Below are 57,671 nucleotides of genomic sequence, written 5' to 3' on the forward strand. Positions count from 1 at the left end.
AGTAGCAAGAGGAGCTAAAAATGCACTTGTAGTTATCGATATGCCATTTATGTCATATCAAACAAGTGTATATGATGCAGTCGTAAATGCAGGCCGTCTTATGAAGGAAGGTCGTGCAAATGCAGTTAAACTTGAAGGTGGCGAAGAAGTGGCTGATGTGATAAAGGCTATTACAAAGGCAGGAATTCCTGTTATGGCTCATATCGGACTTACACCTCAGCATGTAAATGAGTTTGGTGGATATAAGGTTCAGGGTAAGGATTCAGCAACAGCAAAGAAACTTATTCGTGATGCAAAAGCTGTAGAAGCAGCCGGAGCATTTGCTGTTACACTTGAATGCGTACCATCGAAGCTTGCAGAGAAAGTTACTAAGGAACTTTCAATTCCTACAATCGGTATCGGTGCCGGTGCCGGATGTGACGGACAGATTTTAGTATATGCGGACATGCTTGCCATGTTCAGTGATTACAGACCAAAATTCGTTAAGAACTTTGCAAATGTAAGAGAAATCATGGTTCAGGCATTTAAGGAATATGATTCGGAAGTTAAGGCCGGTACTTATCCTGCAGAAGAGCATGGATATGCTATTTCAGATGAAGTACTCAGCCAGCTTGATGATTAATTAATTAGATACAAGAAGTCAAATAAAAATGACTCAATGAACAGATGAATGATCAAATAATTGGATAAATGATTAAGTAAATAATCAGATAAATTTTCAGATAAAATATGTTTAGTGAAAGGAAAAATGATATGTACGTAGTTAAAACTATTGCAGAGGTAAGAGCACACGTTGCAGCATGGAGAAAGCAGGGCAAGACAGTTGGTCTTGTTACAACAATGGGATATCTTCACGAGGGACATCAGTCACTTATAAAGAAGTCTGTTGAAGAGAACAACAGAACAGTTGTTACTATATTTGTAAATCCAATGCAGTTCGGTCCTACAGAAGACCTTGAAAGCTATCCAAGAGATCTTGAGAAGGATTTAAAGCTTTGTGAGGAAACAGGAGCTCGTCTCGTATTTGCACCTGATCCTGAAGAAATGTATGAAGAAGGATTTGTATCATACGTTGATATGAATGGTCTTACAAATCATCTTTGCGGTCTTTCAAGACCAATTCATTTCAGAGGAGTTTGTACAGTTGTAAATAAATTCTTCAATATCGTTCAGCCTGATCGTGCATATTTTGGACAGAAGGATGCTCAGCAGCTCGCTGTTATTAAGAGAATGGTTAAGGACCTTAATATGAATGTTGAGGTTATCGGTTGCCCTATAGTACGTGAGGAAGACGGACTTGCCATGAGCTCAAGAAATACATACATGGACGAGAAAGAGCATAAGGCGGCACTTATCTTAAGCCGTTCACTCCTTCTTGGTAAGAAGATCATCAATGACGGCGAGAAAGATCCTAAGAAAGTAACAGAGAAAATGATCGAGCTTATCAATTCAGAGCCAATGGCAGAGATTGATTATGTAGAGATAGTAAATAATGAGACTATGGAAGCTGTTGACAAGATTCAGGGAGAAATCCTTTGTGCTATCGCTGTAAAGATCAATAATAAAGTTAGACTTATAGACAACTTTATCATGAATGTGAGGTAAATATATGCTTCTTAATGTTTTGAAAGGTAAAATTCATAGAGCGACGGTGGTTCAGGCAGAACTTAACTATGTCGGAAGTATAACCATCGATGAGGAGCTTATGGAATCAGCCGGAATCGTTGAATATGAGAAAGTTCAGGTTGTTGATGTAGATAATGGCAACAGACTTGAGACTTATGTTATAGCCGGCGAAAGAGGCAGTGGAATGATCTGTCTTAACGGTGCGGCAGCAAGATGTGTATCTGCAGGTGATAAGGTTATCATTATGTGTTATGCGATCATGGATCCGGAAGAATTTAAAGAGAATCCGCCTAAGGTTGTATTTGTAGATGATGACAATAAGATAGTTCGTGTTACAAGATATGAAAAGCATGGGCTTCTCACAGATGAAATGATAGAAGATCAGTAAGCAGTATTTGATTGGGGAGATAAGATATGATTAAAGGTAAGAAGATTATTCTCGGTATTTCCGGAGGGATTGCAGCATATAAAATGACAAATGTCGCAAGTATGCTCTATAAACTTGGGGCTGATGTTCATGTTATCATGACTAAAAATGCATGCAATTTCATTACACCTAAGACATTTGAAGTTCTTACAAAGAATAAAGTATATATAGATACTTTCGATGAAGAACCGGATGATGCAGTAAATGTTCCGCATATTTCACTGGGACAATCAGCTGATTGTTTTTTGATCGCACCGGCTACTGCAAATATTATAGCAAAACTGGCTCATGGAATTGCAGATGATATGCTCACAACAACTGTGCTTCCTGCCAGATGCCCAATGCTTATCTGCCCATCAATGAACGGATATATGTTAGATAATTCTGTGACTCAGGAGAATATTGAGATTCTTCGTAAAAGAGGTTACAAGGTGATTGATTCCGAATTCGGAAATCTTGCCTGCGGATATGAAGGTAAGGGTAAGCTTCCGAAGGAAGAAGTTCTGGTGGAACATATTTTAAATGCAGTTGAATTTGATCATGATATGGAAGGAAAGAAGGTTATGGTTTCTGCAGGACCTACTGAGGAACCGCTTGATCCTGTTCGTATCATCACAAATCATTCTTCAGGAAAAATGGGTTATGCCCTGGCAAGAGTTGCTGCAAAACGTGGAGCAAAGGTTACTCTTGTTTCAGGACCCGTAAATCTAGAAACACCATTAAATGTTGAGAGAGTGAATATTACAACTGCGAATGATATGTATGAAGAGATAACAAAAAGGGCTGGAGACCAGGATATTATAATAATGGCGGCAGCAGTTGCTGATTATACGCCGGAAACAGTTGCAGAGAATAAAATCAAGAAAAAAGAAGGTGGCATGAGCATTCCTCTTAAGAGAACTCATGATATCCTTAAGACTCTTGGTGAGAATAAGAAAGATGGTCAGTTCATTTGCGGATTTTCTATGGAAACAGAGAATCTTCTTGAGAATTCATCAGCTAAACTTGAAAAGAAAAATGCTGATATGATCTGCGCAAACAGTCTAACTGTTCCGGGAGCAGGTTATAAGGTTGATACCAATATCATCACTCTTATCAAGAAGGTGGAAGGCAGTGATAAACCTGTGATGAGAGAACTTCCTCTTATGAGCAAAGATGAGGCAGCATTTGAGATACTTAGCGAGATAATCGGCCGATAGAAAGGAAGATTATTCACGGCAAAATCATAATATTAAGATAATAATAACTATAATTTGTTGATATATCGAAATATTTATGGTAAACTAGACATTGTTTGATTATTTTATAGGAGATGTGATCTATGGAAGCATATAAGCAGGAATTTGTTGATTTTATGTTGGACAGTAATGTTCTTAAGTTTGGTGATTTTACTCTTAAAAGTGGTCGTAAATCCCCGTTTTTCATGAATGCAGGATTATATATTACGGGTACACAGCTTATGAAACTTGGCGAATTTTACGCTAAGGCCATACATGAAGCATATGGAGATGATTTTGATGTTATCTTTGGACCTGCTTATAAGGGAATTCCTATAAGTGTTGCAACTACTATTGCATATAGCAAGCTTTACGGTAAAGAAGTAAGATATTGCTCAAATCGTAAGGAGGCTAAGGACCATGGCGATGTTGGAATCCTTCTTGGAAGTCCTATTAAGGATGGAGACAGAATAGTTGTTGTTGAAGATGTTACAACATCAGGTAAATCAATGGAAGAAACTATTCCAATCGTTAAGGCTCAGGGAGATGTAAAGATCTTAGGCCTTATGGTTTCACTCAACAGATGTGAAAGAGGTAAGGGAGATAAGAATGCTCTTGAAGAGATAAAGGATCTTTATGGATTTGAGACAAATGCGATTGTTTCTATGGATGAGATAGTTGACTATCTTGTTGAGAAGAAGGTTATCGACGATGAATTAAAGGCTCGTATTGATGCTTATTATGCAGAATACGGTGTTAAGTAATAAGGAGATTTTTATGGAGAGAGTATACAAGGTACTTAAAAGATCGGGTTCAAGAAATATTGTAACAGGGATACTTCTTATTGTTGCAGGCATTGTCTTTGGTGTCCTTAATATAGTTACAGGAGCAAAGCTTCTTCATAACAGAAGAAACATTCTTTTTTAAGGAGTATTATTGATGTCCAGAATAATATACAATTTGTCTGGAAGTCCGTTAAGTAGGAGTTTTTTAAAGACAGCAAGGTCGCTTGAATGCTACTTTGCTGTACTTTTTATATATTTTGAAGTTATGTTTCATATGCTCATTACGGGGAAATACGGTGAGAACCTCTTCCTCAAAATGGCATTTGGAGTCTTTTTTGGTTTTGTTATAGGAACAGCTGTGAGCACCATAGGAAAACTCACAGGTAAGATAACAGGTCTTGCCATTACGGTTCTTATAACAGTTTTTTATTGTGCGCATATCGTTTATTATGGTGTGTTTGCGACGCATCTTTCGGTTACGGGTTCGATAGGTTTCACTAATCAGGCTATGGATTTTACCGATGTTATCTTAAAAGAGATAAAGCATGACTGGTGGAAACTTCTCTTATTTATTATTCCTGTATTGGTTTATATTTTCGTTATTTGGAAACATTCGGAATTTAAAAGACACAGAGCTCTCGGTTATGTTGTAAATCTTGGTTCCGCGGCTGTATTTTATATAGCAATTATTTTTGTATTAAGAATTTCAAGTAATGATATTTACAGTCCGTATAAGCTTATACAGAACTATCAGTCGGTTGATATGTCTGTAAGGAAGCTGGGAGTTGTTGAGACTTTATTTGTTGAATTTACTCATCATAATAAGAATGGTGAGGTAAGTTTTGAAAATGAACTCACTTCACTTTCAAGTGGAAACGGACAAGATGTGGAAACAGTTATATCTACAGAAGATAAGACTGAAAAAGCAACAACAGAAATAGTAGAAAATGATAATAAGAATAGTTCAACAGAGGAGGTAACTACAGAGGCTCTTGTTAAGGAGAAGGTGGTGGATCGTTCTCCAAATGTTCTTGATATTGATTTTGATAAACTTATAGCTGAAGAAAAAGATGAGAATATCAAGGCAATACATAACTATGTAAAGAATGTTACACCTACAAATAAGAATGAATATACCGGAATGTTTGAAGGGTATAATCTTATTTTTGTTGTAGCAGAAGGATTTGATGGTTATCTCATTGATCAGCAAAGAACACCGACACTTTACCAGATGGCTCATAGCGGATTTTATTTTAAGAATTTTTATACCCCGCTTTGGTATGGTTCAACAATTGGTGGAGAATTTGCGAATCTTACCGGACTTATGCCGAATAACGGCGGATACCTCAGTATGAATAAGTGCGGTGAAAATGGAAATGATATGTTATTTACTCCTGCACAGCAGCTCTTAAAGAAGGGCTACGCCGTAAGAGGATATCATGATAATGATTATACATATTATGACAGAAATATCTCTCACCCGAATATGGGATACACATGGAAGGGTGTGGGAAACGGTCTTGAAGCTGAGAAATACGAAGATGGAACAGAGCTTTGGCCTCAGTCGGATGTGAAACTTATAAATGATACATTTGATGAATATTCAGGGCGTGAGCCTTTCCATACATATTATCTTACTGTCAGTGGACATGTAATGTATAATTTCGGCGGAAACGCAATGGCTGACAAGCATAGAGATATAGTTGAGAATCTTCAGTACAGCGATGAGACCAAGGCATATATAGCATGTCAGTACGAGCTTGAACTTGCTATGAAAACTTTGGTGCAGAAGCTTGAAAATGAGGGTATAGCTGATAATACACTTATTGTTCTTGTTGCCGATCATGTTCCTTATGATAATAAGAATGTAGTAGATGAACTTGCTGGAAGTACGCTCGGAGATACATTTGAGTGGTACAAGAATACACTTATCATTTGGTCTGCATCTATGAAAGAGCAGGTTGTGGTAAATAAATATTGTTCGTCACTTGATATACTTCCTACTGTTTCAAATCTTATGGGACTTCCGTATGATTCAAGAATGATAGTAGGGCAGGATATTTTATCAGACAGCCCTGCACTTGTTATGTTTAATGACAGAAGTTTTATAACTGACAGCGTTATGTATGATGCTAACACGGGAGAGGTTATGAAAATAACTGTTGCTGAAGTTAGCGATGATTATGTTGAGAGCATCAAGCAGGTTGTAAGCAATAAATTTAATCTTGCGCAGTCTATAGTTGATTATAATTATTATGCGGTTATCGATCAGGCTGTTTACGGAAATTCTGTAAATGAGCTGGATGATTCCGATAATATGCCACTGAAGAAGAAAGATAAATCAGCTGAAGATGATTCAAAAGTTTCAAATTATAAAGATGCCGGTGATGAATCAGCAAAATCGGCTGATAAGACAGATACCGATAAATCAGCAAAATCAACTGATAAGACAGGTGGCGACGAGGCGGTAAAATCAGATGATAATACCGGGAGTGATGAATCAACAAAATCAGTTGATGAGGATTCGGAAAATGAGTCGGCAAACTCAGCTGATAATAAGAACAGCGATGCAGTAATAAAGTCAAGTGATAAAGACCTCGATGAGATATATAAGAAATTGAACGGTACAACAAATAATGATAAAAAAGATAACAATAACTTTGGTAAAATGTTGAATTCCAATAAAGAGGAAGACTGGTTCAAGAAGATTACAAAAACAGATGATGATGTCGACAATTCATTGGAAAAGATAATTGAAAAACGTAAAAACGGAGGAAATTAGATCAGATGGACAATATGGATATTAAGATATTGAAATGCCTCAAAGAGAATGCAAGACTTACTGCATCTTCAATAAGTGAAGATATCGGGCTTTCTGTATCTGCTGTTATTGAGAGAATCAAGAAGATGGAAAATACCGGTGTGATAAAGGGTTATACCATCGAGATAGATCAGAATCTTATGGGTAATACCATGGTTGCACTTATGGATGTTTCACTCAAGCATCCTGATTATTATGACGGATTTGTTCAGCTGGTAAAAGAGAACGGAAGTATTGAGGATTGCTATTATCAGACGGGAGAATTTGATTTTGTTCTTAAGATAGTAACTGACAGTACTGAAGGTCTTGATAATGTATATAAAGTAATAAAGAGTTTTGAAGGTGTTGCTTCGACAGAGACACATATAGTATTAAGAACGATAAAGGAAGAGACAGCTATATGATGAATGATAAAAGATTGGGGCTTGTTCTTGAAGGCGGCGGAATGAGAGGCGTTTATACTGCCGGAGTTTTGGACGAATTTCTTGAAAATGGTATTAAGGTTGATGGACTCGTGGGAGTTTCTGCCGGAATACTTCACGGTATAAGTTATATATCGGAGCAGTACGGAAGAAATATAAGATATATTATTAAATATCGCAGTAATCCGAGATTTATGAGTGCCAAATCATATTTCAAAACAGGAAATATCTGTGAGACGGAATTTTGTTATCATGAAATTCCTGAAAAGCTGAATAAGTTTGATTATGACAAGTTCAGAGAAAATGCAAAAGAAGTAGAGGTTTATGCCGGATGTACCAACCTTGAAAATGGTAAGGCTGAGTATGTAAGAATCTACGATCTTGCTACAGATGATATTGATGCTGTCAGAGCATCTGCATCACTTCCTCTGGTTTCAGAGATAGTTGAGTATAGAGGACTTAAACTTCAGGATGGTGGGAATGCTGATAGTATTCCTCTTAAATTCATGATGGATAAAGGCTTCAAAAAGAATATTGTTGTTCTTACAAGACCGAAGGGATATGTTAAGAAGAACAGTAAGACAAATGGCCTTATGAAAGCTTTTTATAAAGAGTATCCAAGATATATCGAAACAGCTGAAAATAGAGCAGAGAATTACAATGCTTCTCTTAAACTTTGTGCAGAGATGGAAGAGGCAGGGGATGCATTTATTATTCAGCCAAGCAGAGATCTTAAAGTTAAGCGTACTGAGAAGAAAATCGAAAAAATAAAGAGAATTTATAAGCTTGGTAGATTCGATGCTCAGAATAAGATGGAAGAATTGAAGAGATTTTTGGAAAATGCTTAAAGATGACATTATAAGAATACTTGAAGAGAATAGAGGAAAGCCTGTGTCGGGCCAGGAGATAGCGGATACATATAATGTATCAAGAAATGCGGTTTGGAAGGCTATCAACAGTCTGAAAGAGTCTGGTTATAATATTATTTCCGGTCGAAACAGCGGTTATTATATCGATGACAATACAGATGTTATTTCCGAGCAGGGAATAAGACATTATCTAAATGAGGATAATAAGGAACTTAAGATCAGAAAATACAATCAGATAGATTCTACCAATAATGAGGCCAAAAGGCTTATTATTTCCGAAGATATCGATCGTATGCTTCTTGTTGCAAATGAGCAGACAGCAGGAAGAGGTAGGATGGGACGTGCATTTTATTCGCCGGGTGACACAGGTATTTATATGTCACTGATTTATAAAGTTCCGGGTGGTGTTAAGGCTCCGATGCTTATAACTATGGCAGCCGCAGTGGCTGTTGCCAGGACCATTGAGAAGTTTTCTGATAATAGACCTTCCATAAAATGGGTAAATGATATTTATCTTGGTGAGAAGAAGGTTTGCGGAATTTTGACTGAGGCCGTGACGGATCTCGAGACTGGAATGGCTGAGAAAGTCGTTGTTGGTATCGGAATAAATGTTAAGACTAAGGATTTCCCTGATGAGCTTAAGAAAAAGGCGGATTCACTTGGCATAGATAAGGTATCAAGAAATGAACTTATCGCAGGTGTTACAGATGAACTTATAAAGCTTTACGGTGAATTTGACAGTGAAAGCTTTATGAAAGAATATATTGATCATAATAATGTTGTTGGAAGAAAGATAAAGTATGAAAGAAATGAAGATACTTTGGTCGGGACTGTGGAAGAGATCTGTATGGATGGTTCTCTCAATGTTAAAGCTGAAGACGGAATTATAACAAATATATTTACCGGTGAGATATTATTCTTCAATCAATAGGAAGATTTGTATGGGTTTATTATCTTTTTTATATGAATAAATCGATATAAAATACAGATAATAAGATTGTACTTAAAAAAATGCAAAAAAAGTTTTTTATACCGGTTGACAGCCCGTAACTACTATGATATAGTATCACATGTTGCAGGAACAATACAGCAACGAAATGCGCGAGTGGCTCAGCGGTGGAGCACCTCCTTGCCAAGGAGGGGGTCGCGGGTTCGATTCCCGTCTCGCGCTTTTTTTGTGCTCAAAAATAGGTTTGTAAGGAGCAATACTATGGAATATGAGAAAGGTTTAAAAAAAGTTGCTGATTCGCAGTCAGAATGGATGAAATGTGTCCAGTATGAAGATATTAATGGCAACGGAAGACTATTCGGCGGAAGACTTATGGAATGGATGGATGAAGTTGCAGGGATTGCTGCTTTGAGACATTCCGGATGTCAGGTAACAACGGTTGCTGTGGATAATCTTAAGTTCAAGAAGGGTGCTTTCATTAATGACGTTGTTGTTATCATTGCTCGTATTACATATGTAGGAAGAACTTCTATGGAAGTCAGGGTTGATGTTTTCTTTGAGGAAAGAGAAACCGGTCATAGATTTATGATCAACAGAGCTTATTTCACTGAAGTTTGTATAGATGAAAAAGGAAAACCTATTCCTGTTCCTTATGGTATAGAGCCTGTTACAGAAGTTGAGAAAGCAGAATATGATGGGGCCTTGAAGCGTATCGAGATCAGAAAAATCAGAAGAGCAGAAGGTTACTAAAATATCATGTCGGTAAATTAATATTGAATAGAAAAAACTCTAAAGAAAAATCTTTAGAGTTTTTTTGCGTTATCTTATATATACTGTTTAACGATGTTGAATGTGTTTTTATAGCTTACTAAAGAATTACTCTTCAGTATTTCCTTTGTGAGTTTCTTATCGATATTAAGCCCCTTGCTAAAATAAACCCAAAGTTCTTTCATTTTCTTCACAACCTGATCTTCATAATTCATTTCTGTTACATAATTATTCAGAAGCTCATCATGGAAGAGGATAAATGATTTTTTGAAATCCGGGAAGGAATCATTTCCTGTTTTAATCTTATATGCAAGAGAAGGGTCGTTGATAAGACCTCGGCCGATCATGATAGAATCTTTTTTATAATACGGGTCATCGATGGTAGTGATGTCTCCGTTGTATGTGAAAAGAGTATCAGGCATATAACCTTTCAGATAAGATATCATTTGCTCATAAATATCTCTGTGAGCGGTACCTTTATATAATTCTTTACCGACTCTTGGATGAATGATAAGTTCTTTGATTGGATAATTCTTGTAAATCTCAGCAATATCTTCCCATTCATTGATGAATTCAAAACCTATTCTGGTCTTGATGGATATTGATATTGGTGTTCTGTCAAAAATATCATCCAGGAATTTTTTTAATTCATTTGTTTTATCAAGAAAACCTGAACCGCGTCCTTTAGATGTAACCGTACCTGAAGGACAACCAAGATTTAGATTAACTTCATCATATCCAAGATTCTGAAGCTGCTTGGTTATGGTTATAAAAAGATCCGAATCATTTACCAGTAGCTGAGGGATAAGATTTTCCGGATCATTATTGTCAGGATTCACATCTCGAAGCTCACGTCCCTTAAGATGACTGGCGGTAAGAAATGGTGTGTAGAACTTGTCTATGCCGCCGAAATACTTATTAATAGCATTTCTGTAAATATATGTTGTTATTCCTTCCATTGGTGCAAGGCTGATCATCATTATTAGCTCTCCGATAATAAGATTTTAAACTTGAGAAAGTATAACATATCCTTAAAACTCTTACAATTTGTAATTGTTTTTTTTATATTACGGGTATAGATGTAAAAGGTATAATAATCTGTACTTGAAGCGATAAAAGTATTATAATATATGGGTGTTTTTACAACTATATATATAGTAGAGGGATTACAAAGTGAAAGAAAAACTATTACAAAACAGATTATATTTATACATGACGGAATTTTTTGCGGGTATGGCTGTTATGGCCGTTGAACTCGGTGCCAGCAGACTTCTCGCACCTTATTTTTCTTCTTCACAGATCGTATGGACCATCATTATCGGAACTATCATGATAGCGATGGCTCTCGGAAATATTTACGGCGGACGAAGCGCGGATAAGGATCCGAATCCTGATAAGTTATATAAAAGACTGATCATAGCAGCTGTATGGATCGCAGCAATACCTGTTCTTGGTAAATATATAATACTTATGGTTTCGGGACTGATGATCGTTGCGGTAAACAATAATTTCCTTATAATAGCCGCTTTTACATCATGTATGCTGATCTTTGTATTTCCACTTTTCTTGCTTGGAACAGTAACTCCTTCTCTTGTGAAATATACAGTTGATAATCTTGAGAAAAACGGAAGAGTTGTGGGAAACCTCGGTGCAGCAAATACAATCGGAAGCATCATCGGAACATTTCTTCCTACATTCGTAACTATTCCGGCTGTCGGAACCAGCATGACATTTCTTATTTTCTCAGGAATAATACTTATACTCGGCGTTGTATATTTTATAAATGCCAAGAGAAAATATGTGGCAGTTGCTGCATCAATCATTTTATTTATCGTATGTATTATTTTTGGAAACAGTGACAGCTTCGCATTTTGGGACACAGGACTTAGATTCGAGGGTGAATCTATTTATAACTATCTTCAGGTTAAAGAAGATGATAGAAGTATAATCCTTTCAACAAATGTTCTTTTCGGCGTTCAGTCCATCACTATAAAGGATGGAAGCCTTTCCGGAATGTATTATGATTATGCTATGGCGGCGCCTCTTATGGCAGGAATTGACCGTGATAAAGGAGGAGAACTTCTGATCCTCGGAATGGGTACGGGAACATATGCGAGAGAGGTTCTGAAGTATTACAATAATATAAATGTTGAAGGCGTAGAGATTGATGAAGATATAACATATCTCGCCAGAAAATATTTTGATGAACCTAGAGAGGCGAAGGTTACAACATATGATGGCCGAGCTTATCTTCAGGCGGTTGATAAGAAATATGATGTAATCATGGTTGATGCATATCAGGATATAACGATTCCTTTTCAGATGTCTTCGGTGGAATTTTTCAAACTTGTGAAAAAGCATCTTAATGAAAATGGAGTTATGGTTGTTAATCTTAATATGCATTCCGATCGTGAAGACAGTATCTCACAGTATCTTTGCGACACCATAAGCAGTGTATTTCCATATACTTCCATAGTTGATGTGGATGGATATACCAACAGAGTGCTTTTTGCATCAATGAATCCGGGTGTGGTTAACAGTGTTGCAGAAGAGTCTTACAGTGATTTCGATGATGACTTCCGTGAACTTATGTATATGGTTTCCGGAAAGATAAAAATGTATGAAGCAGGAAATAAAATCCTGACTGACGATAAGGCTCCTGTTGAATTACTTGGAATGAATGAGATTGATAGTCAGATCAAAGATGAACTGTCTTATTATAAAGAGATATATAAGAAGAAGGGCTTAAAAGGTCTTCTTGAAGAATTCTAAAATGTGAAGTATATGGTTGTTTTTAGTGAATAATATAGTTGATCATATAGAAAAATATATTAGTATAAGGTGGATATAATAATGGACAATAAAATTCCAAAGAGAAATGAAGTGCCGGAAGAATTAACATGGAATCTTTCGGATATTTACAAAACAAATGAAGATTGGGAAAATGATTACGAATCTGCAAAAAAAGAAGCAGATGAATTACAAGTTGCAGAAGGAAAGTTCGCTCTTACTGCCGACAGCCTTTATGATTTTCTGAAGGGTTATGAGTCATGCATCAGTAAGATCTATAAATTATATGGATATGCTGAAATGAAGCGTGATCAGGATACGGCTGATGCGGAGAATCAAAAGCTTTACGCGAGAGCTCAGTCGCTTGATGTATTTATAAGTGAAAAGCTTTCGTTTGTAGAGCCTGAAATTCTTAATCTTGAAGAAGGAAAGATTGAAGACTATTATAAGCAGAATGAAAAACTCAAATATTTCAAATGCCTTCTTGATGAGATAATCAGAACAAAAGAGCATACATTAAGTAAGGAAATGGAAATGCTTCTTGCTTCTGCCGGAGATATGGCTGAGTCTATGCAGAATGCATTTTCAAGTCTTGCATATGCAGATCTTAAGTTCCCTGATACACATGATGAAAAGGGCAATGTGATCCAGCTGACCAATGGCAGATTTGTTCCTCTTCAGATGTCAGAAAACAGAGAAGTGAGAAAAGAGGCATTTGAAAAATTCTATGAGAGATATAAGAGCTTTGCAAATACCTGGGCATCTCTCTATGACGGACAGGTTAAAAAGCAGATTTTTTATGCTAAGGCCAGAAAATATAAGAGCAGTTACGAAGCGGCAGTGGATAGAAATAACGTTTCAACAACTGTATGTGACAATCTTATAAACTGCGTAAATAAGAATCTTGATAAGATGCATAAATATGTGAAGCTCAGAAAGAAACTTCTTGGATATGATGAACTTCATATGTATGATGTTTATGCTTCTATGGTTAGTGATTATAAATGTAAAGTAAGTTTTGAAGAAGCAAAGGCTATTTCGCTTGAGGCACTGAAACCTTTGGGTGATGATTATATAAAAGTGCTTAAAGAGGCTTATGATAACAGATGGATAGATGTGGTTGAAAATGAAGGAAAGCGCGGTGGCGCATATTCTTCCGGAGTTTACGGAGTTCATCCTTATGTACTTCTTAACTGGAGCGATACTCTTGATGATGTATTTACTCTTGTGCATGAGATGGGACATTCGATGCATACATATTATTCAAATAAAGCCCAGAGCTTCTTTGATTCGAATTATAAGATATTTGTAGCTGAAGTTGCTTCTACTACAAATGAAGTACTTTTACTTAAGTATCTTCTTGATAAGGCTACAAGTGATAAGGAAAGAGCATATCTTATCAATCATTTCCTTGAAAGCTTCAAGGGTACATTGTATAGACAGACAATGTTTGCGGAATTCGAGAAAGAAAGTAACAAAATGGCAGAAGAGGGAACACCTCTTACAGCTGATACACTTTCAGGTTTATACATGAATCTTAACAAGAAATACTTCGGAGAGGAAATGATATCCGATCCGCTTATTGCATATGAGTGGTGCAGAATACCTCATTTCTATTACAATTTTTATGTATATCAGTATGCAACAAGTTTCTCTGCTTCGGTAGCTATTGCTGATCGTATACTTAAGGAAGGTCAGAAGATAGTTGATGATTATAAGAGATTTCTTAGAAGCGGATGTACAAGTGATCCTGTAAGTCTTCTGAAGATTGCCGGAGTTGACCTTTCTACTGAAACACCGGTACAGGAAGCGCTTAATGTATTTGAAGAATATATAGAATTATTATTTGTTGAAAAATAAAACGATTTTGTTATAATGTCGATATGCTTATTGGAAGAAGGGGTATTGCATGAGCAAGAAAAAGCATGACAACAACAGAATAACAGCAAAACCTAATGTAGATTCAATAGATAAAAATATCTATGAAAGAATAGGTGAGGAAGTTTTTTCTGAAGATATTTATCAGGTTTCCGGAGATGATATTTTGAATTATAGTCCTTTGGTTGAAACAGCGACTTTGAAGGTTAAGTCTGATGCAAAATCAAAAGGAAAGAAATTCGGGAAAGCTGATCAAAAAGGTAAAAAGTCGGATAAGAGACAGTCGGAAGAAGAATCGGGCAAAAAAGACTCGGATGAAAAAAGATCTGATGACGAGAAGTCAGATGAAGAAGATTTGGAAGTTAAGAGTTCAGAGGAAAATCAGTGTGAGGAAGATTTTACTGATAACTTAAAAGAAATAGACTCGGACGAAAAAAAAACTGATAAAGAAAAGTCAGATGAAAAAGATTCAGATCAAAAAGATTCCGGTGAAGATGTCGATGACGAAGACGACGAAGACGACGATGATGACAATTACGACGACGATGATGACGATGAAATAAAAAAGAAAAAACGTAAAAAGAAAAAGAAGAAATATGGACCGGGTCCTGTAAAGAAAAAAATACAGCGTCTTTATGAGGCGAAGAATTATAAGTGGATAGTTGCCTGCTTTATCATAGCCTTTTTTGAAGATGTTATACTCGAGATCCTTGGAAGAAGATCATTTGCGAATGCATTTAAATTTATGTTCAATTCGCCATTGGTATTCTTTATTAACATACTTATTATATTCGGAACGCTTCTTCTTGGACTTTTATTTAGAAAAAGATTATTCTTTGTATTCCTGGGTGGATTCCTATGGTTTGTCATGGGATTCATAAACTTTATGGTCCTGGGATTCAGGATAACGCCTTTTTCAGCCATAGACTTCCTCATGGCAGTGGATGTCATGAGTATGATGGATATTTATTTCAATAAACTACAGCAAATACTCATCTTTATGGGTATAGGAGCAGTGATATTCCTTGTGGTTTTATTCTTCAGGTGGACACCTAAGGTTAAGGGTAAGCTTAAGAGACTTCTTAACTTTTCGGTATGTGCCGGGGTGTTCCTGCTTTCATATGTACTTATAAATATTGCGACTGAGGCGGGAATGATTTCCGATGATTTCTCAAATCTTGGAAATGCATATAAAGAATATGGATTTGTTTACTGCTTCTCCAACAGTATTATTGATGTCGGAGTAAGTAAACCTAGTGATTATTCAGATGAAACAGTTAAAGAGATATTCTATGAGACAGATAAATCATACAAAGAATATCTTGAGAAAAGAGGAGAGAAGAAGACTCCTAATATTATAATTGTTCAGCTGGAGTCATTTATTGATATTGACAGAATAGCCGGTATTCATACAGATAAGGATGCTGTGCCGAATACCAATGCATATATGGAAAAATATCAGTCCGGTTATCTGACTGTTCCATCTATCGGCGCCGGTACTGCAAATGTTGAATGCGAAGTTCTTACAGGAATGAAGACAGGACTTTTTGGAGCAGGCGAATATCCTTACAAGACGGTACTTACCAATACTCCTTGTGAAAGTCTTGCACAGATTCTTAAGAGACAGGGCTATACAACTTTTGCAATGCACAATAATAAAGCTGTTTTCTATAGTAGAAATGAAGTTTATAATCAGCTTGGATTTGATTATTTCGATTCACAGGAATTCATGGAAAAGCTCACATATACCAGTACAGGATGGGCTAAGGATGAATATCTTGTAAATGAGATAGAAAAGTGCCTTAATTCTACCGATTCTGACGATGATTTTGTTCATTGTATATCGGTTCAGGGTCATGGTAAGTATCCGGAAGACGGTTATAATTGTACGAGACATATTACAGTTACAAGAGATGACGGTGATCCGGTTCTTACAAACCAGTATGGATATTTTGTTAATCAGTGTTATGAAATGGATGCTATGCTGGCAGATCTTAAGAAGATGCTGGATGATCGAGGAGAGGATTATGTCCTTTTCGTTTATGGTGATCACCTTCCAAGTATTCCTTTTGAGATGGAAGATGTTATAAAAGGAAATGAATTCCAGACAGAATACATTCTTATCAATAATATGGGAATCAAGTTTCCTAAAGATGATATAGCTACATATGAATTTTCGGATTACCTTCTTTCAGCTCTTAATCTTGATAAGGGAATATTCCAGAGAATTCACAGCGAATATGAATGGGATTCTGAGATTTATACAGAAGCACTTCATACAATTCAATATGATATGTTGTACGGTGACAGATATATTTATATGATGATGCCTCAATATTCAGCTGCAGGAATGATGATGGGATTAAATCCTATTTATGTAAATGAAGTTACCCTTGATTCAAATCAGATTGTTGTTAAGGGATCTAATTTCACAGAATTTTCGACGGTGGTTTTAAATGATGAAAGACTAGTTACAACTTATGTTGACAGTAATACAATCATTGTTGCCAATGATGAATTCGAAGAAATTAAGGCCGGCGACAGAGTAGTCGTAGAGCAGATTGATAAAGATAAACATAAACTCGGAGAATCTGTAAATGCAGTAATATATAATCCGGGGTATTAAAATCAATTTATTTGTGATATTATATATCACCGGTAGATTAAGAATATAGAATAAAGGATAAAAAAATGAAAAGAGAAGACATTAGAAACATAGCGATAATTGCCCATGTAGACCATGGAAAAACCACACTCGTTGATGAATTACTTAAGCAGAGCGGTGTATTCCGTGACAATCAGGAAGTTGCTGAACGTGTAATGGACTCAAATGATATCGAGCGTGAAAGAGGCATAACAATCTTATCAAAGAATACAGCTGTTATGTACAATGATATCAAGATCAATATCATTGACACACCGGGCCATGCGGATTTCGGTGGAGAAGTTGAACGTGTTCTTAAAATGGTTGACGGAGTTATTCTCGTTGTTGATGCGTTTGAAGGACCAATGCCACAGACAAGATTCGTTCTTCAGAAAGCGCTTTCGCTTAATCTTTCGGTTATAGTATGCGTAAATAAAATTGATAGACCTGATGCAAGACCGGCAGCAGTTGAAGAAGAAGTATTAGAGCTTCTTATGGATCTTGATGCTACAGAAGAACAGCTTGACTGTCCATTTGTATATGCTTCTGCAAGAGAAGGTATTGCATCATATTCTGCTGATGAACCTGGAACAGACATGAAGCCTCTTTTTGAGACTATCATCAGTCATATTCCTGCACCTGAAGGAGATCCGGATGATGGACTTCAGATTCTCATCAGTACTATAGATTATAATGAATATGTTGGACGTATCGGTGTTGGTAAGATCGATAATGGTACAATTAAACTTAACCAGGATGCTATTCTTGTAAACCATCATGAACCGGGAAAGCAGATTAAGGTTAAGATTGGTAAGTTATATGAATATGACGGACTTAACAGAGTAGATGTTGACAGTGCTACTGTAGGTTCTATCGTAGCTATTTCAGGTATTGCAGATCTTAAGATCGGTGATACTATCTGTTCTGTTGATAAGCCAAATGCTATTCCTTTCCAGAAGATTACAGAGCCGACTATTTCCATGGATTTCATGGTAAATGATTCGCCGCTTGCCGGTAAGGAAGGTAAGTTCGTTACTTCAAGACAGATCAGAGAGCGTCTTTTCAGAGAACTTAATACTGACGTAGGACTTCGTGTAGAAGAGACAGATTCTACAGACTGCTTCAAGGTTTCGGGACGTGGAGAACTTCATCTTTCGGTTCTTGTTGAAAATATGCGTCGTGAAGGATACGAATTTGCAGTAAGTAAAGCTGAAGTTATTTATAAATATGATGAATCAAATAAAAAGCTTGAGCCGTTTGAAATAGCAGTTATTGATGTTCCTGATGATTTCTCAGGAAGTATCATTAATATGCTCAGCTTACGTAAGGGTGAACTTATAGCTATGGCTCCGGGAGAAAATGGATTTACAAGACTTGAGTTCAGAATTCCTTCAAGAGGTCTTATCGGATTCAGAGGAGATTTCCTTACAGCAACTAAGGGTACAGGTATTATCAATACTGTATTTGATGGATATGATAACTATAAGGGTGATATGAGTTACCGTGCAAATGGTTCCCTCATTGCTTTCGAAGCAGGAACATCTATTACATATGGTCTTTTCAATGCTCAGGAAAGAGGAACACTTTTCATCGGACCTGGTGTTGATGTTTATGCCGGAATGGTTGTTGGTGAAACAGGTAGAGCTGAAGATATCGAAGTAAATGTATGTAAAACAAAGCATCTTACAAATACAAGATCTTCAGGTGCTGATGATGCTCTTAAGCTTGTTCCTCCAAGAATTCTTTCTCTTGAGCAGTCACTTGACTTTATCGATACAGATGAGCTTCTTGAGATAACACCTAAGTCACTTAGAATCAGAAAGAAGATTCTTGATTCAAGACTTAGAATGAGAGCTTCTAGAAATAATAATCAGTAATTATTTAGGTGGGATATTTTATGTCTCGTTTTTGAGATATAAAATGTCTCACCTTATTTTGAATATGGGAATAATTTGTTATGTTCGATTGAAGGGGAGGATATAATGAGAAATCTTACAATGCTTATGGACTTTTACGAGCTCACTATGGCAAACGGGTATTTTGTAAAAGGCTATAAAGATACATGGGCTGTTTTCGATATGTTTTACAGAAAGAATCCTGATAATGGCGGGTATGTGATCTGTGCAGGTCTTGAACAGCTTATTGAATATGTTCAAAATATGCACTTTTCGGAAGATGATATTAAATATCTTGAGAGTAAGAAAATATTTGATAAGGGCTTTCTGGATTATCTTCGGGATTTCCATTTTACAGGAACTATAGAAGCTGTTCCTGAAGGAACGGTTGTTTATCCGAACACACCTCTTGTGACTGTAACTGCACCTGTGATCGAAGCACAGCTAATGGAGACTATGCTTCTTATATGTATTAATTTCCAGTCGCTTATAGCCACAAAGGCAAGCAGAATCTGCCTAGCAGCCGGAGATAATGTGATAATGGAATTCGGAGCAAGAAGAGCCCAGGGACCGGATGCTGCAATTTACGGAGCAAGGGCGTGTTATATCGGTGGAGTAAATGCTACAGCAACAGCTATTGCGGACATAAATTACGGTGTGCCTGCAATAGGTACAATGGCTCACAGCTGGATTCAGTTCTTTCCGTCTGAATATGAATCATTTAAAGCTTACGCTGAGGTTTTCCCGGATACGTGCACACTTCTTATCGACACATATGATATTCTGAATAGCGGACTTCCGAATGCTATAAGGGTTGCCCACGAGGTTCTTGAGCCTATGGGTAAGAGACTGAAAGGGGTTCGCATAGATAGCGGTGACCTTGCTTATTTTTCAAAAAAGATAAGGAAAAAGCTGGATGAAGAAGGGCTTTCGGACTGTAAAATTGTTGTATCAAATTCTGTAGATGAATATCTTATTGATTCTTTGAACAGACAGGGCGCGAAGATCAATTCTTACGGAGTGGGTGAGAGAATGATCACCTCAAAATCAGATCCTGTTTTCGGTGGGGTTTATAAGCTTGCTGCAGTAGAAGATACAACCGGCTCAGTAAATGGAGATGAAAAGTTATTTATTCCAAAGATAAAGATATCGGAAAATGTTGAGAAGATAACTAATCCGGGAAAGAAAAAACTTTGGAGGATATACAGTAAAGAAACAGGCTACGGACTTGCCGATATGCTCACTCTTAGTGATGAAGTTATTGACGGAGACGGCGTAACACCATTTGTTGATGAGTCAAAACCTTGGAAGAAGATGCGTTTTAAAAATGTCATCGCAAAACCTCTTCAGGTTAAAATATTTGAAAATGGAAAGCTTGTTTATGATATTCCGAAGCTTGAAGAAATACGAGAACTGGTTAAATATCAGCTTGAAAATACTGTATGGCAGGAGGAGCAGAGATTTGCAAATCCACATGCTCATTATCTTGATCTTTCTGAGAAATTATACAAGATTAAAACAGATCTTTTATCCTTAAGCGAATCTTCTGATCAGTAGTTTATACTGATTAACATAATATTATAAAGGATTGTGACATTATCTTGATTTAGTATGTCTAAAAAAGCATAAAAAAGCTTCAAAATTTGTTGATAATTTACATAAAAAATGATAAACTTATGATGTTAGATTGTTGGGATAGATTTAACATTTTCTGCCTAATCCTACGTCTAAAATTACTACATGTGGAGTATTGGTTAGGGGGTACTTCGCAGAGGAGGGCTATATTATGGGCATGACAGAAGAAAATGCTGAAGATCAGCAGATAAGTTATGATGAATTTACACTGAATTTCAAACTTCAGGAGGATATTCCTGTTGAGCAGTTTGAGCTCAGTATGTTTAATTATGAATTTGTGGGTAATAGGACTGTTTGTAGTCTTAAAGTAGTGGATAATGTCAGGGTTTTACAGTATAAGATTCCTGCCACACTTCCGCTTGAGCAATTTTTCAGAAAACAGTTATATAAAGGAGAGTTTCTTTCAATCCTTTCCAATATATTGAATCAGTTGATGTATTTTGAAGAGAACAAAATGCCGCTCAATAAGATTCTTCTTAACGTGCATTATATGTATATTGAACTTTCAACACTTGATATTCAGCTTATATATATGCCTGTAAATAAGAAGTTCCCTGATTGCAATATCACAAAGTTTATTCAGACATTTATCAGCAAAGTAAGATATGCAAATATGGAATGCGTTGAAGCGGTAGAACAGATACTTCATTATCTGGATAGCAAGCTTATGTTTAATCTTGCTGAGTTCTATCATTTCATTCTTTCTCTTGAAGCAGAGACCATCCTTGAGGATGAGAAGGAAGAGAAGGAGAATGATACATCCGTACTTATTAAGTCTTCTAAGGAATATGAGAATCCAATTCCATATCTTGTTAGAGTTAAGACTAATGAACTTATTCCTATTCTCAAGAGAGAATTCCTTGTTGGTAAATCACCTGATGCGGATTATCAAGTTACAGACAACAGAAGGATAAGTAGAAGACATGCTATATTCACTGTTAGTAATGGTGAATGCTATGTCATCGATAATAATTCGACAAATCACACATTTGTAAATGGAAAACTTCTTCAGCCTGGAGTTGAGATCATGCTTTCAAATGATGATTACATCAGACTTGCAGATGAAGAATTTAAATATTGGGTAAGATAATCATAAATAATGGTTATAGAAAAGATAAGAGTGTAAATGATCAAATTATTTACACTCTTATCTTTTTAGTATTAAAGTATTTTGTTGTTAAAGTATTTTATTACTAAAGTATTTTTGCTTTTAAAGAATTTTTATTATTTGAATATTATAAGGATTGTTGAGTCCAGCCTGTCTATGTGAGTATAGGTAAGATTACCCCTTCCGCTGGCACTCATAAGTTCATTCAGACAACCTTTGATATCTACATCTTTTACGGCAACTTCAAGATAATTTTTTGGTGTACTCTGAAGAAGGATATTTACCGTGGTTGAAAAATCTGATTCGGTATAATAAATCGTTCCGGAAGATTTAAAATAATTTAAATCATCTGAGGAAGCTTTCTTTGAGCCGCCCTTTTGCCATACATGATCAAAAGATATTTCATCATCTGTAAGATTATAATAAGCATGAGATACGACATTCATTCCTTTAGGATCATCCCATGTTGAATCTATATGATACCAATTGCCATCAATCTCAACCAGGTTCCAGGCATGAGGTTCATTTCCGGCGCTTCCTATAATAATATCACTTTTAATTCCTGCTCCGGCAAGGAGAAGAGTTAAAGCTTCAGCATAACCGCTGCATACGGCTTCACCGTCAATAAGTGCGCCGTAAGCCCTGAATTCATTATCATTATTTGGATTTCCGGTACTGTATTCGCAGGTGTCCACAAGATAGTCATGAAGTGCAAGAACTTTCTGCTGATCGGGCATATTCTTATAAGTATATTTATTTACTATTTCCAAGACGCGCGAATAAAGTTTGTCGGCATCAGGATTATTTGCCGGTATAGGTGTTGAAGAAGTGAGCAGATTGTAGACATAGGTGGATGCATTTTGTCTAATAACGAATTTAACCTTTGTCTTTCCGGAAGATTTATAAATTTCATACGAATCTACCGAACCGCTGATGGATGGAAGATATTGGTTTATTTCGCCGAGTTTCGATTCATCTATATTTTTTATAAACATGCTCACAGAATCGGCTTTCTTCTTCTCGAGGGAAGTATTTATGATGTTGGCTGCCTCTTCGATATTTTCAGCAGTCTGTAGTTTACTTTCATCATGTTTATATTTGATGAGCTTGCCAATCTTAATCGAACAATAACCGATTAAGGCAAGGAGGATGATATATATAATTCCTTTGAATAACTTTTTGATCATAAGATTATTCCTCTTTGTAAAACCATTTTTTTAGTGGTTTCATAATACTTTTTAATTGATTTTATTATATCATATATATGCTTTTTGATGTAGAGAAAGTAATTTTATATTCATGATATGGGATTTTCGTGTTATATTGTTTTATGGAAATGCAAAAAATGCATTTTTCATATGTGCTGATTATTTTCTGTGATTACAGGATATATTCATTGTGAAAAGAACGTTTCTGTGAGTACGGATTACAGGATATATTCATTGTGAAAAGAATGTTTCAGTGAGTACGGATTATTGGATATATTCATTGTGAAAAGAATGTTTCTGTGAGTACGGATTATTGGATATATTCATTGTGAAAAGAATGTTTCTGTGAGTACGGATTATTGGATATATTCATTGTGAAAAGATTGTTTCTGTAGGATCAGGATGATTTCTGTAAATACAGGTTATTAAATATAGCTATAAAATAAATACAAAAGGAGTAAAAATGGATTTCAGTAATATTTCAAATACAAAGATTATAAAGGGGAAGGACTGTGTTATTAATTGCAGTGAGATTTTCAAAAATTACGGAAGTAAGGCGCTGATTGTTACAGGAAAGCGTTCAGCTTATATCAACGGATCTCTTAATGATGTGAAAGAAGCGCTTGATAAGGTTAATATCGAATATGCCACATTCAGTGATGTTGAAGAAAATCCTTCTGTAAATACAGTTTTAAATGGCGGTAAATTCGGTCGAGAGGAAAGATGCGATTTTGTTATCGGTATCGGTGGAGGTTCTCCTATGGATGCTGCGAAGGGAATTGCATTAAGCATCAAAAATCCGGAAATCGGCCAGAAGGAGCTTTATGATAAAACTCTTAAACTTGAAGCATTACCTGTGCTTATGATACCGACAACCTGTGGTACCGGGTCGGAAGTTACAGGAGTTGCTGTTATTTCTGTTCCTGATAAGAGAACAAAATGCAGTCTGCCTCACAGAATATTTCCGGAAGTTGCATTTCTGGATGCTAAATATCTAATGAGTGCTTCAAGAAAGATAATTGAATATACAAGTATAGATGCTCTCGGACATATTTATGAAAGTTACATCAATAAGGGTGTGACGGATGATTGTAAGAAGGTGGGTCTTGCAGGGCTTGACCTTTTTGCCGAAGTTAAAGGTGAGATATTCGGCGGAGGAGAGTATTCATTTGAAGCTCTTGATAAGATGCTTCTTTCATCAAATTATGCAGGGCTTGCGATCAAGGTTTCCGGAACTTCGGCTCCTCATGCACTCAGCTACAGACAGACATTTGAATTTGGTATTACTCACGGTAAGGCAATAGGTCATTTCCAGCCGGGATATCTTAAATATGCTGCTAAGGAAGATAGAGATATACTTATTAAGACAGCAGGATTTAAGGACTTTGATGAATTTGAAGAATTTATAGGACTTAAATGTTCATTTGATGAAGCACCTTCAGATAAGATCTTAGAGATAAAGCTTAAATCAGTGGATGAGATTATGGCTGATGAAGCAAGGATAAATAAAATTCCGTATAAGGTAGATAGAGATATCCTACTTGATATAGCAGGTATAAAGAAGTAAACGAAATAGAAGTATTTACTCTTGAATGAATATTTCACATGTTGTAGAATGATTTTCGGTATTCATATGTAAATTCATTTTATATATTTTGAAAGGATTAGATTATGGCACAGCTTTGGGGCGGAAGATTCGCCAAAGAAACAGATAAATTAGTTTATGATTTTAATGCGTCAATTACTTATGACAAAAGATTTTTAAAGCAGGATGTGAGAGGAAGTATCGCTCATGTTACTATGCTTAGTTCAGTAGATATAATTTCGAATGAAGAGAAAGATCTTATCATCAAGACTTTAAATGAGATAGTTGAGGATGTTGAAGCTGGAAAGCTTGAGATTACAACAAAGTATGAAGATGTACATAGCTTTGTTGAAGCAAATCTTATCGACAGAATCGGTGATACCGGTAAGAAACTTCATACTGGAAGAAGTAGAAATGACCAGGTAGCTCTTGATATGAGACTTTATATCAGAGATGAGATAAATGAGATCAAGGGTGACATCAAGACTCTTATGCAGGAACTTCTTGTTCTTATGAAAGATAATCTTGATACAGTTATGCCTGGATTTACTCATATGCAGAAGGCTCAGCCTGTAACATTTGCTCATCATATCGGAGCTTATTTCGAGATGTTCAAAAGAGATTTTGAAAGACTCACAGATATATATGAAAGAATGAATTATTGTCCTCTTGGATCGGGCGCGTTGGCAGGAACAACATATCCACTTGACAGAGAGCTTACAGCAAGACTTCTCGGCTTCAAGGGACCAACTCTTAACAGTATGGATTCTGTATCTGACAGAGATTATATAATTGAACTTTTATCAGCTCTTTCTGTTATTATGATGCACCTTTCAAGATTTTCTGAGGAGATTATCACATGGAATTCAAATGAGTATCAGTTCATTGAGCTTGATGATGGTTATTCAACAGGAAGTTCTATCATGCCTCAGAAGAAGAATCCTGATATTGCTGAACTTGTTAGAGGAAAGACAGGTCGTGTTTACGGTGCGCTTACAACAATGCTCACTGTTATGAAGGGGATTCCTCTTGCATACAATAAGGATATTCAGGAAGATAAAGAGATGACATTTGATGCCATTGATACAGTTAAGAATTGCATCACTCTTTTCACAGGCATGATCTCAACAATGAGAATCAATAGACCAAGAATGAAAGACAGTGCTGCAGGTGGATTTACAAATGCTACAGATGCTGCAGATTATCTTGTTAATCACGGTGTTGCATTCAGAGACGCTCATGGTATCATTGGTAGACTTGTGCTTAGATGTATTGAGCTTGGTGTAAGTCTTGATGAACTTTCACTTGAAGAGTATAAGAATATCAGTCCTGTATTTGAGGAAGATATTTATAAAGCTATAAGCATCGAAGAGTGTGTAAGCAAGAGAAATACTATCGGTGCACCGGGACCTGAAAGTATGAAAGATGTTATCAGCAAAAATGAAACATATTTAAATAATATGAATTAATAAAGTTCGACGAGGTGATGTATTATGAATAATACAACAAAGCAAAAATATGAACTTGCAGAGAGAATGCTTAAAGGCAAGATTCCTGCAGAAGAAGTTCAGTTGATGACAGGACTTGATTTAGAAGTTATAAAGAAACTTGAAGAAGATATAGCGCCGATGGTAAGAGACGCTAAGATCCTTCAGGGGCTTGATAATAAGGACCTTAATATAGGTGAAATCTTATATGATAACAACGGTACAGATGAGGATGCCGATAAAGATTACTAAGATTAATTATTTGAGAGAGATATTATGATATCCGAAAATATTGAAAATGTTAAAGGGCTTGTTTCAAGACTGTTGTCAGATGAGATATTTGCAAATATGCTCTTATACAGTTTGGAAGTAAAAAATGCATATTTAACTGAAGTGAGCGGTAAGATGAATAAAGAATTTTTTGATTCATCCGAGGAGGCCGGCGCGGAAGAATACATCAGATGGAGCGATATCCGAGAACTGTTTTTTCAAAGTATAAAGGGTAGCAGACTCCCTCTCAAATTCAAGATTGTTCTTCTGGCCGATTCACTTCTTATAGAAAAGATAGGTGAGGCGGCAGAGATTCAAAATGCTTCGGGAAATATAGCATCTCTCGGTGTGAATATTTATTATGACAGAAATGGACTCAGTATAACCAGCGGAACATCTCTTAAACTCTTTACTATGGACAAGAGTGTAGAGAAATGCTGGGATGAATGGGTCAGGAAGAATATAGTTGGATAAAATGAATTCTGAAGATATAAATCAACAACTTAAAGATAAAAAGAATAAAAAGGTCAGTGGACAGACTAAGGGGATAATCTACATTTTGTTCGCTGCCTTTTTCTTTTCAATAATGTCACTTATGGTCAGGCTTTCCGGTAATCTTCCGACGATGCAGAAAGCATTTTTCAGGAATTTTATTGCAGCAGTATTTTCATCGATGCTTTTACTTAGGACACCTGAGAAATTCAAGATTAAGAAAACAAGCTGGAAGTCACTTTTCTTAAGGGCGGGTTTTGGAACTGCCGGTCTTATAGCAAACTTTTGGGCAATTGACCATCTTGGAATTGCGGATTCAAATATGCTGAATAAAATGTCGCCATTTTTTGCAATCATTTTATCTATATTTATTCTTAAAGAAGTTCCGAAAAAATTTGAAGTGATATCGGTAATCATAGCTTTTATAGGTGCGGCTCTTATCATAAAACCGACAAAAGGAATCGCGAGCCTTCCGGCGCTGGTTGGTTTGTTTGGCGGATTTGGTGCGGGTACAGCATATACTTTCGTTAGAAAACTTGGTAAAGAAGGAGAGAGAGGAAGCGTTATAGTAATGTTTTTCTCTGTCTTTTCAACCATAGTATGTTTACCTTGGCTTATATTAAATTATCATCCAATGAGTTTAAAGCAGGTGATATTTTTATTAGTAGCAGGAAGTTGTGCTTGTATAGCACAGATGTGCATAACATCAGCTTATACTCATGCGCCTGCAAAGGTTATTTCCGTATATGATTACACGCAGGTTATATTTGCAACCATGTGGGGGCTTATATGCTTTGGAGAAGTTCCGGATATACTGAGTATATTCGGCTATGTGATCATCATAGGAATAGCATTATTTAAATGGTTTGTTTCCAATAAGGAAACTGCAAAATGATAAAATAATGATACAATATGCAGATTGCACTAGAATATTGTCATGACAGCTGTATATTCGTTGATTTATACAAAATTGAAAAAAAGTATGGAACATTTCATGAAATTAAAGTACAATATACGTGCTAAAAATGGATAAATGTTTCATTTTCACAGAGAAATTTTATAATCAAAAGAGGAGTTAATAAAATGGGCGGATTTTTTGCGGCAGCATCAAAAGAAGATTGTGTATTTGATCTTTTCTTTGGTACAGATTATCATTCACACCTTGGTACAAGACGTGCAGGAATGGTTGTATACGGCAAGGACGGATTCAACAGATCTATCCATAATATCGAAAACTCACCATTTCGTACTAAATTCGAGAAAGAGATAAATTCAATGAGTGGTCAGATGGGAATCGGATGTATATCAGATTATGAACCACAGCCTCTTATTGTAAGATCACATCACGGAACATATTCAATCACAACAGTTGGAAAGATCAACAATGTTGATGAGATTGTTCAGAATATATTCTCTAAAGGAAAAACCCATTTCTTAGAAATGAGCGGCGGTGATATAAATGCAACCGAGCTCGTAGCCGCAATAATCAATCAGAAAGATAATATAGTAGAAGGTATCCAGTATGCACAGGAACTTATTGACGGTTCTATGTCTATCATGCTTCTTACACCAAAGGGAATCTATGTTGCAAGAGACAAGATGGGTAGAACACCTATCATCCTTGGTCAGAAGGAAGACGGATACTGTGCAACATTTGAATCATTTGCATATCTTAATCTTGGATATAAGGATTATAAGGAACTTGGTCCCGGTGAGATAGATGTTATCACACCTGAAGGAGTAAGAGTTCTTGCTAAACCTGGAGAGGATATGAGAATTTGTACATTCCTCTGGGTTTATTATGGATATCCTTCATCAACATACGAAGGTGTAAATGTTGAGAAGATGCGTTATGACTGCGGTAAGCTTATTGCTAAGAGAGATATGGAAAGCGGAAGAGATACAGGTGTTGATATCGTAGCTGCCATTCCTGATTCAGGTACAGCCCATGCTGTTGGTTATGCAAATGAATCCGGAATTCCTTTCTCAAGACCATTTGTAAAATATACTCCTACATGGCCAAGAAGCTTTATGCCTACAGTTCAGTCTAAGAGAAATCTTATCGCTAAGATGAAGCTCATTCCTATTCATGAACTTATTGAAGATCAGAGCCTTCTTCTTATTGATGATTCTATAGTTAGAGGAACTCAGTTAGGAGAAACAACACAGTTCTTATATGAAAGCGGAGCTAAGGAAGTTCATATAAGACCGGCTTGTCCACCGCTTCTCTTTGGATGTAAATATATCAACTTCTCAAGATCTAACTCTGAGATGGAACTTATCGCAAGAAGAGTTATCTGTGAGGAAGAAGGGGACAATGTTGAAAGAACAGTCCTTGATGATTATGCTAATCCGGATTCAGACAGATATCATCTTATGCTTGATAAGATTCGTGAAAAGCTCAACTTTACATCACTTGCATTTAACAGACTTGATGATATGATCGAAGCCGTAGGTATCGATAAGAGTAAGCTTTGTACATATTGCTGGGACGGAAGAGAATAAGATTTTTAGATTTGACATAATAAATCATATAGTGTATAACATTATTAGCACTCAGGTATTTTGAGTGCTAATAATTTTATTTTACAACAAAAAATCATCAGAAAAGAGGTTGGATCTATTATGGCTAATAAGCAGGGCAGCTTAACAATTAACAGCGAAAATATTTTCCCTATAATAAAGAAATGGTTATATTCTGACCATGACATTTTTATAAGAGAACTTATATCAAATGGTGTTGATGCCATAACTAAGCTTAAAAGATTATCTTCAATGGGTGAAGCTGATGTTGATACAAGCGATGGTTATAAAGTTATAGTTTATGCGAGTGCTGCAGATAAAACTCTTACATTTATAGATAACGGAATCGGTATGACTGAAGAAGAGGTTGATAAGTATATTAACCAGATTGCTTTTTCGGGAGCTACTGATTTCCTTGAGAAGTATAAAGATAAAGATCAGAATGATCAGATCATCGGTCATTTCGGTCTCGGTTTCTATTCTGCATTCATGGTAAGTGATAAGGTTACTATTGAAACTCTTTCATATAAAGAAGGAGCAAAGCCTGTTTACTGGGAATGCGACGGTGGAACTACTTTCAGCATGAAAGAAGGAGACAAGAGCAGCAGAGGTACAAAGATTACTTTATACCTTTCTGAGGATAGTCTCGAGTTTGCAAATGAATACAGAGTTCGTGAGATCATCAATAAGTATTGCTCATTCATGCCTGTTGAAATCTACTTTGTTAATGTAGATGAAGAGAAGAAAAAGGCAGCTGAAAAGGCTAAGAAAGAAGCTGAGAAAGCAGCTAAAAAGGCTGAGAAGGAAGCTTCTAAGAAGGCAGCCAGGAAGAAGGAAGAAGATGATTTCTTAGGCGGTTCTTCAAAAGATGATAAAAAAGATGAAGTTGAAGATGCTGAATTTGAAGAGATAGAGGATGAAAAGGAAGAAGAAGAGAAACCACCGGTTCCTCTTAATGATACAAATCCTCTTTGGGTAAGAATGCCTTCAGATTGTAAGGATGAGGATTATAAAGACTTTTATCAGAAAGTATTTCTTGATTTCAAGGAGCCTCTTTTCTGGATCCACCTCAATATGGATTATCCATTTAACCTTAAGGGAATTCTTTATTTCCCACGAATCAATCCAACTGTAGATCAGTTAGACGGAAAGGTTAAGTTATACAATAATCAGGTATTCGTAGCAGATAATATTAAAGAAGTAATCCCTGAGTTCCTTCTTACATTAAAGGGTATCATTGATTGTCCTGATCTTCCTCTTAATGTATCAAGAAGCGCGCTTCAGAATGATGGATTTGTTAAGAAGATTTCTGATTATATAACAAAGAAAGTTGCCGATAAACTTATCGAGATGTACAAGAAGGATAAGGAGAAGTATGAAAGCCTTTGGGAAGATATATCTCCATTTATCAAGTTCGGTGCATTAAAGGATGATAAGTTTCAGGAGAAGATGAAGAATTATATGATCTTCAAGAATATTGAAGGTAAATATATCACACTTCCGGAGTATCTTGAGGCAGCTAAAGAGAAGCATGAGAATAAAGTATTCTATATAACTGACGAACGTGAGCAAGCTCAGTATATTGAGATGTTTAAGTCAGCAGGTACAGATGCTATTTATCTTACACACAATATCGATAATCCATATATTACTAATATGGAAGTTAAGAATGAAGGCGTTAAATTCATGAGAATTGATGCTGATGTTAATGCCGGTATTGTCGGAGAGTCTCTTGATGAGGAAACTGTTAAGGGATATACAGAGAAATTAACAGAGAGTTTCAAGAAAGCGCTTAATGTTGAGAAGATCACTATCAAGGTTGAAAATCTTAAAGATGAGAATATTTCATCTATGCTTACTCAGTCTGAGGAGCAGAGACGTATGGCTGAGATGATGAAGGCATACAGCTTTGGTAATGGTAATAATCCATTCGGTGATACTAAGTCAGGTGAGACACTTGTACTTAATGCAAATAACAAACTTGTTAAATATGTTCTCGATAATCCTGAAGGAGAGAATACAGAGACAGTTTGCTGCCAGCTTTATGATCTTGCTGTATTGGCAAACAGACCTCTTGATGCAAAAGAACTTACAGAATTTGTAGCAAGAAGTAACAAGATTCTCGGTATGATCGTTGAATAAGTTTATGAGATAAGATAATAACCCGAAAGTCATGAAATATTCATAGCTTTCGGGTTATTTTATTTGACAGAACTCTTAGATAAAGAGTAAAATGAATAACTAGTATTGTATTGGATGGTTAACTAAATTATCAGGGGGACCTATTGTTTTGAATAATCTGCTTGCTAGACGAAGGAAAACTCTGACGATTCTCGTGATACTTCTTTTAGTATTTTTTGTTATTAATCTCTTGTTCGTTTATCTGATTCATAAAACAAGAAATGATAGAAAAGAAAAAGAGATTAAATTACAAGAAGATATTGACTATCGATATGGCAATAGTCATGACACTGATTCATATGATGATGGCAGTGAGTCTGATGATGAGCCGAATGAAGAAAATTCACCAGATGAAGAAAATGAACCGGTTGATGAATCGGAAGAAACGGATTCTAATAATGAATCTGATGGAGAGGCATCTGTAGTTTCAGGGGTTGAAAAATTAGCTCTTGAATATGACAGGGAGACAAGATATGGCAGGTCTTTACGCAATATTATTTATTTTGCTAAGGAACCGGCGAGAATCAATCGCTGCAAAGAACCTATAATTAGAGCTGTATCTGATCCGGAAAAGGATATATTTCCGGTGGATAATGAAAGAGCCGAACTTGAGAATAAGGTTGATACGGTTCTTGCTAATATGACTCTTCATGAAAAAGTATGTCAGATGTTTATAGTTACGCCGGAAGAGCTTACAGGCTGTTCCGGTTATACTCAATCAGGAGAAGAAACTGCAAAAAAACTTAAAGAATATCCGGTTGCCGGTATTGTTTATTTTGACCGTAATCTGAAGAATAAAGATCAAACTGTAAAGATGATAAATAATACAGTTGAATATTCCAAAGCGGTCAGCGATATACCTATTTTTATAGCTGTAGATGAAGAAGGCGGGCTGGTATCGAGATGTGCCAACAGTCTGGGAACTACATCATTTAAGGATGCATTTGATTATAAGAAGGATGGACCGGATTCTGCTTATGAACATTCGAAAATAATAGCAAGCGATCTTAAAGGACTTGGGTTTAATCTTGATTTTGCGCCGGTTGCGGATACATGGTCTAATCCGTCCAATACCGTTATTGGTAAAAGGGCTTTTAGTAATGAATTTTCGGAAACGCCCAAATTTGTAGATAAAGCAGTACATGGATTTCATGACGGAAATGTTCTTTGTTGTTTAAAGCATTTTCCGGGACATGGAGATACGGCTGAAGACAGTCATAAAGGTTATGCTTATAGTAAGAAAAAATTGGAGCAGCTGGAAAAGGACGAGTTTTTAGCTTTTAAAAAGGGAATAGATGCGGGAACAGATATGGTAATGGTTGCTCATATTATTGTTTCTGCTGTAGATAAAAGGCCGGCATCATTTTCAGAAAAGATGGTCACCGGTGAACTTAGAGGAAAGCTTGGATATGAGGGCGTTATCGTAACGGATTCTCTCGAGATGGGAGCTATTTCCAAAAATTATTCAAGTAAAGATGCAACAATTGCCTGTGTGAAAGCAGGTGTGGATATAATACTCATGCCAAAGAATTTTGATGAAGCTGTAAATGGCCTGGAGAAGGCTGTGACAGATGGCGAAATATCGGAAGAACGTATCGATAAAAGTGTTCGGAGGATATTATTTCTGAAGTATGGTAAACTCAACGGGAAATAATTAATTTAAATATACTGAGAAATGATGGGAGAGTAAGGTATGAAGATTTTTAATACGCTGACCAGAAAAAAAGAAGAATTTGTTCCTTTAACACCGGGCAAGGTTGGTATATATGTATGTGGACCTACGGTTTATGATTATATTCATATTGGTAATGCCAGACCTATGATCGTTTTCGATACACTTAGAAGATATTTTGAATATAAGGGATACGAAGTTAATTACGTATCAAACTTTACAGACGTTGATGACAAGATCATCAAGCGTGCTATAGAAGATAATGTTGAGTCTTCTGTTATATCAGAAAGATTCATCGAGGAATGCAAGAAGGATATGAAGGCTCTTAATGTTAAGCCTGCAACAACACATCCTCAGGCAACCAAAGAAATTCCTGATATGATCGAAATGGTCAATACTCTTATTGAAAAGAAACATGCATATGAGAAGAATGGAACTGTTTACTTCAGAACAAGAAGTTTTGATGGATACGGAAAGCTTTCTCATAAGAATATAGATGATCTTGAATCAGGTCATAGAAAAGAATCACACCAGCTCAAGGTTAGCGGTGAGGATGAGAAAGAAGATGGCCTTGATTTCGTACTTTGGAAGCCTAAAAAAGAAGGCGAGCCTTCTTGGAAATCTCCATGGGGAGACGGTCGTCCGGGTTGGCATCTTGAATGTTCTGTAATGTCAAAGAAATACATTGGCGGAACTATCGACATTCATGCAGGTGGTGAAGATCTTATATTCCCGCATCATGAAAATGAAATAGCACAGAGTGAAGCTGCAAACGGTACAGAATTTGCAAAATACTGGATGCATAACGGTTTCCTTAAGATTGATAATGTGAAGATGAGTAAGTCACTTGGCAATTTCTTCACGGTAAGAGATATTTGCGAAAAGTATGCTCCACAGGTTGTGCGTTTCTTCATGCTTTCTGCTCAGTACAGAAGCCCGCTTAATTTCTCTGAAGAAATGATCATCAATGCCAAAACAGGTCTTGAGAGAATTCTTACTTGCGCAGAAAAACTGAGAGATATTATCGGAAATGAAAATGCTTCTGCAGACATTACAGCAGCTGAAGAAGAGATAGTTAATAATGTTAAGCCATTCGTTGAGAAGTTCGAGGCATCTATGGATGATGACCTCAATACCGCAGATGCAGTTTCTGTTATATTTGAACTTGTTAAATATATCAATTCAAATGTAACTGATGGAAGCAGCAAGGCAGTAGCAAGCAAGCTTTATAATGAACTTAATACTCTTTGCGATATTCTTGGAATTATCCTTGAAAAGAAGGAAGATAGTCTTGATAGTGAAGTAGAGGCTCTTATCGAAGAGAGACAGCAGGCTAGAAAGAACAAGGATTTTGCTAAGGCTGATGAGATTCGTGATAAGCTTCTTGAGATGGGTATCGAACTTAAAGATACCAGAGAAGGAGTAAAATGGAAGAGGATTTAATTCTTTCTAAAAATGTCCTGACTGAGGATGAGATAATCAGAAATTATTCGGGACAGGCGCTTGCTTATATCGGCGACAGTATATTTGATCTTCTGATCAAAGATTTCTTTGTCAGAAAAACAAGTATGCAGACCGAAAAATACCATAAAGTGGTTACGGGAATCGTTAAGGCGGTAAATCAGGCGGCGCTTATTGATGAATTGATTGAAGAAAACCTTCTTACAGATATTGAAGTTGATGTTTATAAGAGGGGAAGAAATTCATCGGTTCATACTAAAGCTAAAAATGCAACAATGGGTGAATATAAGAAGGCTACAGGATTTGAGGCGGTACTTGGATATAATTATATGAAGGGTGAACGTGAAAGACTGGACTTTTTTGTAGAAAGAGCACTTAATAAGGCTGGTTATTTATGAGAAAAGATGATAGAGGAGGTTCTTTTAAAAAGGATTTTAAATCCGGAAAAGATAGAACCTATAATAATAAAAAGAATTTTGCTAAGAGAGATTCTTATGTAGAGAAAAATGATATAAATGCCGATACAGAGGAAAAAGCTGTTTCTAATGAGACGGAAAATACAGGTCTCGCTGAAGGAAGAAATGCTGTTATGGAAGCAATCCGTTCAGGAAGAACTGTAGAGAAAGTATTTATTCAGGAAGGTCTTAGCGACGGTACTATATTAAGTATTGTTCGTGAGATCAAAAAGAGAAATATATTACATTCATTTGTAAGTCGTGACAGACTTGATCAGATGTCTGAATCGGGAAGACACCAGGGGGTTATCGCCCAGTGTGCTGAGTATTCATATTCTGAAATAGAGGATATATTTGATAAGGCTAAGGAAAAAGGTGAAGATCCATTTATCATAATTCTTGATGAGATAGAAGATCCACATAACCTTGGGGCTATTATCAGAACTGCAAATCTTTGCGGGGCACATGGTGTTATCATTCCAAAGCACAGAGCTGCAGGACTTACGTCTACAGCAGTCAGAGCTTCTGCGGGAGCTATAAATTACACACCGGTTGTTAAGGTTACAAATATTTCCAAAACTATAGAAGAGCTTAAGGAAAGAGGTATATGGTTCGCCTGCGCGGATATGCAGGGTGAGGTTATGTATCGCTGCAATCTTAAGGGACCTATAGGTCTTGTTATCGGAAATGAAGGTAATGGGGTTTCAAGACTGGTAAAAGAAAAATGTGATTATATTGTATCAATACCTATGAAGGGAGATATTGATTCGCTTAATGCTTCGGTTGCAGCCGGAGTGCTTTGCTTCGAAGTTGTTAGACAGAGGATGGGGTAAGTAAATGTTGGATTATTTTAAAATGACTGACACGGAGCTCGTTATGATGTCGAGGAATGGGGATGCCTCAGCAGAAGAGTTTCTGATGAAAAAATACAGTCGTTTAGTACGGAAAGAAATCAGATTTCTTTTCATTATGGGGGCTGACAGTGACGATCTTCTTCAGGAAGGAATGATCGGACTTGTAAAAGCTATTAGGGGTTATGTTCCTGAAAATAATGCTTCTTTCAGCACATTTGCAACAGTATGTGTGAGAAGACAGATAAGAACAGCTATAACTTCATATAACAGAAAAAAGCATTCACCGCTTAATACTTATGTTTCATTTTATTCCGGCGAGGATGAAGGGGCAGACATGATAGATATCATGTGTGAGTCTGACATAGATAATCCTGAGAAGATTGTTCTAGCTGAGGAAAAAAGAAATGAAATATATAAAGATATAGAAGAGAAGCTTAGTGATATGGAAAAGGACATACTCAGGTTATATCTGAGGGGTCTTTCATATTCAGATATATCAATGGAAACAGGTAAAAATGAAAAGGCTGTAAATAATGCTCTGACCAGAATAAGGTTAAAACTTAAAGAGCGTAAGCCGGAGAACTAAGATTTAAATAAAAGATTCTTTAGTACCGGCAAAAACATATTTGCTTATTGACAAAAAGCTTCATTTTTATTATTATTTTCTAGTGATTTCGCTGTTATAGCTCAGTCGGTAGAGCGCAACATCGGTAATGTTGAGGTCACGGGTTCGATTCCCGTTAGCAGCTTAAAGGCAGAACTTATGGTTCTGCCTTTTTTGTATCTGTCATGGACTGTAAAACACAAAATATGTAAAAAAATCTGGTTTTTATACCAATCAAATATTGTTAAAAGAAAGTGTTTATGCTAAAATAACTAAAAGCTATGAGTTTTAATTTCGAAAGGTATGATAAATGAAAAAAAGAAGTCGTAAGATTGTAAAAAAGCTGACTTCTCTTATGTTGTGCATAGCTTATTTTACAGTCATATTATGTGGGTCTGTTTATATGAACAGTATCAATTCGGTAAATGCAGCGACGGAGGATTCCGGCGTTGTAGATTTTTGCGCTGTTCAGACGGATGAAGACGGCGCAGATCTATCAGAAACGTCTCTTGCGACTGGAAATGATGCCATTTCGGATGATGAAATTTCAGATGAAGATCAATCTACCGGTAAAGATTCCGGAGAAGAAAACTTGGCTACACCGGGTGATTCGGAAATAACTGCTGATGAAGAAGATTCAGTTGATATTAATAATGCAACTTATGATAAGACTGATTTTGAGCAATATATGAAGAGCCAGGGATTCCCTGACAGCTATAAGCCTTATCTTCGAGAAATGCACAGTAAGCATCCAACATGGATATTTAAAGCGGTTAAAACAGGTATAGATTGGAATACTCTTATTGAGAATGAGAAGAATAAACCGGGTGCTGTAAAGAATCTTTATGAATGTTATCCGAGCAGTCCTCATTATGGATACAGATCTACTGAAGTTGGATATAACTGGGCAACCGACAGATATACTCCTTATGATGGATATGTATGGTTCGCTGCATCTGAAGATATTGTAAAATTCTATATTGATCCAAGAATATATCTTGATGAAGTATATGTATTTGCTTTTGAAGCTTTATCATATCAGGAAGGTGCCCAAAATAAAAATGGAGTCGAAGCTATCCTTAAAGGAAGCTTTATGTATAAATCAAAACCAAAAGGCAGTAATTTATATTATTCTCAGATTATGCTGAATGCTGCAAAGAAAAGCGGCGTCAGTGCATATCATATCGCATCTAGAATAAGACAGGAGATGGGAAGTGAAGCCGGAGTTGCGGCTCTTGGTAACAGTTCATCTTATCCGGGTATTTATAATTTCTTTAATATCGGTGCATATGATTCTTCTGAAGGAAATGCAATCTTAAACGGACTTAGATATGCTTCCGGTTCCGGATCTTACGGAAGACCGTGGAATTCGGCTGTAAAATCCATTGAAGGCGGAGCAAGTTATATTTCCGGTTCATTTATAAGTGAAGGGCAGGATACGATTTATACTCAGAAATTCAATGTAACCAATAAAGATTGTCTTTTCTGGAATCAGTATATGTCTAATGTACAGGCTCCTTCGAGCGAGGCATATTCACAATATAAAGCATATGCCAATAATGGACTTCTTGAATCATCAATTGTATTTAAGATTCCTGTTTATACAAATATGCCGAAAAAAACATGTGAAAAACCGGCAGATACGGGTAATCCAAATAACTGGCTTGATGATATAGCGGTTAAGAAAAGTCCGAAAGATAGTACAAAATATAAGATATCACCTTCTTTTTCGGGTGATGTCCTTGAATACTCGGTAACAGTTCCTGCGGGTACAAAGCAGGTTTATGTTGATGCCGAGCCTGTTAACAGGGAGGCTGTTATTTCAGGTGATGGATATATCACTCTGGACAGCAATAAGAAAACGGTCAAGATGGTAGTTAAGGCTGAAAACGGAAAAACCAGAACGTATAAACTTTCAATTGTAAGAAGCGGTGGTTCGACGTCATCAACAACCGAGAAAAAGACCGAAAAGACTACGCTAAAATCAACTGAAAAGACGACGGAAAAGTCAACTCAGAAAACAGACCAAAGTGTACATAAAGGGGATCTGAGCGGCGATGGCAAGATCAATGCTCTCGATATTATCTTTATTCAGCGACTTATAGTCGGACTTGATAAAGTAACAGATACCAAAAAAGCTTTGGCTGATATAAACGGTGATGGGAAAATAAATGCCCTGGACATAATATTTGTGCAACGTCATATAGTAGGGCTTCAGAAAATAGAGTGGAAGTAAAAGTATAGAAAAGAGAAGGAAAAGAAAATGAAAACTAATCTTAAAAAGATCACGGCACTTATAATGGCATTTTTAGTAATGTCGGTAACGGTTTTTGGTATCAGCAAAAGTAATGTTCATGCTGCAGGTATTTATCTGTCGCTTTCATTCTCTGCCAGTGAAGTAAGCATCGGTGATGAGGTATATGTTACTGTATCTGCATCAAGTGATGAATATTTCTCCTGCGATATCAATGTAGGATACGATAGTGGCGTGCTTGAATTTGTAGGTAATAGTTTTGGTTCGGGAACAACAATCAATATTTCCGGAACATCAGGATCCGGAACATTAACATTTAGAGCTATAGCTTCGGGTTCGGCTTATGTATATACTTCATCAGATGGATATAATCTTGATGGCGAAAGCGTAGATATAAGCGATCAGGGAGCATATATTTATGTTGGTTCAGATGAAACAACAGAAGAGACTACTGAGGAAACAGAAGAAACAACAGAAGAAACAACAGAAGAAAAAAGCGAGGAAAAAACAACAGAAGAAGATAAAGATAAGTCAAAAGATTGCAGTCTTATCAGCATCAGACTTGGTGATGGTACACTTCATCCTGAATTCGATTCTGAGACAACATCTTACTCTGTAGAGCTTAAAGAAGGAACAAAGAGCCTTGATATTACAGCTTTGGTTAATGATGAGAAATCAACATATTATGTAGATGGTAATGAAAACTTATCTGAGGGTGAAAATACTATTTCCATCGTAGTTACTGCAGAAAACGGTGCATACAGAACTTATACAATTTATGCAACTGTTGGTAAGGCAGATGATACTAAGGTTGATTTTAAAGTAGACGGTAAGAAATACGAGCTGGTTGATAAGGAAGACATTTCTATAGAAGTTCCAAAGGACTTCAAGGAAACAGATGTTATTTATAAAAAGAAAAAGATTAGTGGTTATGCTTCACCAAATAAGCTTGTTAAGATCATTTGTCTTAAGAATGATAAGGACGAGCAGGCATGGTTTATTATAGGAAATAATGATAGTATTTCAAAGTATGTAGAGCATAAGGGAAGTAATCTTAGACTTATATTTACAGAGAAGCCTGAAAATGTACAGGTTCCAAAGGGATTCTCAGCGAAGAAAATAGATATAGATAAGAATTCTTCGGATGTTTATGTATCTGATAAGGATAATAGTTTTTATCTTGTATATGCTATAAATCTTGATGATCAGGAAGGCTGGTATCTTTACGATTCTCTTGAAGGAACTTATGTAAGATATGCGGACATTTCTGAAAATGAAGTTAAAGCAACACCTGATGAACCAAAGACAATAATTGTTGAAAAGACAGTTCCTGCACAGGAGAAGGGATTCTTCACAAAGAAGACTCTCAAGAAACTCATTTGGGTTATGGCGGGTATGTTTATAGCACTTTGTATTCTTTGTATTGTACTTTTCTTCATCAATAATAACCTCAGCAAGAAACTTAAGAAGGTTGAGAGAAGTCTGAAGGGTGGAAAGAATTCCGACAAAGGAAAGGTTTCAAATAAAGAAAGCAAAGAAAACCAAAAAGATAGTAAAAAAGAAAAAAATACTCAGCAAAACGGTGAAGAGATTGTTTCAAAGGCGGTTATTCCTACTGAAGGAACAGAAGTATCGGAAGACGCAAATGAAGCTGAAGCATATGATAATTATGCGGATGAGTCTGAATATGCTGATAATAATGTAGAATATAATGATGACCAGGCTTATGATAATAATCCTGAATATTCCGAAGAAGGATATACTGAAGGCGGCTATTCTGAGGAAGGCTATTCTGAAGATGGGTATGCCGAGGGTCAGGAATATTCAGAAGAAGGTTATTCAGAAAATGGATATTCTGAAGATGATTACGAAGCAGAATCTGATGCTGCAGTATATAATTATGATCAGAATTATCAGGATGAATATGCAGGTGAAGAAGGTGCATATTCTGATAGTGAGTATTCAGAAGACGGTGATGGAGAAGATTATTCGGAAGAAGAATATGCTGATTCAGCAGTAAGTGAAGCAGAATATGAAACATATGATGATGCTGTATTAGATGAGGCAGATTATCAGGAAGAAGTTTCCGAACAAGATGGATATACAGGAAATGCTTCATTTGAAAGAAATATTCCTAATGCCGGTGATACAGGATATTTTGAAAATCCATTCAATATAACAAGAAAGGCTGAGAAGCCATCTGTTTCATACAGCTTTAAGCAGTATGACGGAGGTGTTACCGGAAATATCGAAGTATCTGAAGTTGCAGCTGCTTCTGAAGTTACCAATTCATCAGGAATCGTAAATATGGATTCGGCTCCTCTTTATGCAAATGTTCAGAAGAAGGATATTGGTGGTATAACAGGATGCATCTTCACGACTACAGAAATTGGTGGTGTTAACGCATCGGGAGTTATGGATGATGCTCCTACGTTTGAAACAAAGGGAATTGTTCTTGAAGAAGCTATAGATAACAACAGTAATGTTAATGTTCCTCCTGCACAGGAAATCTCAAGCAGAGAAGAAGCTATGAGAAAGAGACCATACGGAATTGATTCTGCATTTGATGTTGTTGATGAAAAGGATTATAATCCATCTAAGGCTGATCAGAACACAGTAGAAAAAGTTGAGATAATTCATAAGCCAAATGTAGAAGAGACGAATACACTCAACGCTGCTGCGGCTGCATTTGCAAATATAAAGAAGAGTGTCGAAGAGTCAGAGGATGAGGAAGTATCAAATGATATTCCTGACAATGATGAGGATATAGTTTTCCCAACAATGCATTCTGATGAATAATGACACGGAGGATAAATTATGGAAGAAACAGTAATCTCTAAAAATTTTATTGAGCAGATCATTGATAAGGATCTTGAGGAAGGTAAATATACAAAGATCGTTACAAGATTTCCACCTGAACCAAATGGATATCTGCATATAGGACATGCTAAATCAATACTTCTTAATTCAGGACTGGCTAAGAAGTATAATGGACAGTTTAATCTTAGATTTGATGATACAAATCCTACTAAGGAGAAGACAGAATTCGTTGAGTCGATCACAAAGGATGTTGAATGGCTTGGTGCTGATTTCAGAGGAGAGATATTCTTTGCATCAAATTATTTCGACCAGATGTATGAAGCTGCTGTCAAACTCATAAAGAAAGGAAAGGCTTATGTCTGTGACCTTTCAGCAGATGAGATAAGAGAGTATAGAGGTACTCTTACTGAGCCGGGTAAAAACAGCCCATACAGAGACAGAAGCATCGAAGAAAATCTTGCGCTTTTTGAAGCGATGAAAAATGGTGAATTCCCTGATGGTTCGAAGGTCCTTCGTGCTAAGATTGATATGAGTTCGCCAAATATCAATATGCGTGATCCTGTTATTTACAGAATAGCACGTATGACTCATCACAATACAGGTGATAAGTGGTGCATTTATCCGATGTATGATTTCGCTCATCCGATTGAAGATGCAATAGAAGGTGTTACACATTCTATATGTACTCTTGAGTTTGAAGATCACAGACCGCTTTATGACTGGGTTGTAAATGAGCTTGAGTATGAGCACCCACCAAAGCAGATCGAATTTGCAAAGCTTTATCTTACAAATGTTATCACAGGTAAGAGATATATTAAGAAGCTCGTTGAAGACGGTATTGTTGATGGATGGGATGATCCTAGACTTGTTACAATTGCTTCACTTAGAAGAAGAGGTTTCACACCGGAAGCATTAAAGACTTTCATGGAACTTATCGGTGTAAGTAAAAGCCAGGCATCAGTTGATTATGCATATCTAGAATATGTTATCAGAGAAGATCTTAAGACTAAGGTTCCACGTATGATGGCTGTTCTTGATCCAATCAAGCTTGTTATAGATAATTATCCGGAAGGTGAAACTGAGTATTTCGATATCGAGAATAATCCGGATGATGAAAATGCCGGCACTCGTAAAGTTTCTTTCTCAAGAGAATTATATATCGAGAGAGAGGATTTTATGGAAGAGCCTCCTAAGAAGTATTTTAGATTATTCCCTGGAAATGAGGTTAGACTTAAAGGTGCATACTTTGTTAAATGCGTTGGATTTGATAAGGATGCAGAAGGAAATATAGTTACGATCCATTGTACATATGACCCTGAAACAAGATCCGGAAATGGTTTTGAAGGAAGAAAGGTAAAGGGTACTATTCATTGGGTTAACGCTGCTGATTCATATGAAGCAACGGTAAGACTGTATGAAAACCTTGTTGATGAAGAAAAAGGCAAATTAAATGAGGATGGAAGCATTAATTTCAATCCGAATTCCCTTACTGTAATTAATAATGCGAGACTTGAAAGTTGCCTTAAAGATGCAAAGATCGCTGAATCATTCCAGTTTATAAGAAATGGATACTTTACAGTTGATAGTAAGGATTCAAAAGATGGAGAGCCTGTATTTAACAGAATAGTATCTCTTAAGAGTTCTTATAAACCTGGAGCAAATACCACAAAATAAATTGTTATTATACACAAATACAGTAATATTTTGCATATGTTACAAAAAAGTATTTGTAATTTATGTAAATGGTATTATAATCAGAGAAGTGGTATTGATATCACGATATATTTTTGGTTTTTTGTAAAATGTGGAGTGAGTTATGGGTAAGAAAAAAGATAAGAAGTCAGTTTACATTCTTTTGACTAGAACAGAAACGGTACCATCTAGAGTTATTCATTTTTTTAAGAGAATGCCATATGTTCATGTTTCTATAGCTTTAGATGAGGAACTTGATGAGCTTTATAGTTTCGCAAGAAAGAAGATCCGAAATCCATTCAGATGTGGATTTATTGATGAAGATATTAACAGTGGTATCTTCGCAAGAGATACAGAGACTAAATGTCAGGTTTTAAGACTTAAGCTGACAGAAAGACAGTATCAGGATGTAAAAAGGTCTATTGAAGTATTTAAGTCGGATAGGGAAAAGTACAAATACAATTTCCTTGGCGTCTTTCTTATCTATTTTCATATTAGCTTTGAAAGAAAATATAAATATTTTTGCTCTGAATTCGTAGATAAAGTTTTAAAGATGAGTGGTATTGATCTTTTTGATAAATCTTCAGGAAGAGTAATACCTGACGATTTCAGAAAATGTGATAAACTTGAAAAAACCTTCGAAGGAAAGCTTACATCATATAGAGATTTCCTTAGAAGCGGTGTTTAATTTATTATTTTCGGAGTTTTAAATGAAAATTTATATGGACGGTAACGATACCGTTTTGACTCATGTAGAAGATTTTAATTTAAAAGAAACTTTAGAATGTGGTCAGTGCTTTAACTTTGTCAGAAAAGATATAAGCACTGACAATTCTTTTTGTTATAGGATAATAGCGCACGGTAACGCGCTTATTGTAGAACAGGATAACAGAAGTAAAGAAGATGGATGTATTCTGAGATTATATAACACGGATATTCATGAGTATGAGACGATATGGGAACATTATTTTGATCTGTATACAGATTATAAGACTATAAAGGAAAGTATAATAAAGGGTTCGGGCGAACTTCAGGATATTATAAAAGAAAATAGCGGTATAAGACTTCTGAACCAGGAGTATTTTGAGACGCTTATTTCATTTATTATTTCACAGAATAAGCAGATCCCGCAGATTAAAGCTGTTGTTAAAAATATTTCTCAAATGGCCGGAAAAGTGATTAAGGATAATGGTGAAGAAGTCTATTCATTTCCTGATGCATTGGAACTTGCAAAATTATCTGAGGAGAATATCAGAGAATGTAAGGCAGGATTCAGGGCGCCGTATATAATGGATGCCGTTAGACTTTATCTTGATGGCAGTATTAAAGAGGATGAATTTATCGGGATTTCAACGGATGATGCAAGGAAGCTTCTCATGACTGTAAAAGGTGTGGGTGAAAAGGTTGCTAATTGTGTACTTTTATACAGTCTTGGTAGAAGAGAAGCATTTCCGGTGGATGTCTGGATGAAACGTATAATGGAGCATTTATATTTTAAGAAGGATACCGATAAGAAAGTGATAGAAGAATATGCATATGAAAAGTATGGAGAATATGCAGGATATGCCCAGCAGTATCTATTTATATATGGAAAGAATAATCTTATGAAATGACAGATCATGGATTTGTGATTTTCGATATATGAAAAATCATTTTCCGAGAACGCAAAAAGATTAACACAATGTTCATACAATTGTCTGTTTTATTTGAAATTTTATATTGATTTTTATTAATTACTTGTTATAATGATAATTGTGTTAGCACTCAAAGTTAGTGAGTGCTAAAGAAAAGAATAGGAGGAATATTATTATGAAGATTTCACCACTTGGCGACAGAGTTGTTCTTAAGTCAGCAGAAGTTGAAGAAACAACAAAGTCAGGTATTATACTTACAGGAAACTCAAAGGAAAAGCCTGTTTATTCAGAGGTTGTTGCAGTTGGTCCTGGAGCAGTTGTAGATGGTAAGAAGGTTCCTATGGAAGTTAAAGTAGGACAGAAAGTTATATATTCTAAGTATGCCGGAACTGAAGTTAAATTCGGTGAGGATGAATATACTATCGTTAAGCAGGGAGACATCCTTGCAGTTGTTGAATAATAAGGTTTATTGTAAAACCGGGAGGATATAATAATGGCTAAGGAAATTAAGTACGGTGCTGAGGCTAGAAAGGCACTTGAGGCTGGAGTTAATCAGCTTGCAGATACAGTTAGAGTAACACTTGGACCTAAAGGAAGAAATGTTGTTCTTGACAAATCATATGGTACACCACTTATCACAAATGATGGTGTAACAATCGCTAAGGAAATCACACTTGATGATCCATTTGAAAATATGGGTGCTCAGGTTGTTAAGGAAGTTGCTACAAAGACAAATGATGTTGCAGGTGATGGTACAACAACAGCTACTGTTCTTGCACAGGCTATGATCAATGAAGGTATGAAGAACCTTGCTGCAGGTGCTAATCCTATCGTTCTTCGTAAGGGAATGAAGAAGGCAACTGAAGAAGCTGTTAAGGCTATCACAGCTATGTCTAAGAAGGTAACAGGTAAGGATCAGATCGCTAAGGTTGCTGCAATTTCTGCAGGTGATGAAGAGGTTGGTAAGCTTGTTGCTGATGCTATGGATAAGGTTTCTAAAGATGGTGTTATCACTGTTGAAGAATCTAAGACAATGCAGACAGAACTTGACCTTGTAGAAGGTATGCAGTTCGACAGAGGATATGTATCAGCATATATGGCAACAGATATGGAAAAGATGGTTGCTGAACTTGATGATCCATACATCCTTATTACAGATAAGAAGATTTCAAATATTCAGGATATCCTTCCACTTCTTGAGCAGATTGTTCAGAGCGGAAGAAAGCTCCTTATAATTGCTGAAGATATCGAAGGTGAAGCTCTTACAACACTTATCGTTAATAAACTTCGTGGAACATTCCAGGTTGTTGGTGTTAAAGCTCCTGGTTATGGTGATAGACGTAAGGATATGCTTCAGGATATCGCAATTCTTACAGGTGGTACAGTTATTTCATCTGATCTTGGTTTCGAACTTAAGGATACAACAATGGATCAGCTTGGACGTGCTAAGTCTGTTAAGGTTACAAAGGAAAATACAACAATCGTTGATGGTCTTGGTAAGAAAGCAACAATCAAGGATCGTGTAGCTCTTATTAAGCAGCAGATTACAACTACAACTTCTGAATTTGACAAAGAGAAACTTCAGGAGAGACTTGCTAAGCTTGCAGGTGGTGTTGCAGTTGTTCGTGTTGGTGCAGCTACAGAGACAGAAATGAAGGAAGCTAAGCTTAGACTTGAAGATGCTCTTAATGCTACAAGAGCAGCTGTTGAAGAGGGTATCATCTCAGGTGGTGGAGCAGCTTATGTTCATGCTATCAAGAAGGTAGAGAAGCTTGCTGCAAGTCTTGAAGGAGATGAGAAGACTGGTGCTAACATCATCATCAAGGCTCTTGAAGCTCCACTTTTCCATATTGTTGCAAATGCAGGTCTTGAAGGCGCTGTAATTGTTAACAAGGTTAAAGAAGAGAAGGATGCAATCGGATTTAATGCATACTCAGAAGAGTTTGTAAATATGGTTGATGCAGGTATCATCGATCCTGTTAAGGTTACAAGAACAGCTCTTCAGAATGCTACATCTATCGCTTCAACACTTCTTACAACAGAGTCAGTTGTTGCTGATATCAAGGAAGAAGCTCCTGCTATGCCTGCCGGTGGAATGGGCGGCATGGGTGGAATGATGTAAAAATACCCATAAATCAAGTATAGATATATCAATTTTTACTGCTTGAATAATCTCATATCATAATGTAATATATGTTATTATCTTGGTGGTATATCTTTGATAGAGATGCCAGATTATCTTGGAATAAAGTTAACGGTGTATGTTTTATATGTTATTGAGGTGATTTAAGTGGACGAAGAAATTATTAAGTCAGATGATATAAAAGAAGAGGAATCTAAAGAATCATCTTCAGAAGTTTCTGCTGATGAGAAGAAGATTCCGATTACTAAGGATATGAACATTGGATATATTCTTCAGTTACATCCGGAGAGTGCTGTACTTCTTATGAGTGTCGGCATGGGATGTATCACCTGCTATGCAGCAGAGCTTGAGTCTCTTGCAGAAGCATGCATAGTTCATGGTCTCGATGCTGATGATGTTGTAGAATATCTTAATGGAGAACTTGGACTGCTTACTGTAGAACAATAGTTTAGTGACATTTTATATTATGTGATATATAATAACAAGGCAGCAGTACATGCTGCCTTGTTGCATTTAAAAGTTTCATTAATAAGTCTTATTAATAAAATGTTTTATAAAGAAGGAAAAATGTATGGTTAAAACGATTGTTGGTGTAGAGGGTATGATGTGCCCTATGTGTGAATCCCATGTATGTGATGCTATCAGAAATAAAATCAATCCTAAAAAAGTAAATGCTTCACACAAGAAGAAACAGGTAGAGATTATTTCTGACGAAGAAATATCAGAAGAGTTAATAAAAGAAGTCATTAATCCTACGGGATATACAGTTACTAACGTTGAGAGTGAAGAATATAGTAAAAAGGGACTCTTTAGAAAATGAAAATAGGAATTATGGATTCAGGAATCGGGGGACTTTCTGTTCTGCATGAAGCACTTCACCTTCTTCCGGATGAAGAATATTTATTTTATGCAGATGTTGATCATGTTCCGTATGGACTGAAAACTCCGGGGCAGATTCTTGGTTATGTTACAGAAATAACGGAATTTTTAATTAGAAATAAATGTGATGTGGTAGTTGTTGCATGTAATACGGCTACTGCTGTTGCGATAGATAATCTTAGGGAGAGATTTAATCTTCCTATTATAGGTATGGAACCTGCGGTAAAACCGGCAGTTCTTCAAAGTAATGATAAGAGAGTTATGGTTATGGCTACACCGGTAACCATAAGAGAGAATAAGCTGAGGATGCTTATTGCAAAAGTGGATGAAGAGCATAAATGTGACCTTCTTCCTATGCCAAGACTTGTTAATTTCGCAGAAATGGAAATGTTCGAATCTAAAGAAGTATATGATTATATCTCTTCGGAATTAGAACCTTACGATCTTTCGAATTATTCGGAACTTGTACTTGGATGTACTCATTTTAACTATTTTAAACCTTGTTTCAGAAAACTTTTTGGCAAGGATATTGAATTCATTGATGGAAATGGCGGTACAGTACGACATCTCGCTGATATGATGAAAGCTACTATAGATACAACAAAGAAAGAGATTATATATAATAATCCTTTTGATCTTTTATATGATACCAAAGTGCTTTATTATGCTTCAGGTCGTGCTATTAAAGACGAGAAGATGCTTACACATATTATGAGGCTTCATAATCGTCTTGAAGAAGTAAGAAGTATATAAAGATTTAAATATGAATTTATGATATCGGCTTTCGATAAATATATTGAGACGATATTTTGATAAAAAATAAGTGAGGTGCTTATGAATAGCTGGAAAGATAATATCAGAACTGTTGAACCTTATGTTCCGGGGGAACAGCCTAAGGATACAAATGTTATAAAGCTTAATACAAATGAAAATCCTTACGGACCATCTGGTAAGGTTAATGAAGTAAAATTAGATATGAATAATCTTCGTAAATATCCTGATGCAAAAGTTTCTGCATTGGTTAATAAGCTTGCGGAGTATCATAATATAAAACCTGAGCAGGTGTTCGTAGGTGTTGGATCGGATGATGTCATATCAATGTGCTTTATGACATTCTTTAATTCCGATAAACCGATATTCTTCCCTGATGTTACATATTCATTTTATGATGTATGGGCTGATGTATATAGAATTCCTTATGAGCAGAAGAAACTTGATGAGAATTTCAATATTGTTAAAGAAGATTATATGGCGGAGAATGGAGGAATCATTTTCCCTAATCCAAATGCACCTACAGGAATTCTTGTAGATACTGATTTTATAGAAGATATAGTAAAAGCAAATCCTGCATCAGTAGTTATTATTGATGAAGCATATATTGATTTCGGCGGTAAGAGTGTGCTTCCACTTATTGATAAGTATGATAATCTTCTTGTTGTAAGAACATTTTCTAAATCAAGATCCATGGCCGGACTTAGAATCGGTTATGCTATGGGTAATTCTGAACTTATTAAGTATCTCAATGATGTTAAATATTCGGTTAATTCATATACGATGAATACACCTTCTATTATATATGGTTCGGCTATAATAGATGATGAAGAGTATTTCAGATCGACTCTTGATAAAATCATTAGTACAAGAGAGAGATTTGTTGGAGAACTTAAAAGACTTGGATTTAATGTGCTTCCTTCAAAGGCTAATTTCGTATTTGCTTCTCATAAATCGGTTGACGCGAATGTTATCTTTGAAACATTAAAGGAGAAAAAGGTTTATGTAAGACACTGGAATGCACCAAGAATCAGTGATTATCTCAGAATTACAATTGGTACTGATGAAGAGATGGATAAACTCATTTCACTTTTGGAAGACATTTGTTGCGCAACAAAATAACGTTTTTAATTGTTTGACATTAGTGCGCTTACTTAAATATAATTAAATTGTTCGAGACCGGTCATGGGCTAAGGCTCATGACCTTTTTATTTTCCATAATATATTTTCCTTTAAGATATTTGCTTCCCTTAAGATATTGAATAAGGAGAATATTATATGAATGAAGAATTTTTAAACAGACTAAAAGAAGCGCTTTGGGATGAGATATCCAAAGAATATCAGATTGAGGAGATGCGTTATGTAGCAAATAAAAAGAATAATGGGGTTGTTGCTGAGGGTTTAATGCTCAAGGTTTCAGGCTATAAGCTAATGCCGTGTGTCTATCTTGACAGGTATATTCCCTTCCATGAAACGAGTTTTGATAATACGGTTAAAGAAATTGCAAAATGCTATAAGAAGGCTTTAGAGAATACAGAGCAGCTTGGCAACAATTTTGATCTTTCCTATGAGACTGTCAGAGATAAGTTATTCATTTCACTTATCAATTATGAAAGGAACAGTGAAAGACTTGAAAAATGTCCTTATATAATGTTTAACGACCTGGCTATAGCATTTAGGGTATTTCTTCCTGTAAATAATACCGGCGGCAGCGTGCTGGTGGATAATAATCTTGCTATGATGTGGGGAGTTAACTGTGAGGAACTGTGGAATACGGCTATTGAAAATATGGTACGTGAGTATCCGCCTGTGATAAGAAAACTCGAGGATTTTCTTGAGGGGCTCATACCTTTTAATTCAGATGATTATGGAGTTCAGTATACACCGATTTATGTTTTAACCAATGATGATATGTATTATGGGGCTTCGGCGATACTTTACAGCGGGATTACTTCCGAATTATATGATATGGTGGGAGAGGATTATTATCTACTGCCTTCAAGTATCAATGAATTTCTGATTATTCCGGCTAATGAATGCTTCGACAGAGATTATCTAAAGAGTATGGTCACGGATATAAACAGAACTGTAGTGGATGCAACACTGTATCTTTCTGATTCAATATATTATTATGACCACGAAGATGATAAAATAACAAAAGTTTTATAATAAAGGTCATGAAAAAATCATTTTGGTGATATAATGGATTTATTATAAAAATTGCATAATCTTGTACAAAAAATTATAAGGAAATTGCGGTGTTTATAGTGCGAATTTAATAATTGAAGCCTTGCTTTTTCATATTGTTTATGCTAGACTTTTATTTGTGTTCATTTAAAGAAATGAATCAATATATACACATGGAGGAATGCAAAAATGTCTAAAGGTACGGTAAAATGGTTTAATAATCAGAAGGGTTACGGTTTCATCACTGATGAAGAAGGAAAAGATGTATTTGTACACTTTTCAGGACTCAATATGGAAGGATTCAAGACTCTTGAAGAGAATCAGGCTGTAGAGTTTGAAGTATCAGAAGGAGCTAAAGGTCCTCAGGCTACAAATGTATCAGTAATCAAGTAATCTAAGTACCTGATTTACTTATCATAGATAGTATTAAACTGAGTAAGAGAACCGCCAAATCGGCGGTTCTCTTTTTGTATAGATTAAGATTATTTTAATGCTTTTTTATGTCCTCCGAAGGGCTTATTTATTTGACAAATGCGTTTCTTTTGAATAAAATATAATAAGTGATTTATTACACATAATGTGGAGATAAGAAATGGTCGAAGATTATATTTCAAAAAAAGACAGGATAATATCAACAGCGATAGATATTATAAGCGAATCCGGCATTTCTGCTTTGACAACAAGGAATATTGCAATCAAAGAGAATATGTCAGAAGCTTTATTATATAAATATTACGGAAACATTGATGAAGTACTTCAGGATGTTATCGATTATTATTTTAAGTTCGATAAAGGTATCAGAGCTACTATAAACGCAAAGAATGTTTCATATATAGATAAAGTCAAAGCTTATGTGGATTCTTATGCTGTTTATTATGATAATTATTATGCGCTTTCTGTTATCATGCTGCAATATGAGGAACTTCTGCATAATATCAATACAAGAGATAAGATTGCAGATGGTGTTCTTGAAAGAAGCAGATTCCTTGAAGAGCTTTTTGATGGGGCAATAAAAGCTAGAGAGATTAAGGATGTCATGACAAGCCAGGAGTTATCAGTTATGGTTTCAGCTGTGATTGTCAGATTAACACTTAACAGAAGGTTTGTTTATAATAAAGATTCGTTCCAATCGGAGATGAACAGATATATCAGTAAACTTATGGACATACTTAAGTTCGATTAATGGAGGTAGTGAAGATGAAGGTATTAATAGCAGAAGATGATATGGCAAGCGGAAAGTTTCTTATGAAACTGCTTTCAAAATATGGACATGTTGATCTTGCAAGAGACGGAATAGAAGCTGTTGACAATTTTGTTAAAGCAGCATCAAGCGAAGAAAAGTATGATCTTGTATGCCTTGATATCATGATGCCAAAGATCGATGGCTATAAAGCACTTGAATCTATTAGAAATGCAGAGAGAAAGCTCGGGATTCCACGTATCTCCAGATGTAAGATCATTATGATAAGTGCATTGGACGAAGGATTTGATTCATCATATGCAAGCGATGATTATGATGAATATATCTGCAAACCTATTGATATAGTTAAGTTTGATAATATTATCAAAAAGATGGGATTATTTGATTAAGCATTTTTTTATTATGCTTATTAATTAAGTGAAGCAATATGGATATTTTTGATTACATGAGAACTGAGAAAAGCAAAGGCGATTCACCTCTGGCAAGAAGACTTAGGCCGTCAACTCTGGATGACATAGTTGGCCAAGAGCACATTCTTGGTAAAGATAAGCTTCTTTACAGAGTGATCAAGGCTGATAAACTCAGTTCTATTATTTTATATGGGCCACCAGGAACGGGAAAGACAAGTATAGCTATGGTCATTGCCAATACGACCAGTTCTATCTTTAAGGAGATAAATGCTACCACTTCAGGAAAGAAGGATATGGAAGACATTATCAAAGAAGCAAAAGATAATCTTGGTATGTATGGCAGGAAAACAATTCTTTTTATAGACGAGATCCATAGATTCAATAAGGCTCAGCAGGATTTTTTACTTCCTCACGTTGAAGACGGAATGGTAATACTTATAGGCGCAACCACGGAAAATCCTTATTTTGAAGTTAATAATGCTCTTGTTTCAAGATCGAATGTATTTGAATTAAAGCCTTTAGCAAAGGATGATATAAAGAAACTTGTGATCAAAGCTGTTAATTCTGAAAATGGAATGGGCTCCTATGATGCTGAGATTACAGATGAAGCGGCTGAATTTCTTGCTGATATGGCTGAAGGTGATGCAAGACATGCGCTTAATGCTTTGGAGCTTGGCATACTTTCGACTGAGAGAAATGAAAAAACAGGTAAGATTACAATAGATCTTAAAGTTGCAGAAGAGTGCATACAGAGAAGATCCATCAGATATGATAAGAACGGTGATAATCATTATGATATTATTTCAGCATTTATCAAATCCATGAGAGGTTCTGATCCGGATGCGGCTGTATATTATCTTGCAAAAATGATTTATTGCGGTGAAAGCGAAAAGTTCATTGCAAGAAGAATTATGATATGTGCATCTGAGGATGTGGGGATTGCTGATCCAAATGCAATAGTTGTAGCAAATGCCTGTGCACAGGCGGTGGAAAGAGTCGGTTTCCCCGAAGCTCAGATAATACTTGCTGAAGCTGCTATATATGTTGCAACAGCACCTAAGAGTAATGCTGTTGTAAATGCAATATCAGCAGCAAATGAAGCAGTAAAAAAATTCGGATCGGCTCATGTTCCGGATTATCTTAAGGATGCACATTATAAAGGGGCGGCAGCCCTTGGTCATACAGGATATAAATATGCTCATGATTATCCTAATCATTATGTTGATCAGCAATACCTGCCGGACGCTATAAAAGATGAACAGTTCTATATTCCGTCGGATAATGGCCATGAGGCGGAAGTGATTGAATGGTTTAATAAGATAAAGGGTAAAAAGGAAGAATAAAATGGTAAAGAGAATATTAGCCGGTTTAACTATTCTGATCATAGTAGGGTTGATCATTGGTATGATAGTATCGGCAATCACTGGTAATGGCTATTTTCTCGGATTTCTTTTCGCAACAATGGTTTTTCCGGTTATAGTTTATGTTATAGTCTGGATAAGAAAACTGATTGAGAAATACCATGTGGATCCTGATAAGGAACAAAAGAAAGATCAGATATAATGAAACAGAAATTCATATAAAAGGATGATCGGATGAGAATTATTAAATATTTATTTTCGGTAGCCCTTTTAGGAGCCGGATTTGTATTATTAGAATCAAAACGTGAACTTAAAAAGATTAAAAAAAGATATATCAAGATAAATTCGTATGATAATAATGCGGATAATTCTCATGGCAAGCCTGTAAGGCTTGCTTTTCTTGCGGATTATCATGAAGCTGAAAATGGATACTTAAATGAGAAGATCGAAAGTATCATAAAAGAAGCATCACCGGATATGATCATGATAGCCGGGGATCTTATAAATGGTCATGATGATGAAAGTATAGAACCTGTCAGAGATTTACTTTACAGAATCAATAATATTGCTACAACATATATTTCGCCCGGAAATCACGAGAAAAAGGCGAAGGTGCATTATTATAAAAATGAAAAGATCTTTGAGGATCTGATGTATATAATAAATGACTGTGACAATATTACTTATCTTGAAAATGATGTTGTGACAGTTGAACATGATGGTAAACCTATAAATATTTATGGCCTGGATATTGATCTTAGATTTTACAGGCGTAGCATAGGAGATAAACTTAAGACTAAAGATGTATTTACGGAACTTGGCAAACCTAAGGAAGGATATAATATTCTTCTGGCTCATAATCCGGAATATTTTGAAGAATACGCTGAGTGGGGAGCGGATCTTGCCCTTTCGGGGCATTTTCATGGGGGAATCGTGAATATTCCATTTGTTGGAGGCGCTATAACACCGCGACTTAAACTGTTTCCCAAATATACTAAAGGAATATATGAAAGTGAATATTTTCCAAAAAGAAAAATGTATCTTACCAGCGGTTTGGGTCAGCATTCTTTGAAGATCAAGATCAATAATATTCCTGAAATAGTTATAATCGACATAAATATTTAACACATAATGGAGCATAAAATGAAAGAAAATGATATTAGTGAAGAAGTATTTGTAGATAATAATGCATTTATTCAGCATAAAAATAAGAAAAAGACAATTAGAAATATAGTAATCATACTTGCTGCTCTTTTTGTAACAGCATATGGTGTTATGGTTTTTCTGTCTTATAAATATTTTGCTCCGGGTACAAGGATAAATGGGGTGGATTGTGCATTTAAAGACAAGAATGAAGTTGTTGAAAAGTTAGATGAGAAATATAAAGATTATAAACTGACTTTAAAGTTTAAGAATGGTGAGTCTGTAATATATCCGGTGAATATTGACTATAAGGCTTCATTTGGTGAGGCAGTTGACAGTATTAAGAAGAAGCAGAATCCATTTCTTTGGTTTATTTATATCTTCAGCGATGATAATGAAGCTGAGGTACATGTTGAATTTGACAGAGACAAGCTGAAGAAAACTTTGGATGATATTCCTTATCTTAAAGAGAAAAATATGATACAGCCGGAAGAGCCTAAAATTATATTTAACAGTGGTACTCAGAAGGCTGAGATACAAGACGGAGATAAAGGCACACTTATAGATAAGGACAGAGCATATAAGCTTTGTGAAGAAAGACTGAATGCTCTTGATAAGACACTGGATATTTATAGTACTTCTTGTTATATAGAGCCTAAGTTCGACGAGAATGCGGATCAGATAAAAGAAGCGGTTGAAAAGGTTAATTCATATATTTCAACTAAGATCAAATATGATTATGGAAATACTGTAGTTGAAGTTCCTGCAGAGGAAATATTTGCAATGCTTACAATCGATGATATTTATGATGTTCAGGTCTCAAGAGAAAAAGTTTATGAATATATAAATGCTCTTTCAAGAATGTATGATACATATGGAACAGACAGGGTTTTCAGAACTCATGACGGAAGAAGGTTTATTACTAACAGTGAAACATACGGATTCCTTCTTGATAAAGATGCTGAGGCGGACGCTCTTTATACTGATATAGTTAACCGAGAGGATGTTGAAAGAGAACCTGAACTGGACAACTGGGCATACAGTTTAGATAATCAGGGGGATGATATCGGTAACAGTTATGTTGAGGTTAATCTTTCACAGCAGAAGGTATATTTATATAAAGAAGGACAACTGATATTTGAGTGTGATTGTGTTTCCGGTTGTGTTGCGGAAGGGCATACAACTCCGGGAGGATTATTTGATATAGATGCTGTTATCTATGATACAGTTCTTGAGGGGGAAGATTATTCTTCTCCTGTTAAATTCTGGATGCCTTTTAACGGAGGTATCGGATTCCATGATGCTACATGGAGAAGTGAATTCGGTGGAAATATATATGTAAATAACGGATCACACGGATGTGTAAACCTTCCGTATGATTATGCTCAGATTTTATATGAAAATGTTGAATGGGGATTTCCGGTTATCTGTTATTGGGAATCGGAACTTAGTTATTAGAAAGTAGACAATCGGTAAGTGGAAAGTAAGTAGATGGAAAGTTAGTAAGTGGAAAGTTAGTAAGTGGAAAATTAGAAAGTAGAAAGTTATAAAGTAGAAAATTAGCAAGTGGAAAGTTAGAAAGGGGTTATTATGGGAGATACAGAGAAGGGGCTTAATGATATATGCAATATTTTAAATGAAAAGCTTTCCGGGAGAAAACCTGAAATAGGTATTGTTCTCGGATCCGGTCTTGGAAGTTTTGCTGAAAAACTTGAAAACAGTATTTATATAAATTATCAGGATATTCCCGGTTTTCCGGTTTCTACCGTGTCGGGACATAATGGCAGATTTGTTGTGGGAAAACTTTTCGGTCATGAAGTTATAGTCATGCAGGGAAGAGTTCATTATTATGAGGGTTATTCTATGAAGAAAGTTGTTCTTCCTGTAAGACTTATGTGTATGATAGGTATAAAACAACTTATCCTTACAAATGCAGCCGGAGGAATTAATCTTAACTTTAAGCCGGGTACACTTATGGCTATAACAGACCAGATAACAACATTTGTTCCTTCTCCTTTGATTGGACCGAATATAAAAGATCTTGGAGTGAGATTTCCTGATATGTCTGAAGTATATGACAGCGCATTTGTCGGAATTATTGAAAAGGCGGCAGAAGAACTCGGAATAGATCTGAAGAAGGGTATTTATCTTCAGACAACGGGACCTCAGTATGAAACTCCTGCTGAGATCAGGATGTTCAGAAATCTTGGTGCGGATGCTGTAGGAATGAGTACAACTGTTGAAGCTGTTGCTGCAAGGCATGCAGGCGTCAAGGTGGCAGGTATATCCTGCATTACAAATATGGCTGCCGGAATTTCGGGAGAGCCTTTATCCCATGAGGAAGTAAAAGAAACTGCTGATAGAGTTAAGGATGAATTTGAGAAACTTCTTCTTTTGTCCGTGAAAAAATACTTTGAGTAAGAAAAGCAGTTTTTATAAAAAAAATTTGTAGTTATATAGGGTTTATATGAAAGGTATGAATTTATGAATAGAAAGCAATTCAGAGAACTTGTTGATAAGCAGATACTTGTCCTTGACGGAGCTACGGGA

The 57,671-nt window shown here is 36.0% G+C and carries 52 protein-coding genes and 2 tRNA genes (2 of these 54 cut by a window edge); 52 read left to right on the plus strand and 2 right to left on the minus strand.

The genetic code is table 11. The features are described 5' to 3' along the window. The 12 genes from panB to B5D25_RS09465 form a co-directional block, all read left to right on the plus strand. On the plus strand, window positions 1-622 hold the 3' portion of the coding sequence (panB, locus tag B5D25_RS09415) for a 3-methyl-2-oxobutanoate hydroxymethyltransferase (RefSeq protein ID WP_078787716.1). Its footprint begins 209 nt before the window's first position; only the last 622 of its 831 coding nucleotides appear in the window; its start codon lies beyond the left edge, outside the window; the stop codon is at window positions 620-622. 131 nt (window positions 623-753) lie between these two features. Beyond that, window positions 754-1,605 (plus strand): pantoate--beta-alanine ligase, encoded by an 852-nt coding sequence (gene panC / locus B5D25_RS09420; protein WP_078787717.1) that lies wholly within the window; start codon window positions 754-756, stop codon window positions 1,603-1,605. 4 nt (window positions 1,606-1,609) lie between these two features. Then, the gene (gene panD, locus B5D25_RS09425) at window positions 1,610-2,014 is read left to right on the plus strand and encodes an aspartate 1-decarboxylase (RefSeq protein ID WP_078787718.1); all 405 of its coding nucleotides are present in this window, start codon (window positions 1,610-1,612) and stop codon (window positions 2,012-2,014) included. A 26-nt stretch (window positions 2,015-2,040) separates the two neighbouring features. Then, complete coding sequence (gene coaBC / locus B5D25_RS09430) at window positions 2,041-3,252, plus strand: bifunctional phosphopantothenoylcysteine decarboxylase/phosphopantothenate--cysteine ligase CoaBC (protein ID WP_078787719.1); 1,212 nt, start codon at window positions 2,041-2,043, stop codon at window positions 3,250-3,252. Window positions 3,253-3,374: 122 nt separating this feature from the next. Next, on the plus strand, window positions 3,375-4,034 hold the full coding sequence (pyrE, locus tag B5D25_RS09435) for an orotate phosphoribosyltransferase (RefSeq protein WP_078787720.1): 660 nt from the start codon (window positions 3,375-3,377) through the stop codon (window positions 4,032-4,034). A gap of 13 nt (window positions 4,035-4,047) precedes the next feature. Beyond that, window positions 4,048-4,197, plus strand: a complete 150-nt coding sequence (locus tag B5D25_RS13035) for a hypothetical protein (protein ID WP_176755108.1) — start codon at window positions 4,048-4,050, stop codon at window positions 4,195-4,197. A gap of 12 nt (window positions 4,198-4,209) precedes the next feature. Then, window positions 4,210-6,837 (plus strand): LTA synthase family protein, encoded by a 2,628-nt coding sequence (locus tag B5D25_RS09440; protein WP_078787721.1) that lies wholly within the window; start codon window positions 4,210-4,212, stop codon window positions 6,835-6,837. Between the two features lie 14 nt (window positions 6,838-6,851). Continuing rightward, window positions 6,852-7,280, plus strand: a complete 429-nt coding sequence (locus B5D25_RS09445) for an Lrp/AsnC family transcriptional regulator (protein ID WP_353736472.1) — start codon at window positions 6,852-6,854, stop codon at window positions 7,278-7,280. Next, the gene (locus tag B5D25_RS09450; RefSeq protein WP_242870227.1) at window positions 7,277-8,146 is read left to right on the plus strand and encodes a patatin-like phospholipase family protein; all 870 of its coding nucleotides are present in this window, start codon (window positions 7,277-7,279) and stop codon (window positions 8,144-8,146) included. The genes B5D25_RS09445 and B5D25_RS09450 overlap by 4 nt, the downstream gene beginning before the upstream one ends. Beyond that, complete coding sequence (locus tag B5D25_RS09455) at window positions 8,139-9,098, plus strand: biotin--[acetyl-CoA-carboxylase] ligase (protein WP_078787723.1); 960 nt, start codon at window positions 8,139-8,141, stop codon at window positions 9,096-9,098. The genes B5D25_RS09450 and B5D25_RS09455 overlap by 8 nt, the downstream gene beginning before the upstream one ends. 168 nt (window positions 9,099-9,266) lie before the next feature. Further along, window positions 9,267-9,338, plus strand: a tRNA-Gly gene (locus B5D25_RS09460). Between the two features lie 39 nt (window positions 9,339-9,377). Continuing rightward, the gene (locus tag B5D25_RS09465) at window positions 9,378-9,866 is read left to right on the plus strand and encodes an acyl-CoA thioesterase (protein WP_078787724.1); all 489 of its coding nucleotides are present in this window, start codon (window positions 9,378-9,380) and stop codon (window positions 9,864-9,866) included. Window positions 9,867-9,940: 74 nt separating this feature from the next. On the opposite strand, the gene B5D25_RS09470 is transcribed toward B5D25_RS09465, so the two are convergent. Next, window positions 9,941-10,864 carry a tRNA-dihydrouridine synthase family protein gene (locus B5D25_RS09470; protein ID WP_078787725.1) on the minus strand — a complete coding sequence of 308 codons (924 nt, stop codon included), beginning with the start codon at window positions 10,862-10,864 and terminating at the stop codon, window positions 9,941-9,943. Window positions 10,865-11,057: 193 nt separating this feature from the next. On the opposite strand from B5D25_RS09470, the gene B5D25_RS09475 reads away from it, so the two are divergent. The 6 genes from B5D25_RS09475 (at window position 11,058) to B5D25_RS09500 (ending at window position 21,816) form a co-directional block, all read left to right on the plus strand. Further along, window positions 11,058-12,656: a spermidine synthase gene (locus B5D25_RS09475; protein ID WP_341465079.1), complete on the plus strand. Its 1,599-nt coding sequence runs from the start codon at window positions 11,058-11,060 to the stop codon at window positions 12,654-12,656. 81 nt (window positions 12,657-12,737) lie between these two features. Beyond that, the gene (gene pepF, locus B5D25_RS09480; RefSeq protein ID WP_078787726.1) at window positions 12,738-14,534 is read left to right on the plus strand and encodes an oligoendopeptidase F; all 1,797 of its coding nucleotides are present in this window, start codon (window positions 12,738-12,740) and stop codon (window positions 14,532-14,534) included. 49 nt (window positions 14,535-14,583) lie between these two features. Further along, window positions 14,584-17,178: an LTA synthase family protein gene (locus B5D25_RS09485; RefSeq protein WP_078787727.1), complete on the plus strand. Its 2,595-nt coding sequence runs from the start codon at window positions 14,584-14,586 to the stop codon at window positions 17,176-17,178. Between the two features lie 65 nt (window positions 17,179-17,243). Beyond that, window positions 17,244-19,073, plus strand: coding sequence for a translational GTPase TypA (typA, locus tag B5D25_RS09490; RefSeq protein ID WP_078787728.1), 1,830 nt, complete (start codon window positions 17,244-17,246; stop codon window positions 19,071-19,073). A 105-nt stretch (window positions 19,074-19,178) separates the two neighbouring features. Beyond that, window positions 19,179-20,648 carry a nicotinate phosphoribosyltransferase gene (locus B5D25_RS09495; protein WP_078787729.1) on the plus strand — a complete coding sequence of 490 codons (1,470 nt, stop codon included), beginning with the start codon at window positions 19,179-19,181 and terminating at the stop codon, window positions 20,646-20,648. Between the two features lie 229 nt (window positions 20,649-20,877). Continuing rightward, window positions 20,878-21,816 (plus strand): FHA domain-containing protein, encoded by a 939-nt coding sequence (locus B5D25_RS09500; RefSeq protein ID WP_078787730.1) that lies wholly within the window; start codon window positions 20,878-20,880, stop codon window positions 21,814-21,816. Between the two features lie 134 nt (window positions 21,817-21,950). Here B5D25_RS09500 and B5D25_RS09505 read toward each other — a convergent pair whose 3' ends face one another. Then, a complete protein-coding gene (locus tag B5D25_RS09505) occupies window positions 21,951-23,021 on the minus strand; it encodes a transglutaminase domain-containing protein (RefSeq protein ID WP_078787731.1) in 1,071 nt (356 codons plus the stop codon). Between the two features lie 484 nt (window positions 23,022-23,505). Here B5D25_RS09505 and B5D25_RS09510 point away from each other — a divergent pair, with 484 nt between their 5' ends. From B5D25_RS09510 to B5D25_RS09675, 34 genes are all read left to right on the plus strand, one after another. Further along, window positions 23,506-24,609: an iron-containing alcohol dehydrogenase gene (locus B5D25_RS09510; protein ID WP_078787732.1), complete on the plus strand. Its 1,104-nt coding sequence runs from the start codon at window positions 23,506-23,508 to the stop codon at window positions 24,607-24,609. A gap of 104 nt (window positions 24,610-24,713) precedes the next feature. Further along, window positions 24,714-26,096 (plus strand): argininosuccinate lyase, encoded by a 1,383-nt coding sequence (argH, locus tag B5D25_RS09515; RefSeq protein ID WP_078787733.1) that lies wholly within the window; start codon window positions 24,714-24,716, stop codon window positions 26,094-26,096. 24 nt (window positions 26,097-26,120) lie between these two features. Beyond that, window positions 26,121-26,366 carry a hypothetical protein gene (locus tag B5D25_RS09520; RefSeq protein ID WP_078787734.1) on the plus strand — a complete coding sequence of 82 codons (246 nt, stop codon included), beginning with the start codon at window positions 26,121-26,123 and terminating at the stop codon, window positions 26,364-26,366. Between the two features lie 24 nt (window positions 26,367-26,390). Then, complete coding sequence (locus B5D25_RS09525; RefSeq protein WP_078787735.1) at window positions 26,391-26,858, plus strand: DUF5721 family protein; 468 nt, start codon at window positions 26,391-26,393, stop codon at window positions 26,856-26,858. Between the two features lies 1 nt (window position 26,859). After that, complete coding sequence (locus B5D25_RS09530) at window positions 26,860-27,771, plus strand: DMT family transporter (RefSeq protein WP_078787774.1); 912 nt, start codon at window positions 26,860-26,862, stop codon at window positions 27,769-27,771. A 188-nt stretch (window positions 27,772-27,959) separates the two neighbouring features. Continuing rightward, window positions 27,960-29,381: an amidophosphoribosyltransferase gene (locus B5D25_RS09535; protein ID WP_078787736.1), complete on the plus strand. Its 1,422-nt coding sequence runs from the start codon at window positions 27,960-27,962 to the stop codon at window positions 29,379-29,381. 120 nt (window positions 29,382-29,501) lie between these two features. Next, the gene (htpG, locus tag B5D25_RS09540; protein WP_078787737.1) at window positions 29,502-31,541 is read left to right on the plus strand and encodes a molecular chaperone HtpG; all 2,040 of its coding nucleotides are present in this window, start codon (window positions 29,502-29,504) and stop codon (window positions 31,539-31,541) included. Window positions 31,542-31,689: 148 nt separating this feature from the next. Next, window positions 31,690-33,234 (plus strand): glycoside hydrolase family 3 protein, encoded by a 1,545-nt coding sequence (locus B5D25_RS09545; protein ID WP_078787738.1) that lies wholly within the window; start codon window positions 31,690-31,692, stop codon window positions 33,232-33,234. Window positions 33,235-33,273: 39 nt separating this feature from the next. Then, window positions 33,274-34,695, plus strand: a complete 1,422-nt coding sequence (gene cysS / locus B5D25_RS09550) for a cysteine--tRNA ligase (RefSeq protein WP_078787739.1) — start codon at window positions 33,274-33,276, stop codon at window positions 34,693-34,695. Beyond that, entirely contained in the window at window positions 34,680-35,111 is a 432-nt protein-coding gene (locus tag B5D25_RS09555; protein WP_078787740.1) for a Mini-ribonuclease 3, read from the plus strand. The genes cysS and B5D25_RS09555 overlap by 16 nt, the downstream gene beginning before the upstream one ends. Further along, on the plus strand, window positions 35,108-36,001 hold the full coding sequence (gene rlmB / locus B5D25_RS09560; protein ID WP_078787741.1) for a 23S rRNA (guanosine(2251)-2'-O)-methyltransferase RlmB: 894 nt from the start codon (window positions 35,108-35,110) through the stop codon (window positions 35,999-36,001). Before B5D25_RS09555 ends, rlmB begins: the two co-directional genes overlap by 4 nt. A gap of 4 nt (window positions 36,002-36,005) precedes the next feature. After that, window positions 36,006-36,608: a sigma-70 family RNA polymerase sigma factor gene (locus B5D25_RS09565; RefSeq protein WP_078787742.1), complete on the plus strand. Its 603-nt coding sequence runs from the start codon at window positions 36,006-36,008 to the stop codon at window positions 36,606-36,608. Between the two features lie 90 nt (window positions 36,609-36,698). Then, window positions 36,699-36,771 (plus strand) — tRNA-Thr (locus tag B5D25_RS09570). A 165-nt stretch (window positions 36,772-36,936) separates the two neighbouring features. Continuing rightward, a complete protein-coding gene (locus B5D25_RS09575) occupies window positions 36,937-38,862 on the plus strand; it encodes a dockerin type I domain-containing protein (protein WP_078787743.1) in 1,926 nt (641 codons plus the stop codon). A 27-nt stretch (window positions 38,863-38,889) separates the two neighbouring features. Continuing rightward, window positions 38,890-41,679, plus strand: coding sequence for a cadherin-like beta sandwich domain-containing protein (locus tag B5D25_RS09580; protein WP_078787744.1), 2,790 nt, complete (start codon window positions 38,890-38,892; stop codon window positions 41,677-41,679). Window positions 41,680-41,697: 18 nt separating this feature from the next. Next, the gene (locus tag B5D25_RS09585) at window positions 41,698-43,374 is read left to right on the plus strand and encodes a glutamine--tRNA ligase/YqeY domain fusion protein (RefSeq protein WP_078787745.1); all 1,677 of its coding nucleotides are present in this window, start codon (window positions 41,698-41,700) and stop codon (window positions 43,372-43,374) included. Window positions 43,375-43,516: 142 nt separating this feature from the next. Then, window positions 43,517-44,080 carry a hypothetical protein gene (locus B5D25_RS09590; protein WP_078787746.1) on the plus strand — a complete coding sequence of 188 codons (564 nt, stop codon included), beginning with the start codon at window positions 43,517-43,519 and terminating at the stop codon, window positions 44,078-44,080. A 22-nt stretch (window positions 44,081-44,102) separates the two neighbouring features. Next, window positions 44,103-45,005 (plus strand): DNA-3-methyladenine glycosylase family protein, encoded by a 903-nt coding sequence (locus tag B5D25_RS09595; RefSeq protein ID WP_078787747.1) that lies wholly within the window; start codon window positions 44,103-44,105, stop codon window positions 45,003-45,005. Between the two features lie 196 nt (window positions 45,006-45,201). Continuing rightward, window positions 45,202-45,486 carry a co-chaperone GroES gene (locus B5D25_RS09600; protein ID WP_078787748.1) on the plus strand — a complete coding sequence of 95 codons (285 nt, stop codon included), beginning with the start codon at window positions 45,202-45,204 and terminating at the stop codon, window positions 45,484-45,486. Between the two features lie 33 nt (window positions 45,487-45,519). Beyond that, window positions 45,520-47,148: a chaperonin GroEL gene (groL, locus tag B5D25_RS09605; RefSeq protein WP_078787749.1), complete on the plus strand. Its 1,629-nt coding sequence runs from the start codon at window positions 45,520-45,522 to the stop codon at window positions 47,146-47,148. A 168-nt stretch (window positions 47,149-47,316) separates the two neighbouring features. Then, on the plus strand, window positions 47,317-47,616 hold the full coding sequence (locus B5D25_RS09610; protein WP_423230086.1) for a DUF1858 domain-containing protein: 300 nt from the start codon (window positions 47,317-47,319) through the stop codon (window positions 47,614-47,616). 124 nt (window positions 47,617-47,740) lie between these two features. After that, window positions 47,741-47,989, plus strand: coding sequence for a heavy-metal-associated domain-containing protein (locus B5D25_RS09615; RefSeq protein WP_078787750.1), 249 nt, complete (start codon window positions 47,741-47,743; stop codon window positions 47,987-47,989). Continuing rightward, entirely contained in the window at window positions 47,986-48,801 is an 816-nt protein-coding gene (murI, locus tag B5D25_RS09620) for a glutamate racemase (protein WP_078787751.1), read from the plus strand. The genes B5D25_RS09615 and murI overlap by 4 nt, the downstream gene beginning before the upstream one ends. Window positions 48,802-48,882: 81 nt before the next feature. Then, window positions 48,883-49,941 (plus strand): histidinol-phosphate transaminase, encoded by a 1,059-nt coding sequence (gene hisC, locus B5D25_RS09625; protein ID WP_078787752.1) that lies wholly within the window; start codon window positions 48,883-48,885, stop codon window positions 49,939-49,941. Window positions 49,942-50,097: 156 nt separating this feature from the next. After that, entirely contained in the window at window positions 50,098-50,988 is an 891-nt protein-coding gene (locus B5D25_RS09630) for a DUF5688 family protein (protein WP_078787753.1), read from the plus strand. Between the two features lie 207 nt (window positions 50,989-51,195). Then, window positions 51,196-51,399: a cold-shock protein gene (locus tag B5D25_RS09635; RefSeq protein ID WP_078787754.1), complete on the plus strand. Its 204-nt coding sequence runs from the start codon at window positions 51,196-51,198 to the stop codon at window positions 51,397-51,399. A 199-nt stretch (window positions 51,400-51,598) separates the two neighbouring features. Further along, window positions 51,599-52,189: a TetR/AcrR family transcriptional regulator gene (locus B5D25_RS09640; protein WP_078787755.1), complete on the plus strand. Its 591-nt coding sequence runs from the start codon at window positions 51,599-51,601 to the stop codon at window positions 52,187-52,189. 14 nt (window positions 52,190-52,203) lie between these two features. Continuing rightward, window positions 52,204-52,596, plus strand: coding sequence for a response regulator (locus tag B5D25_RS09645; RefSeq protein WP_078787756.1), 393 nt, complete (start codon window positions 52,204-52,206; stop codon window positions 52,594-52,596). Between the two features lie 38 nt (window positions 52,597-52,634). Then, complete coding sequence (locus B5D25_RS09650) at window positions 52,635-53,960, plus strand: replication-associated recombination protein A (protein ID WP_078787757.1); 1,326 nt, start codon at window positions 52,635-52,637, stop codon at window positions 53,958-53,960. A 1-nt stretch (window position 53,961) separates the two neighbouring features. Further along, complete coding sequence (locus B5D25_RS09655; RefSeq protein WP_078787758.1) at window positions 53,962-54,180, plus strand: hypothetical protein; 219 nt, start codon at window positions 53,962-53,964, stop codon at window positions 54,178-54,180. A gap of 32 nt (window positions 54,181-54,212) precedes the next feature. Continuing rightward, entirely contained in the window at window positions 54,213-55,103 is an 891-nt protein-coding gene (locus B5D25_RS09660; RefSeq protein ID WP_078787759.1) for a metallophosphoesterase, read from the plus strand. 18 nt (window positions 55,104-55,121) lie between these two features. Further along, window positions 55,122-56,579: a L,D-transpeptidase family protein gene (locus B5D25_RS09665; RefSeq protein ID WP_159444141.1), complete on the plus strand. Its 1,458-nt coding sequence runs from the start codon at window positions 55,122-55,124 to the stop codon at window positions 56,577-56,579. Window positions 56,580-56,711: 132 nt separating this feature from the next. Next, window positions 56,712-57,542 (plus strand): purine-nucleoside phosphorylase, encoded by an 831-nt coding sequence (locus B5D25_RS09670; protein WP_078787761.1) that lies wholly within the window; start codon window positions 56,712-56,714, stop codon window positions 57,540-57,542. A 63-nt stretch (window positions 57,543-57,605) separates the two neighbouring features. Then, a protein-coding gene (locus B5D25_RS09675) for a homocysteine S-methyltransferase family protein (RefSeq protein ID WP_078787762.1) crosses the window boundary here: on the plus strand, window positions 57,606-57,671 show its 5' portion. The gene runs 2,373 nt beyond the window's last position; the window shows 66 of its 2,439 coding nt (coding positions 1-66); the start codon lies at window positions 57,606-57,608; the stop codon falls past the right edge of the window.

This window comes from Eubacterium ruminantium, assembly GCF_900167085.1.
Classification (GTDB): Bacteria; Bacillota; Clostridia; order Lachnospirales; family Lachnospiraceae; genus Eubacterium_Q; species Eubacterium_Q ruminantium.

Coding starts and splice junctions, on each gene's coding strand:
- B5D25_RS09590 (WP_078787746.1), top strand. CDS start 43,517: ATGGGTAAGAAAAAAGATAAGAAGTCAGTTTACATTCTTTTGACTAGA.
- B5D25_RS09450 (WP_242870227.1), top strand. CDS start 7,277: ATGATGAATGATAAAAGATTGGGGCTTGTTCTTGAAGGCGGCGGAATG.
- rlmB (WP_078787741.1), top strand. CDS start 35,108: ATGAGAAAAGATGATAGAGGAGGTTCTTTTAAAAAGGATTTTAAATCC.
- B5D25_RS09535 (WP_078787736.1), top strand. CDS start 27,960: ATGGGCGGATTTTTTGCGGCAGCATCAAAAGAAGATTGTGTATTTGAT.
- coaBC (WP_078787719.1), top strand. CDS start 2,041: ATGATTAAAGGTAAGAAGATTATTCTCGGTATTTCCGGAGGGATTGCA.
- B5D25_RS09510 (WP_078787732.1), top strand. CDS start 23,506: ATGGATTTCAGTAATATTTCAAATACAAAGATTATAAAGGGGAAGGAC.
- typA (WP_078787728.1), top strand. CDS start 17,244: ATGAAAAGAGAAGACATTAGAAACATAGCGATAATTGCCCATGTAGAC.
- groL (WP_078787749.1), top strand. CDS start 45,520: ATGGCTAAGGAAATTAAGTACGGTGCTGAGGCTAGAAAGGCACTTGAG.
- B5D25_RS09615 (WP_078787750.1), top strand. CDS start 47,741: ATGGTTAAAACGATTGTTGGTGTAGAGGGTATGATGTGCCCTATGTGT.
- pyrE (WP_078787720.1), top strand. CDS start 3,375: ATGGAAGCATATAAGCAGGAATTTGTTGATTTTATGTTGGACAGTAAT.
- cysS (WP_078787739.1), top strand. CDS start 33,274: ATGAAGATTTTTAATACGCTGACCAGAAAAAAAGAAGAATTTGTTCCT.
- B5D25_RS09470 (WP_078787725.1), bottom strand. CDS start 10,864: ATGATGATCAGCCTTGCACCAATGGAAGGAATAACAACATATATTTAC.
- panC (WP_078787717.1), top strand. CDS start 754: ATGTACGTAGTTAAAACTATTGCAGAGGTAAGAGCACACGTTGCAGCA.
- B5D25_RS09630 (WP_078787753.1), top strand. CDS start 50,098: ATGAATGAAGAATTTTTAAACAGACTAAAAGAAGCGCTTTGGGATGAG.
- B5D25_RS09575 (WP_078787743.1), top strand. CDS start 36,937: ATGAAAAAAAGAAGTCGTAAGATTGTAAAAAAGCTGACTTCTCTTATG.
- B5D25_RS09505 (WP_078787731.1), bottom strand. CDS start 23,021: ATGATCAAAAAGTTATTCAAAGGAATTATATATATCATCCTCCTTGCC.
- B5D25_RS09445 (WP_353736472.1), top strand. CDS start 6,852: ATGGATATTAAGATATTGAAATGCCTCAAAGAGAATGCAAGACTTACT.
- hisC (WP_078787752.1), top strand. CDS start 48,883: ATGAATAGCTGGAAAGATAATATCAGAACTGTTGAACCTTATGTTCCG.
- B5D25_RS09520 (WP_078787734.1), top strand. CDS start 26,121: ATGAATAATACAACAAAGCAAAAATATGAACTTGCAGAGAGAATGCTT.
- B5D25_RS09565 (WP_078787742.1), top strand. CDS start 36,006: ATGTTGGATTATTTTAAAATGACTGACACGGAGCTCGTTATGATGTCG.
- B5D25_RS09530 (WP_078787774.1), top strand. CDS start 26,860: ATGAATTCTGAAGATATAAATCAACAACTTAAAGATAAAAAGAATAAA.
- B5D25_RS09485 (WP_078787727.1), top strand. CDS start 14,584: ATGAGCAAGAAAAAGCATGACAACAACAGAATAACAGCAAAACCTAAT.
- B5D25_RS09525 (WP_078787735.1), top strand. CDS start 26,391: ATGATATCCGAAAATATTGAAAATGTTAAAGGGCTTGTTTCAAGACTG.
- B5D25_RS09655 (WP_078787758.1), top strand. CDS start 53,962: ATGGTAAAGAGAATATTAGCCGGTTTAACTATTCTGATCATAGTAGGG.
- B5D25_RS09500 (WP_078787730.1), top strand. CDS start 20,878: ATGGGCATGACAGAAGAAAATGCTGAAGATCAGCAGATAAGTTATGAT.
- htpG (WP_078787737.1), top strand. CDS start 29,502: ATGGCTAATAAGCAGGGCAGCTTAACAATTAACAGCGAAAATATTTTC.
- B5D25_RS09650 (WP_078787757.1), top strand. CDS start 52,635: ATGGATATTTTTGATTACATGAGAACTGAGAAAAGCAAAGGCGATTCA.
- B5D25_RS09455 (WP_078787723.1), top strand. CDS start 8,139: ATGCTTAAAGATGACATTATAAGAATACTTGAAGAGAATAGAGGAAAG.
- B5D25_RS13035 (WP_176755108.1), top strand. CDS start 4,048: ATGGAGAGAGTATACAAGGTACTTAAAAGATCGGGTTCAAGAAATATT.
- B5D25_RS09660 (WP_078787759.1), top strand. CDS start 54,213: ATGAGAATTATTAAATATTTATTTTCGGTAGCCCTTTTAGGAGCCGGA.
- B5D25_RS09635 (WP_078787754.1), top strand. CDS start 51,196: ATGTCTAAAGGTACGGTAAAATGGTTTAATAATCAGAAGGGTTACGGT.
- B5D25_RS09665 (WP_159444141.1), top strand. CDS start 55,122: ATGAAAGAAAATGATATTAGTGAAGAAGTATTTGTAGATAATAATGCA.
- murI (WP_078787751.1), top strand. CDS start 47,986: ATGAAAATAGGAATTATGGATTCAGGAATCGGGGGACTTTCTGTTCTG.
- pepF (WP_078787726.1), top strand. CDS start 12,738: ATGGACAATAAAATTCCAAAGAGAAATGAAGTGCCGGAAGAATTAACA.
- B5D25_RS09465 (WP_078787724.1), top strand. CDS start 9,378: ATGGAATATGAGAAAGGTTTAAAAAAAGTTGCTGATTCGCAGTCAGAA.
- B5D25_RS09670 (WP_078787761.1), top strand. CDS start 56,712: ATGGGAGATACAGAGAAGGGGCTTAATGATATATGCAATATTTTAAAT.
- panD (WP_078787718.1), top strand. CDS start 1,610: ATGCTTCTTAATGTTTTGAAAGGTAAAATTCATAGAGCGACGGTGGTT.
- B5D25_RS09580 (WP_078787744.1), top strand. CDS start 38,890: ATGAAAACTAATCTTAAAAAGATCACGGCACTTATAATGGCATTTTTA.
- B5D25_RS09600 (WP_078787748.1), top strand. CDS start 45,202: ATGAAGATTTCACCACTTGGCGACAGAGTTGTTCTTAAGTCAGCAGAA.
- argH (WP_078787733.1), top strand. CDS start 24,714: ATGGCACAGCTTTGGGGCGGAAGATTCGCCAAAGAAACAGATAAATTA.
- B5D25_RS09440 (WP_078787721.1), top strand. CDS start 4,210: ATGTCCAGAATAATATACAATTTGTCTGGAAGTCCGTTAAGTAGGAGT.
- B5D25_RS09555 (WP_078787740.1), top strand. CDS start 34,680: ATGGAAGAGGATTTAATTCTTTCTAAAAATGTCCTGACTGAGGATGAG.
- B5D25_RS09595 (WP_078787747.1), top strand. CDS start 44,103: ATGAAAATTTATATGGACGGTAACGATACCGTTTTGACTCATGTAGAA.
- B5D25_RS09495 (WP_078787729.1), top strand. CDS start 19,179: ATGAGAAATCTTACAATGCTTATGGACTTTTACGAGCTCACTATGGCA.
- B5D25_RS09645 (WP_078787756.1), top strand. CDS start 52,204: ATGAAGGTATTAATAGCAGAAGATGATATGGCAAGCGGAAAGTTTCTT.
- B5D25_RS09585 (WP_078787745.1), top strand. CDS start 41,698: ATGGAAGAAACAGTAATCTCTAAAAATTTTATTGAGCAGATCATTGAT.
- B5D25_RS09640 (WP_078787755.1), top strand. CDS start 51,599: ATGGTCGAAGATTATATTTCAAAAAAAGACAGGATAATATCAACAGCG.